The sequence below is a fragment of the Acidocella facilis ATCC 35904 genome (assembly GCF_000687875.1).
In the GTDB taxonomy this organism is placed as follows: Bacteria; Pseudomonadota; Alphaproteobacteria; order Acetobacterales; family Acetobacteraceae; genus Acidocella; species Acidocella facilis.
In genome coordinates this window covers 1-54,054 of record NZ_JHYG01000002.1, presented here as the reverse complement: position 1 = coordinate 54,054, position 54,054 = coordinate 1, and the positions used below count along the sequence as shown (strand labels likewise).

Annotated in this window: 62 protein-coding genes and 1 tRNA gene (1 of these 63 only partly in view); 47 read left to right on the top strand and 16 right to left on the bottom strand. The window is 64.6% G+C overall.

Annotated elements, in window-relative coordinates:
* The 4 genes in view from T331_RS0102710 to mnmG are tightly spaced (each overlapping or abutting the next) and all read right to left on the bottom strand, a layout consistent with a single transcriptional unit that may run on beyond the window.
* Positions 1–208 carry the 5' portion of a ParB/RepB/Spo0J family partition protein gene (locus T331_RS0102710; protein WP_026438932.1) on the bottom strand. It extends 671 nt beyond the left edge of the window, so only the first 208 of its 879 coding nucleotides appear in the window; the start codon lies at positions 206–208; its stop codon lies beyond the left edge, outside the window.
* Positions 205–1,002 carry a ParA family protein gene (locus T331_RS0102705; protein ID WP_026438931.1) on the bottom strand — a complete coding sequence of 266 codons (798 nt, stop codon included), beginning with the start codon at positions 1,000–1,002 and terminating at the stop codon, positions 205–207. Before T331_RS0102705 ends, T331_RS0102710 begins: the two co-directional genes overlap by 4 nt.
* Positions 986–1,558 (bottom strand): 16S rRNA (guanine(527)-N(7))-methyltransferase RsmG, encoded by a 573-nt coding sequence (rsmG, locus tag T331_RS0102700; protein WP_026438930.1) that lies wholly within the window; start codon positions 1,556–1,558, stop codon positions 986–988. Before rsmG ends, T331_RS0102705 begins: the two co-directional genes overlap by 17 nt.
* The gene (gene mnmG / locus T331_RS0102695) at positions 1,555–3,264 is read right to left on the bottom strand and encodes a tRNA uridine-5-carboxymethylaminomethyl(34) synthesis enzyme MnmG (protein ID WP_026438929.1); all 1,710 of its coding nucleotides are present in this window, start codon (positions 3,262–3,264) and stop codon (positions 1,555–1,557) included. Before mnmG ends, rsmG begins: the two co-directional genes overlap by 4 nt.
* A gap of 212 nt (positions 3,265–3,476) precedes the next feature.
* Here mnmG and T331_RS0102690 point away from each other — a divergent pair, with 212 nt between their 5' ends.
* The 3 genes from T331_RS0102690 to T331_RS0102680 are packed head-to-tail and all read left to right on the top strand — an operon-like array spanning position 3,477 to position 5,782.
* Positions 3,477–4,073, top strand: coding sequence for a DUF1285 domain-containing protein (locus T331_RS0102690; RefSeq protein ID WP_008494756.1), 597 nt, complete (start codon positions 3,477–3,479; stop codon positions 4,071–4,073).
* Positions 4,074–4,091: 18 nt separating this feature from the next.
* A complete protein-coding gene (locus tag T331_RS17110) occupies positions 4,092–4,649 on the top strand; it encodes an NUDIX hydrolase (RefSeq protein WP_035178987.1) in 558 nt (185 codons plus the stop codon).
* 50 nt (positions 4,650–4,699) lie between these two features.
* Positions 4,700–5,782, top strand: coding sequence for a CCA tRNA nucleotidyltransferase (locus T331_RS0102680; protein WP_244876885.1), 1,083 nt, complete (start codon positions 4,700–4,702; stop codon positions 5,780–5,782).
* Between the two features lie 115 nt (positions 5,783–5,897).
* Here T331_RS0102680 and T331_RS0102675 read toward each other — a convergent pair whose 3' ends face one another.
* The 3 genes from T331_RS0102675 to T331_RS0102665 all read right to left on the bottom strand — a co-directional run bounded on the left by T331_RS0102675 (position 5,898) and on the right by T331_RS0102665 (position 9,710).
* On the bottom strand, positions 5,898–7,790 hold the full coding sequence (locus T331_RS0102675; protein WP_026438927.1) for a potassium transporter Kup: 1,893 nt from the start codon (positions 7,788–7,790) through the stop codon (positions 5,898–5,900).
* Between the two features lie 110 nt (positions 7,791–7,900).
* Entirely contained in the window at positions 7,901–9,022 is a 1,122-nt protein-coding gene (gene mltA / locus T331_RS17105) for a murein transglycosylase A (protein ID WP_051622053.1), read from the bottom strand.
* A 1-nt stretch (position 9,023) separates the two neighbouring features.
* The gene (locus tag T331_RS0102665) at positions 9,024–9,710 is read right to left on the bottom strand and encodes a Tim44/TimA family putative adaptor protein (protein ID WP_026438926.1); all 687 of its coding nucleotides are present in this window, start codon (positions 9,708–9,710) and stop codon (positions 9,024–9,026) included.
* A gap of 140 nt (positions 9,711–9,850) precedes the next feature.
* Between T331_RS0102665 and T331_RS0102660 the strand changes: the two genes are divergently transcribed.
* The 4 genes from T331_RS0102660 to T331_RS0102645 are packed head-to-tail and all read left to right on the top strand — an operon-like array spanning position 9,851 to position 14,311.
* Positions 9,851–10,381 carry a histidine phosphatase family protein gene (locus T331_RS0102660; RefSeq protein WP_026438925.1) on the top strand — a complete coding sequence of 177 codons (531 nt, stop codon included), beginning with the start codon at positions 9,851–9,853 and terminating at the stop codon, positions 10,379–10,381.
* Positions 10,381–11,130, top strand: coding sequence for an N-formylglutamate amidohydrolase (locus tag T331_RS17100; protein ID WP_035178986.1), 750 nt, complete (start codon positions 10,381–10,383; stop codon positions 11,128–11,130). Before T331_RS0102660 ends, T331_RS17100 begins: the two co-directional genes overlap by 1 nt.
* Positions 11,127–11,777 (top strand): isochorismatase family cysteine hydrolase, encoded by a 651-nt coding sequence (locus T331_RS0102650; RefSeq protein WP_026438924.1) that lies wholly within the window; start codon positions 11,127–11,129, stop codon positions 11,775–11,777. Before T331_RS17100 ends, T331_RS0102650 begins: the two co-directional genes overlap by 4 nt.
* Positions 11,778–11,782: 5 nt before the next feature.
* Entirely contained in the window at positions 11,783–14,311 is a 2,529-nt protein-coding gene (locus T331_RS0102645) for a glycosyltransferase family 2 protein (protein WP_026438923.1), read from the top strand.
* A 50-nt stretch (positions 14,312–14,361) separates the two neighbouring features.
* Here T331_RS0102645 and T331_RS0102640 read toward each other — a convergent pair whose 3' ends face one another.
* Positions 14,362–14,694: a helix-turn-helix domain-containing protein gene (locus tag T331_RS0102640; RefSeq protein ID WP_026438922.1), complete on the bottom strand. Its 333-nt coding sequence runs from the start codon at positions 14,692–14,694 to the stop codon at positions 14,362–14,364.
* A 386-nt stretch (positions 14,695–15,080) separates the two neighbouring features.
* On the opposite strand from T331_RS0102640, the gene T331_RS17095 reads away from it, so the two are divergent.
* From T331_RS17095 to T331_RS19745, 31 genes are all read left to right on the top strand, one after another.
* Complete coding sequence (locus T331_RS17095; protein WP_051622051.1) at positions 15,081–15,485, top strand: DUF6362 family protein; 405 nt, start codon at positions 15,081–15,083, stop codon at positions 15,483–15,485.
* Positions 15,486–15,632: 147 nt separating this feature from the next.
* Complete coding sequence (terL, locus tag T331_RS0102630; protein ID WP_026438921.1) at positions 15,633–16,952, top strand: phage terminase large subunit; 1,320 nt, start codon at positions 15,633–15,635, stop codon at positions 16,950–16,952.
* Positions 16,953–16,971: 19 nt separating this feature from the next.
* A complete protein-coding gene (locus tag T331_RS0102625; RefSeq protein WP_026438920.1) occupies positions 16,972–18,366 on the top strand; it encodes a phage portal protein in 1,395 nt (464 codons plus the stop codon).
* Positions 18,363–18,752, top strand: coding sequence for a hypothetical protein (locus tag T331_RS0102620; RefSeq protein WP_026438919.1), 390 nt, complete (start codon positions 18,363–18,365; stop codon positions 18,750–18,752). The genes T331_RS0102625 and T331_RS0102620 overlap by 4 nt, the downstream gene beginning before the upstream one ends.
* A gap of 291 nt (positions 18,753–19,043) precedes the next feature.
* Complete coding sequence (locus T331_RS0102615; protein ID WP_026438918.1) at positions 19,044–20,366, top strand: DUF4043 family protein; 1,323 nt, start codon at positions 19,044–19,046, stop codon at positions 20,364–20,366.
* Between the two features lie 12 nt (positions 20,367–20,378).
* Complete coding sequence (locus T331_RS0102610) at positions 20,379–20,687, top strand: hypothetical protein (protein ID WP_008494737.1); 309 nt, start codon at positions 20,379–20,381, stop codon at positions 20,685–20,687.
* Positions 20,687–21,082 (top strand): hypothetical protein, encoded by a 396-nt coding sequence (locus T331_RS0102605; protein ID WP_008494735.1) that lies wholly within the window; start codon positions 20,687–20,689, stop codon positions 21,080–21,082. The genes T331_RS0102610 and T331_RS0102605 overlap by 1 nt, the downstream gene beginning before the upstream one ends.
* 1 nt (position 21,083) lies before the next feature.
* Positions 21,084–21,728: a hypothetical protein gene (locus T331_RS0102600; RefSeq protein WP_026438917.1), complete on the top strand. Its 645-nt coding sequence runs from the start codon at positions 21,084–21,086 to the stop codon at positions 21,726–21,728.
* Positions 21,728–22,558 (top strand): hypothetical protein, encoded by an 831-nt coding sequence (locus T331_RS0102595; protein WP_026438916.1) that lies wholly within the window; start codon positions 21,728–21,730, stop codon positions 22,556–22,558. Before T331_RS0102600 ends, T331_RS0102595 begins: the two co-directional genes overlap by 1 nt.
* Positions 22,559–22,565: 7 nt before the next feature.
* A complete protein-coding gene (locus T331_RS20200) occupies positions 22,566–22,706 on the top strand; it encodes a hypothetical protein (RefSeq protein ID WP_008494732.1) in 141 nt (46 codons plus the stop codon).
* Positions 22,707–22,709: 3 nt separating this feature from the next.
* A complete protein-coding gene (locus T331_RS0102585) occupies positions 22,710–24,263 on the top strand; it encodes a tail protein (RefSeq protein WP_026438915.1) in 1,554 nt (517 codons plus the stop codon).
* Between the two features lie 15 nt (positions 24,264–24,278).
* Entirely contained in the window at positions 24,279–24,707 is a 429-nt protein-coding gene (locus T331_RS0102580) for a hypothetical protein (protein WP_008494730.1), read from the top strand.
* Entirely contained in the window at positions 24,707–25,009 is a 303-nt protein-coding gene (locus tag T331_RS0102575; RefSeq protein WP_026438914.1) for a hypothetical protein, read from the top strand. The genes T331_RS0102580 and T331_RS0102575 overlap by 1 nt, the downstream gene beginning before the upstream one ends.
* 26 nt (positions 25,010–25,035) lie before the next feature.
* Positions 25,036–25,194, top strand: coding sequence for a hypothetical protein (locus tag T331_RS19750; RefSeq protein WP_211248665.1), 159 nt, complete (start codon positions 25,036–25,038; stop codon positions 25,192–25,194).
* Complete coding sequence (locus T331_RS0102565; protein WP_026438912.1) at positions 25,191–25,877, top strand: hypothetical protein; 687 nt, start codon at positions 25,191–25,193, stop codon at positions 25,875–25,877. Before T331_RS19750 ends, T331_RS0102565 begins: the two co-directional genes overlap by 4 nt.
* On the top strand, positions 25,877–26,062 hold the full coding sequence (locus T331_RS0102560) for a LysM peptidoglycan-binding domain-containing protein (protein WP_026438911.1): 186 nt from the start codon (positions 25,877–25,879) through the stop codon (positions 26,060–26,062). The genes T331_RS0102565 and T331_RS0102560 overlap by 1 nt, the downstream gene beginning before the upstream one ends.
* On the top strand, positions 26,052–27,026 hold the full coding sequence (locus T331_RS18995; RefSeq protein ID WP_026438910.1) for a hypothetical protein: 975 nt from the start codon (positions 26,052–26,054) through the stop codon (positions 27,024–27,026). The genes T331_RS0102560 and T331_RS18995 overlap by 11 nt, the downstream gene beginning before the upstream one ends.
* Positions 27,027–27,569 carry a phage baseplate assembly protein V gene (locus tag T331_RS0102550; RefSeq protein ID WP_026438909.1) on the top strand — a complete coding sequence of 181 codons (543 nt, stop codon included), beginning with the start codon at positions 27,027–27,029 and terminating at the stop codon, positions 27,567–27,569.
* Positions 27,569–27,931 carry a GPW/gp25 family protein gene (locus T331_RS0102545; RefSeq protein WP_026438908.1) on the top strand — a complete coding sequence of 121 codons (363 nt, stop codon included), beginning with the start codon at positions 27,569–27,571 and terminating at the stop codon, positions 27,929–27,931. The genes T331_RS0102550 and T331_RS0102545 overlap by 1 nt, the downstream gene beginning before the upstream one ends.
* Positions 27,932–27,938: 7 nt before the next feature.
* The gene (locus T331_RS0102540; RefSeq protein ID WP_026438907.1) at positions 27,939–29,063 is read left to right on the top strand and encodes a baseplate J/gp47 family protein; all 1,125 of its coding nucleotides are present in this window, start codon (positions 27,939–27,941) and stop codon (positions 29,061–29,063) included.
* A gap of 1 nt (position 29,064) precedes the next feature.
* Positions 29,065–29,721: a hypothetical protein gene (locus T331_RS0102535; RefSeq protein ID WP_026438906.1), complete on the top strand. Its 657-nt coding sequence runs from the start codon at positions 29,065–29,067 to the stop codon at positions 29,719–29,721.
* 10 nt (positions 29,722–29,731) lie between these two features.
* Positions 29,732–30,985, top strand: a complete 1,254-nt coding sequence (locus T331_RS0102530) for a glycine-rich domain-containing protein (protein ID WP_026438905.1) — start codon at positions 29,732–29,734, stop codon at positions 30,983–30,985.
* Between the two features lie 10 nt (positions 30,986–30,995).
* Positions 30,996–31,478 carry a phage fiber-tail adaptor protein gene (locus T331_RS17085; RefSeq protein WP_035178982.1) on the top strand — a complete coding sequence of 161 codons (483 nt, stop codon included), beginning with the start codon at positions 30,996–30,998 and terminating at the stop codon, positions 31,476–31,478.
* A gap of 13 nt (positions 31,479–31,491) precedes the next feature.
* The gene (locus T331_RS0102520) at positions 31,492–34,053 is read left to right on the top strand and encodes a right-handed parallel beta-helix repeat-containing protein (protein ID WP_026438904.1); all 2,562 of its coding nucleotides are present in this window, start codon (positions 31,492–31,494) and stop codon (positions 34,051–34,053) included.
* A gap of 43 nt (positions 34,054–34,096) precedes the next feature.
* Positions 34,097–36,253 (top strand): beta strand repeat-containing protein, encoded by a 2,157-nt coding sequence (locus T331_RS0102515; RefSeq protein WP_026438903.1) that lies wholly within the window; start codon positions 34,097–34,099, stop codon positions 36,251–36,253.
* Positions 36,254–36,257: 4 nt separating this feature from the next.
* A complete protein-coding gene (locus T331_RS0102510; RefSeq protein ID WP_026438902.1) occupies positions 36,258–38,399 on the top strand; it encodes a hypothetical protein in 2,142 nt (713 codons plus the stop codon).
* Positions 38,400–38,411: 12 nt separating this feature from the next.
* The gene (locus T331_RS0102505; RefSeq protein ID WP_026438901.1) at positions 38,412–38,738 is read left to right on the top strand and encodes a hypothetical protein; all 327 of its coding nucleotides are present in this window, start codon (positions 38,412–38,414) and stop codon (positions 38,736–38,738) included.
* Positions 38,731–39,243, top strand: coding sequence for a glycoside hydrolase family 108 protein (locus T331_RS0102500; protein WP_008494713.1), 513 nt, complete (start codon positions 38,731–38,733; stop codon positions 39,241–39,243). The genes T331_RS0102505 and T331_RS0102500 overlap by 8 nt, the downstream gene beginning before the upstream one ends.
* Positions 39,244–39,254: 11 nt before the next feature.
* Positions 39,255–39,554, top strand: coding sequence for a hypothetical protein (locus T331_RS0102495; RefSeq protein ID WP_155992568.1), 300 nt, complete (start codon positions 39,255–39,257; stop codon positions 39,552–39,554).
* A gap of 22 nt (positions 39,555–39,576) precedes the next feature.
* Complete coding sequence (locus T331_RS20515; protein WP_026438898.1) at positions 39,577–39,888, top strand: hypothetical protein; 312 nt, start codon at positions 39,577–39,579, stop codon at positions 39,886–39,888.
* A 516-nt stretch (positions 39,889–40,404) separates the two neighbouring features.
* The gene (locus tag T331_RS19745; protein ID WP_155992566.1) at positions 40,405–40,749 is read left to right on the top strand and encodes a hypothetical protein; all 345 of its coding nucleotides are present in this window, start codon (positions 40,405–40,407) and stop codon (positions 40,747–40,749) included.
* Between the two features lie 42 nt (positions 40,750–40,791).
* On the opposite strand, the gene T331_RS0102480 is transcribed toward T331_RS19745, so the two are convergent.
* On the bottom strand, positions 40,792–41,343 hold the full coding sequence (locus T331_RS0102480) for a regulatory protein RecX (RefSeq protein WP_035178978.1): 552 nt from the start codon (positions 41,341–41,343) through the stop codon (positions 40,792–40,794).
* A 226-nt stretch (positions 41,344–41,569) separates the two neighbouring features.
* On the opposite strand from T331_RS0102480, the gene rpmI reads away from it, so the two are divergent.
* The 3 genes from rpmI to T331_RS17080 all read left to right on the top strand — a co-directional run bounded on the left by rpmI (position 41,570) and on the right by T331_RS17080 (position 43,105).
* Positions 41,570–41,770, top strand: a complete 201-nt coding sequence (rpmI, locus tag T331_RS0102475; RefSeq protein ID WP_008494707.1) for a 50S ribosomal protein L35 — start codon at positions 41,570–41,572, stop codon at positions 41,768–41,770.
* 14 nt (positions 41,771–41,784) lie between these two features.
* Entirely contained in the window at positions 41,785–42,153 is a 369-nt protein-coding gene (gene rplT / locus T331_RS0102470) for a 50S ribosomal protein L20 (protein WP_008494706.1), read from the top strand.
* Between the two features lie 151 nt (positions 42,154–42,304).
* Positions 42,305–43,105, top strand: a complete 801-nt coding sequence (locus T331_RS17080) for an EcsC family protein (protein ID WP_211248664.1) — start codon at positions 42,305–42,307, stop codon at positions 43,103–43,105.
* 122 nt (positions 43,106–43,227) lie between these two features.
* On the opposite strand, the gene T331_RS17075 is transcribed toward T331_RS17080, so the two are convergent.
* Together T331_RS17075 and T331_RS18990 are read right to left on the bottom strand one after the other, a co-directional pair.
* Positions 43,228–43,593: an FKBP-type peptidyl-prolyl cis-trans isomerase gene (locus tag T331_RS17075; RefSeq protein WP_035178977.1), complete on the bottom strand. Its 366-nt coding sequence runs from the start codon at positions 43,591–43,593 to the stop codon at positions 43,228–43,230.
* 52 nt (positions 43,594–43,645) lie between these two features.
* Positions 43,646–44,029: a hypothetical protein gene (locus T331_RS18990; protein ID WP_008494702.1), complete on the bottom strand. Its 384-nt coding sequence runs from the start codon at positions 44,027–44,029 to the stop codon at positions 43,646–43,648.
* Between the two features lie 214 nt (positions 44,030–44,243).
* On the opposite strand from T331_RS18990, the gene T331_RS0102450 reads away from it, so the two are divergent.
* A complete protein-coding gene (locus T331_RS0102450; RefSeq protein ID WP_026438895.1) occupies positions 44,244–45,446 on the top strand; it encodes a pyridoxal phosphate-dependent aminotransferase in 1,203 nt (400 codons plus the stop codon).
* Positions 45,447–46,303: 857 nt separating this feature from the next.
* On the opposite strand, the gene T331_RS0102445 is transcribed toward T331_RS0102450, so the two are convergent.
* Positions 46,304–46,379 (bottom strand) — tRNA-Ile (locus T331_RS0102445).
* Between the two features lie 125 nt (positions 46,380–46,504).
* On the opposite strand from T331_RS0102445, the gene ppa reads away from it, so the two are divergent.
* On the top strand, positions 46,505–47,029 hold the full coding sequence (gene ppa, locus T331_RS0102440) for an inorganic diphosphatase (RefSeq protein WP_026438894.1): 525 nt from the start codon (positions 46,505–46,507) through the stop codon (positions 47,027–47,029).
* Positions 47,030–47,099: 70 nt separating this feature from the next.
* On the opposite strand, the gene pstA is transcribed toward ppa, so the two are convergent.
* Genes pstA through pstS form a run of 3 tightly spaced genes read right to left on the bottom strand, consistent with a single transcriptional unit; the run spans position 47,100 to position 49,985 of the window.
* The gene (pstA, locus tag T331_RS0102435) at positions 47,100–47,969 is read right to left on the bottom strand and encodes a phosphate ABC transporter permease PstA (RefSeq protein WP_026438893.1); all 870 of its coding nucleotides are present in this window, start codon (positions 47,967–47,969) and stop codon (positions 47,100–47,102) included.
* Positions 47,950–48,873, bottom strand: coding sequence for a phosphate ABC transporter permease subunit PstC (gene pstC / locus T331_RS0102430; RefSeq protein ID WP_008494698.1), 924 nt, complete (start codon positions 48,871–48,873; stop codon positions 47,950–47,952). Before pstC ends, pstA begins: the two co-directional genes overlap by 20 nt.
* A gap of 59 nt (positions 48,874–48,932) precedes the next feature.
* Complete coding sequence (gene pstS, locus T331_RS0102425) at positions 48,933–49,985, bottom strand: phosphate ABC transporter substrate-binding protein PstS (protein ID WP_026438892.1); 1,053 nt, start codon at positions 49,983–49,985, stop codon at positions 48,933–48,935.
* A gap of 338 nt (positions 49,986–50,323) precedes the next feature.
* On the opposite strand from pstS, the gene T331_RS0102420 reads away from it, so the two are divergent.
* The 4 genes from T331_RS0102420 (at position 50,324) to T331_RS0102405 (ending at position 53,527) form a co-directional block, all read left to right on the top strand.
* Complete coding sequence (locus T331_RS0102420) at positions 50,324–51,064, top strand: acetoacetate decarboxylase (RefSeq protein ID WP_026438891.1); 741 nt, start codon at positions 50,324–50,326, stop codon at positions 51,062–51,064.
* Between the two features lie 15 nt (positions 51,065–51,079).
* Entirely contained in the window at positions 51,080–51,865 is a 786-nt protein-coding gene (locus tag T331_RS0102415) for a 3-hydroxybutyrate dehydrogenase (RefSeq protein ID WP_008494695.1), read from the top strand.
* 115 nt (positions 51,866–51,980) lie between these two features.
* Complete coding sequence (locus T331_RS0102410; RefSeq protein ID WP_026438890.1) at positions 51,981–52,568, top strand: D-sedoheptulose-7-phosphate isomerase; 588 nt, start codon at positions 51,981–51,983, stop codon at positions 52,566–52,568.
* On the top strand, positions 52,565–53,527 hold the full coding sequence (locus T331_RS0102405; protein WP_026438889.1) for an NAD-dependent epimerase/dehydratase family protein: 963 nt from the start codon (positions 52,565–52,567) through the stop codon (positions 53,525–53,527). The genes T331_RS0102410 and T331_RS0102405 overlap by 4 nt, the downstream gene beginning before the upstream one ends.
* A 33-nt stretch (positions 53,528–53,560) precedes the next feature.
* On the opposite strand, the gene T331_RS19740 is transcribed toward T331_RS0102405, so the two are convergent.
* Positions 53,561–53,827, bottom strand: coding sequence for a hypothetical protein (locus tag T331_RS19740; protein WP_155992564.1), 267 nt, complete (start codon positions 53,825–53,827; stop codon positions 53,561–53,563).
* Positions 53,828–54,054 lie beyond the last annotated feature (227 nt).

Here is a 54,054-nt window from a genome sequence, read left to right as displayed (position 1 = left end):
AAATACCGCGCTGGGCGATGGAATCCGCCAGCTCCTGCAAGGCGGTTTCATCCATTTCCTGGCGCGGCTGGAAGGGGCTCGGCTCCAGCATTTCCACCGGCAGGCGCTGCACCCCCGGCGCGTTGGGGGTGGCGGGCACAGCCACGGCATCGCCCATCAGGGCGGCGAGGCCGCGTGCCAGAGGTTTGCGTGTTTCCTTGCCGCTCATGCCAATTCCTTCCGTGCGCGCGCCCGGCGCAAAAATTCCGCCGCCAGGGAGAGGTAAGCCTGCGCCCCGGTGGAGCGGAAATCATAAAGCAGGACCGGGATGCCATGGGAAGGGGCTTCGGTGATGCGGATATTGCGGGGGATGGCGGTTTCGAAGACCTTGTCCTTGAAATAGGTGCGGACATCGCCGCTGACCTGTTCGGACAGGTTGTTGCGCCGGTCGGTCATGGTCAGCACGATGCCCTCGATTTCGAGCCTCGGGTTGAGGCTGCGCTTGACCATTTCCACCGAGCGCATCAGCTGCGAGATGCCCTCCAGCGCGAAGAATTCCGCCTGTAGCGGCACCAGCACGGCATCCGCGGCGGTGAGGGCGTTGAGGGTGAGCAGAGCGAGGCCGGGCGGGCAATCGATAAACACCACATCCGCATCGCAGCCTTGGGCGAAGGCGTCGGTGAGCAGAAAGTTGCGGCGCTCATGGGCGCTGAATTCCATGTCCGCCCCCATCAGATCCGCGACAGCGGGGACGACGGAGAGGTTTTCGACATTGGTGGCGACGATGGAGTCCGCCAGGCTGACATCCCCCGCCAGCAGCGCGTAGCTGCCGCCATTGCGGGCGTCATGGTCGATGCCAAGCCCGGTGGAGGCGTTGCCTTGCGGGTCGATATCGACCAGCAGCACTTTCAGCCCCCCCACCGCCAGCGCGGCGGCGAGGTTGATGGCGGTGGTGGTTTTGCCGACCCCGCCTTTCTGATTGGCGATGGCGATGATGCGCGGTTTTTTATGCGGCTCCGGCATGGCGGATCTGGCTCACTTTCAGGATGCAGCTTTCGCCCCAGTCCGGGGCGGAAATATGGTCTGTTTCCATGTGCCAGAGGGGGGCGGCGAGCGTCAATTCAACTTCCACGCCCTTGCCTTTCGGGAACAGGCAAAATCCGCCCGGTTTCAGCAAAGGCGCCGCCAGGCCCAGCAATTTATCCAAGGGCGCCAAGGCTCTGGCGGTGATGAGGGACGCGGGTTCGACACGGGCGGCTTCGATGCGGCAATTATGAATTTTTGCCGGTGCGCCGGTCTGGCGCGCGGCTTCCATCAGGAAGGCGGCCTTGCGGGAATCTGATTCGATCATCTCGAACGGGACGCCGCTGGCGATGCACAGCACCATGCCGGGAAAACCGCCGCCGGAGCCGAGATCGATGGCGCGGTCGAGATGCTTGGGCAGATAGGGCAGCAGGCGCAGGGAGTCCTGGATATGCCGGTCCCAGACATGGTTCAGGTCGGCCTTGGAGACCAGATTGATTTTCGGCGACCATTTCAGCACCAGATCGGCGAAGGCGCGCAGCTTATCCTCATTCATGCGGCGCGGCCGGCCTTGCGCAGGGCGCCGAAAATAGCGCCCAGCGCGGCGGGGGTTATCGCCTCGATGCGGCCGGCGGCGGCAAGGGTTTGCGGGCGGGTGCGGGTGAGTTTTTCCCGCAGCTCGGCGGAGAGGCCACCGATGGCGGTGTAGTCGAAGCTGTCGGGGATTTTCACCGCCTCGTCCTTTTCGCGGGAGCGGATTTCGGAATTCTGCCGGGCGATATAGCCGGCATAGAGCAGGTCCGCGCGCAAGATGTTGGCGGCCCTGCCCTCACCTTCCGGCTTGTTTCCAAACGCCGCGATTTCGGCTTTCAGCGCCGCGAAGGCGGCTTCGCGCTCGGAGCCGACGCAGCCCCAATCCAGGCCCTTTTGCGTCAGGCGCAGCTCGGCATTATCGGCGCGCAACAGCAGGCGGTATTCGGCGCGGGAGGTGAACATGCGGTAGGGCTCGGTGACACCTTGCGTCACCAGATCATCGATCAGCACGCCGATATAGGCATCGGCGCGGGAAAGCTGGACGGGATCCATCCCCCCTGCCCGGCGCGCGGCGTTCAGCCCGGCGATGAGGCCCTGGGCGCCGGCTTCCTCATAGCCGGTGGTGCCGTTGATCTGGCCGGCGAGATAGAGGCCGGGGAGGGATTTCAGCGCCAGCGCGTGGTCGAGGGCGCGCGGGTCGACATAGTCATATTCCACCGCGTAGCCGGGGCGCAGGATTCTGGCTTGTTCCAGCCCTGGAATGGTTTTGATCATCGCCGCCTGCACCGCCAGCGGCAGCGAGGTGGAGATGCCGTTCGGGTAGATCGTATCGTCATCCAGACCTTCCGGCTCCAGGAAGATCTGATGGCCGGGTTTTTCGGCGAAGCGGACGACCTTGTCTTCGATCGAGGGGCAATAGCGCGGGCCGCGCCCGGCGATGTTGCCGCCATAGACCGCGGATTGGTGGAGATTGTCGCGGATGAGCTGGTGCGTGGCCTCGGTGGTGCCGGTGATGCGGCAGGAGATTTGCGGGTTGGTGATGCGCGCGGTCAGGGCCGAGAAGGGCTCGGGCGGGGTTTCGCCTCGATCTTCCGGCAGGCTTTCCCAATCGATGCTGGATTTCGCCAGCCGCGCCGGGGTGCCGGTTTTCAGCCGGCCCAAAGGCAGGGCCAGGCGGTGCAGGTCGGCCGCCAAAGCGCGGGAGGGGGCGTCATCCACCCGCCCGCCGGGCTGCATCTGCGGGCCGAAATGCAGCACGCCGTTGAGGAAGGTGCCGGTGGTGAGCACGGCGGCGGCGCAGGTGAGGGTTGCGCCTGAGGCGAGCTTGATGCCGGTGAGGATACCCTCGCGCGTTTCCAGCCCGGCGGCCTCACCTTCCAAAATGGTAAGGTTGGGTTGTGCGGCGAGCAGGGCCTGGATGGCGGCGCGGTAGAGTTTGCGGTCCGCCTGGGCGCGGGGGCCACGCACGGCGGGGCCCTTGCCGCGATTCAGCAATTTGAAATGGATGCAGGCGGAGTCTGCGGCTTTGCCCATCAGACCGTCCAGCGCGTCGATCTCGCGGACGAGATGGCCCTTGCCGATACCGCCAATGGCGGGGTTGCAGGACATCTCCCCGATGCGCGCGACGCTTTGGGTGATCAGGGCGGTGCGGGCGCCAAAACGCGCCGCGGCGGCCGCGGCCTCGGTGCCGGCATGGCCGCCGCCTATGACGATGACATCGTAATCCATGCCGGGGGTTTAGCGAGTTTGCCTGAAAAACGCCAAGGCTTTCAAAGCCGCAAGAAAGTTTTGGGGTCGAATAAATTAAGGATTCATCAGATTGGCGCTGCGTTCATGCGGGGATGTGTCTATTTCAACGCGGAAAGGCGTGCGGGCGTGCTTGCCTCTTTGATCCGTTCCTTATGCAACCTATATCCGCTTGGAGAGAGGAGTGTGATCAGGTGACGTATGAGGTGAAAGGGGGGCTGCGGCAGGGTGTGAGCGATGCCGCGTCGGCACGTCCGCTCGCCGATTGCGGGGATCTGCCCTTCCTGATCCGCCGCGACGGAACCTGGCTGTATAAAGGCAGCCCGATCACCCGCAAGCCGATGGTTTGCCTGTTTTCCACCGTGCTGACGCGCGACGAGGAGGGCCAGTACATCCTGCAGACACCCGCCGAGCGCGGCAGGATCGAGGTGGAGGATGTGCCGTTCCTGGCGGTGGAGCTGCAATGGAGCGGCGAGGGCCGGAACCAGAGCCTGTGTTTCCGCACCAATGTCGATCAATGCGTGACGGCGGGGCCGGCGCATCGCATCCGCATCGCGCATGATTTGCTCAGTTGCGAGCCGACGCCCTATCTTCATATCCGCGATGGCAAAGGCAGATACCCGATCGAGGCGCGGATCAACCGCGCCACCTATTATGAGCTGGTGGCGCTGTCCGAACCGGGCATCGTCAAGGGCCGCAAGGTCATGGGGGTGTGGAGCGAGGGGGTGTTCTTCCCGCTCGGCGATATGCCGAATTGCTGTTCCGATGCGGAGTGCGATCTGGACGAGTGAGATCCGGGCGGTGCGGCGATGAAGGCCGCGCAGCTGAGACGGGCTTTTCCCGAAAATCTGGCCTTTAATGCGCTGGCGCTGGGGCGGTTGCGTCCGGCTTCCGTGCTGGTGGCGCTGGAGCCGGGGCGCGGCGTGTGGCTGACCCGGCGCAGCCGGCTGATGACCACCCATGCCGGGCAGGTGTCGTTTCCGGGCGGGAAGATCGAGGGGCTGGGCGAGACGCCGGTTGAAGCCGCCTTGCGCGAGGCGCAGGAGGAGATCGGGCTTGATCCGGCCCAGGTGGAGCTGCTGGGGCGGCTGCATGACCATGCCACCGGGACCGGGTTTCATATCACCCCGATTGTCGGGCTGGTGCCCGAGGGCGTGGCGCTGCGCCCGGCCGATGACGAGGTGGAGGAGATTTTCGCCCTGCCCTTTTCCGCATTGCTGAACCCTGACTACCCGCTGCGCCGGCAGGCGGTGTGGCGCGGGCGGGAGGGGTCCTTCTGGGTGTGGCCGCATCCGGACCATGTGATCTGGGGGGCGACGGCGGAGATTTTGCGCTTGCTGGCGCTGCGGCTGCGGGGGGTGGCGTGATCGATCTGCCGGGCTTGGCGTTGGTGTGGGCGGCGCTGCCGGAGGCGCGGATGGTGGGGGGGGCTGTGCGTGACATGCTGGCCGGGCGGGCGGTGGCGGATGTGGACATGGCCTCGCCGCTGGCGCCGGAGGAGGTGATGCGGCGCGCCAGGGCGGCGGGGCTGAAGGCGGTGCCGACCGGGCTGGCGCATGGGACGGTGACATTGGTGGCGGCGGGGCATGGGTTTGAGGTGACGACGCTGCGCCGCGATGTGGAGACGGATGGGCGGCGTGCGCGCGTGGAGTTTACCGATGACTGGCGGGAGGATGCGGCCAGGCGGGATTTCACCATCAATGCGATGAGCTGCACGCAAGCGGGCGAGATTTTCGATTATTTCGGCGGCCAGGCGGATCTGGCGGCGGGGGTGGTGCGGTTTGTCGGCGCGGCGGCAGAGCGGGTGGCCGAGGATTATCTGCGGATTTTGCGGTTTTTCCGGTTCTTCGCGCGCTATGGGCGGGGGGAGGCGGATGCGGCGGCGCTGGCGGCGATCAGGAACGGGCGTGAAGGCTTGCGGCAGCTTTCGGCGGAGCGCGTGTGGAGCGAGGTGAAGAAGATTTTGGCCGCCCCTGCCCCGCTGCGGGCCGTGGCGCTGATGGGCGAGACCGGGGTGCTGGAAATGGTGCTGCCGGGGGCCAGGGTTGAAAGGTTGGCGGCGCTGCTGGGGCGCGGGGCGCCATTGGAGCCGTTATTGCGGGTGGCGGCGCTGAGTGATGAGGATTTGGCGCGGCGGTTGAAGCTGAGCGGGGCGGAGGCGGCTTTGCTGGCCGCGTGGCGGCTACCGTTGGGGACTGGGCCGGAGGATGAGGATGCGGCGTTGCGCCGCGCTCTGGCGCTGGCCGGGCATGAGGCGCTGGCCGGGCGGATTTGGCTGCAAGGCGGGGGTGGCGCAGGCTGGGAGGCGCTGCGGGCGCGGCTGTCAGCGATGGCGCGACCAGTGTTTCCGTTGCAGGGACGGGATCTGGCCGGGGTTGTGCAGGCTGGGCCGAAGATGGGTGAGGTGCTGGCGGCGGTGCGGGGATGGTGGCTTGAGGGTGGCTGCGTGGCCGACCGGGCGGGGTGTCTGGCTTTTGCCAAGACCCTCCCCAGCCCCTGAGGAGCAAAAGTTTTTGGGAGGGCGGAGGCGGCCAAGGTTCCGCCGCCGCGCAGCGGCGGTGGAAAGCCGCAGGAGGGGTGGGGGACTTTTTTCAAAAAGTTCCCCACGATCCTTCTTACACGGCGATGCGCACGCCGAGCTCCACCACCCGGTCCGATGGAATACGGAAGAATTCCGTGGCGGTGACGGCGTTGCGGGCCATGAACAGGAACAGCCAGCGGCGGATGAAGCGTAGTTTCGGCACCGAGGCCGGGACCACGGTTTCGCGGCCGAGGAAATAGCTGGTCTGCATGGCTTTGAACTCGATGCCCTGGCCGCTCAGGCTTTCCAAGGCGCGGGGCACGTTCGGGCTTTCCATGAAGCCGTAATAGAGGGTCACTTTGTAGATGCCGGGGGCGGCTTCATCGAGATGGACGCGCCCGCCGGGGTCGGCCTGGGGGACGTCCAGATTGCGGACGGTGACGAAGAAGACCTGCTCGTGCAGCACTTTGTTGTGTTTGAGGTTGTGCAGCAGGGCGTTGGGCACATAGTCGAGATTGCCGGTCATGAAGACGGCGGTGCCGGGGACGCGGACGATGCGCGATTGCGGCAGCCGGTTGAGGAAGGTGGCGAGCGGCAGGCTGTCCTGCATCCAGCGGGCCATGATGAGCGTGCGGCCGCGCCGCCAGGTGGTCATGATCAGGATGATGCTGAGGCCGATGGCCAGCGGCACCCAGCCGCCTTCGAAGATCTTCAGCGAATTGGCGGCGAAGAAGGCGAAATCGACAATGCCGATGGCGCCGAAGACCAGGATGGTAGCCAGGCGCGACCAGCCGAACTGGCGGCGATAGACGAAAGCGGCCAGGGTGTTGTCGCACAGGAAGGTGCCGGTGACGGCGATGCCGTAGGCCGAGGCCAGGGCTTCCGAGGAGCGGAAGGTGAGCACCAGCAGCAGCACGCCGATGGCGAGGATGGTGTTGATCTGGGGCACGTAGATCTGCCCCTGCTCGCTCTCATTGGTGTGGCGGACCTCCATGCGCGGCAGCAGGCCAAGCTGCACGCACATGCGCGAGACCGAGAAGGCGCCGGTGATGACGGCCTGGCTGGCGATGACGGTGGCGAGCGTGGCGAGCACGATCAGCGGCACCTGCAGCGCGTGCGGAGCGAGCTTGTAGAAGGGGTTGTCGGCGGTGTTGGGGTGGGCGATCACCAGCGCGCCCTGGCCGTAATAATTCAGGATCAGGCAGGGCAGCACGAAGAACAGCCAGGAGATGCGGATGGGGCGGCGGCCGAAATGGCTCATATCGGCGTAGAGCGCCTCCGCCCCGGTGACGGCCAGGACGACGGCGCCGAGGGTGAGGAAGGCGATTTTGTCGTGCCGGATGATGAAGCTGGCGCCGAACCAGGGGTTGAGGGCGACCAGCACGCCGGGATTCTGCACCAGCTGGAGCAGGCCGAGCAGGCCGAGGCAGAGGAACCAGAGCACCATCACCGGCCCGAAGGCGCGGCCGACCGTGGCGGTGCCGTGGCGCTGCACCAGGAACAGACCGGCGATGACCACGATGGCGATGGGCAGCACGGCGCTGCCCATGGAGGGAGCGACGACCTCGATGCCTTCCACCGCGGAGAGGATGGAGATGGCCGGGGTGATCACGCCGTCGCCGAAGAACAGCCCGGCGCCGACGATGCCGATGATGCCGGCGGCGGCACGGGTGCGCTCGCTGCGGGCGACGCGGCTGGCCAGGGCCATCAGTGAGAGGGTGCCGCCTTCGCCGTTATTATCGGCGCGCATGATGAAGGTGACGTATTTCAGCGTGACGGTGAGGATCAGCGCCCAGGTGATCAGCGAGAGCACCCCCAGCACGTCCACCGCCTGCAGATGCGGGCCCTTGAAATAGGCGATGCAGGATTGCAGGGCGTAGAGCGGGCTGGTGCCGATATCGCCATAGACGACGCCAAGCACGCCGATCAGCGCGGACATCTTGAGTTTTTCCGGTACGCCGCCGGAAGAGGTTGCGCTGGAAGTCATTCAGATTGTCCCTGTCGGCATTGTGCAGCCTGTAGCCGGTTGGCTGGCGCTGAACAAGCCGGGCGGGCGGGGGCCGCGCGGCCTCGGGAAAAAGGCCGGCGCGGGGCGCGTCATGCGGCGGGTTGGGGCTTGGGCAGCAGCAGATAGAGTGTCCCGGCCTGGCGCATGGAGCCGGCGATCTGCTCGGCATCGGCGCCGGCGCCGAAGAAGATATCGGCGCGGTCCGGGCCGTGAATGCCGCCGCCAGTGTCCTGGATGATGGCGAGCTGGTCCATCGCGCGGCCGGTGACCGGGTCGGTGGTGGCGATGAAGAGCGGGGCGCCGAGCGGCAGGGCGGATTTATCCACCGCCACCGAGCGGCCGGCGGTGAGCGGCACGCCGAGCGCGCCGGGGGCGCCCTCATTCGCCGGCAGGCTGCCGAGCGGGCGCATGAAGACGTAGCGCTGATTCTGTTCCATCACCTCGCGCGCCTGGGCAGGGTGGGATTTCAGCCAGGCGGAGATGGTCTGGTAGCTGACATCGTCGGGTTTCAGCGCGCCCATCTGCACCAGGACGCGGCCGATCGGGGTGTAGGGCTGGCCGTTCTGGCCATCGAAGCCGACGCGCAGGATGCGGCCATCGGGCAGCAGGATGCGGCCGGAGCCCTGGATCTGCAGCATGAAGGCATCGACCGGGTTGGTGACATAGGCGGTGACCGGCGCCTTGCGGGTGAGCGCGCCGTCATCGATCTCGGTGCGGGTCAGGTTGGCCAGGGCGGCGACGGGCGGCTTCGCGTAGAGCGGCACGTCATAGCCGGGGCGCTGGTTCTTCGAGCCGGGGAATTCCGGCTCGAAATAGCCGGTGATGAGCCCCTGGCCGGGGATTTCATAGGCCTGGAACCAGGTGGTGAAGAAGGCGCGGGCGGCGGTGAGGTCGCCGGGGGGCACATCCTTGGCGGCGTTGCAGGCGGGCTGCCAGAGCCCGGCCTGGCCGGCGCGCTCCCGCGCCAGGCCGGTGCCGCCCAGGGCGCTGTCCGGCGGCATCAGCGCGATCTGCTTGCAGCTGATGACGAAGCTGGCCAGGGCGGCGGCCTGATTATCCTGCTGCCAGCCGGGCAGGCTGGCCAGCGCCACGATGTGGCCGGGGGCGGCGTTGGGGCCGGTTTCGGCTTGCTGCTGGGGGATCGCACAGGCGCTGAGGGCCAGGGCGCTGGCGCTGGCGAAGGTGAGGGCGAGGGCGCGGCGGAGTTTCATGTTACGCGCTGCGGGCCGCGGCCAGGCGCCAGTTTTTATCCGGCCCGCGCAAATGCCGTTCGAAGGTCCAGAGATCGCTCACATCGCCGGTTTCGGCGCTGCCGGGGATGGGGGTGCCGTTCTGGTCCAGCTTCTCGTTGGTCTGGGCGGAGATGAAGCGCACCACCACCACCGCGAGATCGCCGCTGAGCTGCGCGTCCTCGATGCTGATCGAGGGGATGGATTTGATCTCGGTGCGCTGGCGCTCGCCGGCTGCCTCGCGCGCGGTGATGGCGGCGGCGAAGGTTTCGTACACGTGCGGGGTGAGCAGCGCCTGCAGCGCCGCGCGGTCACCATTGGCGAAGCCGGTGACGATGGCGCGGAAGGCGGCCTCGGCCTGGGTGATGAAGTGCGGCGGGTCGAATTGCGGGTCGTTATTGACGATCTGCATCAGGCGCTGGCCGAGCTCGGAGCGCGGGTCCGGCACGTCGCGCCCGGTTTGCGCCGGCAGGGCCTGGCCCTCGATCACCGGGGCGCCGGCGCCGGCGGCGGCGCGGCCGGGCGGGGGCGATTGCGGTTTCTCGAAGCCGACGCGCTTGCCGAGCACGGCGCGCAGCCGCAGCACGAGGAAGATCGCGATGCCCGCGAAGATCACCAGGGCGACGGGATACCCGCCGAGCGATTGGAGTGCGTTATCGGCCACTGTCATCCTCTATTCATAACCAGACTTGATCGGTCAGACTGGCGCAACCGGTTGCGGTGCGCAAGGCGCGGCGCCTGTTGGCGTGGGGGCAGACATATGTTGCAATGGGCCATCCCGGCAAGCCGGGCAAATTTGAAGGAAGTTTCATGTTCCTGCTCCGCCACGGGCAAAGCTATTTCAATCTGCATTTTACCGCGACCAAGCGCGACCCAGGGATCGAGGATCCGGAACTGACCGAGCTGGGGCATCAGCAGGCCCGCGCGGCGGCGCAGGCGTTGCAGGGCGCCGGGATTACGCGGGTGATCGTCTCGCCTTACACCCGCGCCTTGCAGACGGCGGAGCCGTTTCTGGCGCTGCCGGGGGTGACCGCCGAAGTGCTGCATGAGGTGCGCGAGCGCACTGCCTTCGTGTGCGATATCGGCTCCCCCCCTGCCCTGCTGGCGACGCGCTTTCCCCACCATGAGTTCGGGCATCTGCCGGCGCGCTGGTGGCATGAGGAGACCGAGAGCGAGGCGGCGACAGAAGAGCGCGCCCGGGCCTTCCGGGCGGCGATGGCGGCGCGCGAGGACCATGCCAGCACCTTGCTGGTGAGCCATTGGGGGTTTCTGCTGGCGCTGACCGGGCGCTCCGTCGCGAACGGGGAATGGCTGGAATATGACCCGGCGGAGGGGTTTTGATGGGGCTGCTGCAGGCGGATGAGCCGCCGGTTTACGAGATTTTGCGCCCCGACGGGGCGAGCCCGTTTCTGCTGACCGCCGACCATGCCGGACGCGCCATCCCGCGCGCGCTGGGGGATCTGGGGGTGGGGCCAGAGGATATGGAGCGGCATATCGCCTGGGATATCGGCATTGCCGGGGTGACCAGGCGCTTAAGCGCGGCGCTGGATGCCACCGCGATTTTGCAGGCTTATTCGCGGCTGGTGATCGATTGCAACCGGCAGCCGCATTGGGCCAGCGCCTGTCCCGAAATCAGCGAGGCGACGCCCATTCCGGGGAATATCGGGCTGGACGAGGCCGGCCGGGCGGCGCGGCGGGTGGCGATTTTCGACCCGTATCACGGCGCGATCGGCCGGATGATCGCGGCGCGGCCGCGCACGGTTTACGTGGCGATGCATAGTTTCACCCCGGTCTATCTGGACCAGGCGCGGCCGATGCAGGTGGCGGTTTTGTATAACCGCAATCCCCGGCTCTCCAAGGCGCTGGCTTCCCTGCTGCGGGACGAGGGCGGGCTGGTGGTGGGGGAGAATGCGCCTTACCGGGTGAGCGATGAGAGCGATTACGGCGTGCCGGTGCATGCCGAGGGGAATGGGCTGGATTATCTGGAGATCGAGATCAGGCAGGATCTGATCGCCGACGAGGCCGGGCAGGTTGAATGGGCGGCGCGGCTGGCGCGGCTTTTACCCTTGGCGTTGGAGGCGCTGGCATGAAGGATTTTGGCCTGAGCCGGAATGTGCCGGTGGTGCCCGCCCAGACCGCGCTGCTGGTGATCGACGCGCAGAATTACATCATGGAGGATGGCGGCGAATATGCCGGCATCGACCCGGCCGAGAAGGAAGCGAAATACGGCTTTTTCTTCAAGGAGATGCGGGCACGGGCGATCCCCAACATGCAGAAGCTGATCGCGGCCAGCCGCGCGGCGGGGATTGAGGTGATCTACACGGTGATGGCGGCGCTGACGCGCGATGGGCGCGATCTCAGCCTGGATTACAAGATTACCGGGTTTTTCTGCCATCATCAGAGCTGGGATGCGCAGGTGATCGAGGCGCTGGCGCCGCGGGGCGATGAGATCGTGCTGGCGAAGGGCTCGTCCTCGGTATTCATTTCGACCCATATCCATTATCTGCTGCGCAATATGGGCAAGAGCCAGCTGATCATCACCGGCGCGCTGACCGACCAATGCGTGGATTCCGCCGTGCGGGATGCGTGCGATCTCGGCTATCTGGTCAGCCTGCCGGTGGATGCGGTGGCGACCCAGACCCAGGCACGGCATGACAGCGCGCTGTTCAACAATAAGGGCTATTGCCGGCAGCTGACCACGCAGGCGCTGCTGGACGAAATCGCGAAGGCAGGGTGAGACGAATGGCGCGCAAGATCGTGAAGGCTCCGGCGGTGCGGCCCGAGCGTCAGCTGCTTTGTTTTCTGGATGTGATCGAGACATCAAGGCTGGAAGGCTGGGCGGTGGATTTCGAGCGGCCGACGGAGAGCCTGAAGCTGCGGGTGATGATCGATGATGCGATCGAGGATGTGATGGCCTGCGATGGGCATCGTGACGATGCGCGGCTGGTGAACCAGACGAATAGCCGGATTGGCTTCACCTATGACATTCCCGAGCGCTATTGGGACGGGGTGCGGCATCGCATGCGCTTCGTGACGCTGGACGGGGCGCTGCTGCCGGTGAGCACGCGCGCCGGCGGGGCGGTGGAGGAATATAGCTTCGTGCTGAGCAAGCCGGTGCGCTTGATGGCCACGGTGGATGGCATGGTGGACGGGCTGATCCAGGGCTGGGCGCTGCGGGTGGATGATGAGGCCGGCACCAAGCTGGGCGGGGTGCGGGTGCTGGTGACGCATGAGGGCCAGCCGATTGCCGAGCTGCTGGCGGACCAGTTCCGGGGCGATGTGGCGCAGGCGGTGGGCAGCGATGCGGCCTGTGGCTTCGCCTTCGCGCCGCCGCCGGAACTGCGCCGGCGCGAGCAGGTGAGTTTGAAATTCTTCGCCTTGCCGGAGCGCGAGGAGCTGACCGGCAGCCCGCTGGAGATCTCTTTCCCTGGCGATAATGCGCGCGAGAAGATCGAGCAGCTGATCCAGCGCACGGATGAGCTGTTCAGCTTCGCCTATCATCTGAAGAAGGAGCTGAAGGCGGCGATCCCGCGGGAGCGTTATCTGCTCGCGGATTATCCGCGCTGGGCGCTGGAGAGCCGGCCGCTCGCCCTGCCCCGCGCCCGCGCCATCTACGGGGTGCGGGATGTCTCCGGGGTGAAGATTTCGGTGATCTGCCCGGTTTACCGGCCGGGGGTGGGCGATTTCCTGGCGGCGGTGGATAGCGTGAAGGCGCAGACCCATGAGAACTGGGAGCTGCTGCTGATCGACGATGCCGGCGGGGACAAAACGCTGAGCGCGGTGATGAAGGATCTGGCGGCGGCGGATGCGCGGATCAGGCTGATCGAGCGCAAGAAGAATGGCGGCATCGCGCGCGCGACCAATGACGGGCTGAAGGCGGCGAAGGGCGATTTCATCGCGTTTTTCGACCATGATGATCTGCTGGAGCCCGGCGCGCTGGAGATCATGCTGCTGGCGCAGGCGGCGAGCGGCGCGAAGCTGCTTTATTCCGATGAGGACAAGGTGGAGCGCGGCGGGGCGTTCAGCGAGCCGCATTTCAAGCCGGATTTCAATCATCGCTTCCTGCTGGAGGTGAATTATATCTGCCATCTGGTGCTGGTGGAGGCGAAAACCCTGCGCGCGGCGGGGGGATTGGATGCGGCTTTGGACGGGGCGCAGGACCATGATCTGCTGTTGCGGCTGGTCGAGGCGCTGACGCCTGATGAAATTCATCACGTGCCGGAAATTCTCTATCATTGGCGCAAGACCGCAAGCTCCACGGCGGCTGCCGGGACCGGGGCGAAGCCGAAGGCGGCGATGGCCGGGGCGGCGGCGGTTTCGGCGCATCTGGAGCGGCGCGGCCTGCCGGCGAAGGTGAGCCCGCGCGGCGGGCTGACCTGCTATCAGGTGGATTGGAAATTCCCCGCCGCGCAGGTGAAGACGCAGGGTGTGTCGATCCTGATTCCGTATCGCGACCATGTCGAGATGACACGCGAATGCGTGGAGGCGATCCGGGCGCATACCAAGGGTGTGAGCTACGAAATTCTGTTGCTGGATAACTGGTCGACCAGCCCGGAGGCGGCGGAATTCGCGGCGGAGCAGGCGAATATCGAAGGCACCAGGGTGTTGCGGATCGCCGAGCCGTTCAACTATTCGCGGATCAATAATATCGGCGTGGCGGCGGCGAAATATCCGTTCCTGCTGTTCCTGAATAACGATGTGTTTGTGCAGGAGCCGCGCTGGCTGCGGCGGATGCTGGATGAGGCGTTGGCGGATGAGGGGGTGGGCGCGGTGGGCGCGAAATTGCTTTATCCTGACGGGACGGTGCAACATGCCGGCGTGGTGCTGGGGGTTGGCGGCGTGGCCGACCATGCGTTTCGCGGGCTGGGCGGCGAGGCGCCCGGCTATATTGCCCATGCCATAACGGCGCAGGAGGTTTCGGCGGTGACGGCGGCCTGCATGTTAGTGCGCAAGAGTGCGTTTATGCAGGTGGGCGGGTTCGATGAGCACGAGCTTTCGGTGGCGTTCAATGACGTGGATTTGTGCGTGAAGCTGCGGCAGGCGAAACTGAAAATCATCTTCATGCCGGATTCAGTCGCGGAGCATCGGGAAAGCATCAGCCGCGGTGATGATTTTGATCAAGCCAAGCTGGCGCGGTTCATGTTCGAGAATGAAGTGATGCGTCAGCGCTATGAAAACGTTTTACCGTTCGATCCTTATTACAACCGGAATTTTTCCCGGGAGAGTGGCGTCTACCGCGAGTTGCGGTTGTTGCGGCCGGGCGAAGGCTGAGCGTTCCAGCGCCGTCTTAAACTGTACCGATTTGACACAAATCGGAAAGCTCAGCTGCGTGCCAGCCGGCGCGCGGTGAGCAGCAACATGCGTCGGTCCTCGGCCGAGCAGGCGCGGTAGAGGCGCATCAGGGCCAGCTCGTCCCCGACCAGGGAGCCGGTTTCACCGGAGACCAGATAGCCCAGCGAGGTGTTGAGCACCTTCGCGATTTTCTCCATATTTTCTCGAATTTGCCCGGCGCGGTCGGTCTCCCACTGGGCGATGGCTGAGCGGGAGACGTTCAGTTTCGCGGCGAATTCATCTTGAGTCATGTTGGCGGCGAGACGCAACGCTCTGATCCGTGCCCCGACTGTCTCAGCGGGAAGCTGCTTCTTTGCTGGCATGTAAACATTCTAACAGGATGACGCCCAAACTCAATGTTAGTATTTCTTGACATAAAAAGTTAGAGCTAATAACAATACGCAACGACCAGAGGAGGACGGGATGCCATTGCCGAGACTGTGGAAACCCGAGGCCGACCAGGTGATTTGCGAGATGCGCGGACAGGGCGCGACCTGGGCTTCGATTGGGAAAATACTGGGATTGTCACGCAATACGGTGATTGAGCGAGGCCGGCGGCTGCGTGCGGCGTTGCCGCCGCGGCCACCGCAAATGCCTCGCAACCGCGATGAAGAAGGGCTGGATGACCCCAACCGTCCGCCCTTGCGCGCTGGCCATCCGTTAACCTGGGGATTGCTGACCGATGAGCCGTATCCGGAGGGGGATAGCCATGATGACGGAAGGTGAGATCATCGCGCGGTTGGAAGAGGCCGGGGCGACGGTGCTGGCGATGCCGGGGCGGGGCTATTCCACCGGGCTGCGCACGACCCGGCTGGAGGTGGTGCATACCGCGCTGGATGCCTATGGCTGGCAGACCCCGCGGCTGCGCGCCCCGGCCCCGGACGCGGCCGCGTTGGGCCGGATGGATGAAGCATTTTCCTGGCTCGCTTTCATTCCTGAGGGGAAATATGTGATCCGCAGAATTGTCGGGGCGCGGGCGCTGGTGCATCCGCTGACCGGGCGGCATCTCTATCCCTGGCGGCGGCTGGGAGAGATGTTGGGGGCGGACCATAAATCCATCCAGCGTTGGCATGGCCAGGGGATCGGGATTATCGCGGCGCGCCGGCTTAAATAATTTTTCTAACATTACGTTATTTTGTTATTGCCCATCCGCCCCGTTTTGGATTAGGAATGTTTATAGACTGGTTATCCGAAACAAGGCGGGGCCTTCATCGAACAGCAGAGCGAGGCGGCGGGGTTTCTGGGCTTCGCGCGGCGTGCGATGGAGGAGCTGGAGCAGAGGCCGGCGAAGCATCATGAATGGCTGATCGGCCATTTGCAGGATGTGGCGGATGGCAGATGCGACCGGCTGATGGTGCAGATGCCGCCGGGGGCGGCGAAATCCACTTATGGTTCCGTGCTGTTCCCGGCCTGGTTTCTGGCGCGGCGGAAAAACGCCCAGGTGATCGCGGCGGCGCATACCGCCTCGCTCGCGCATTATTTCGGGGCGCGGGTGAAGGCGGTGCTGACCCGCCACGCTGAGGCGCTGGGGGTGGAGATGGCCAGGGCGGCGAAGGCCGCCTCGCGATTTTCCCTGGCGGGGGGCCAGGAATATTTTTCCGCCGGGGTGCGCGGGCCGATTACCGGGCGGCGGGCGGATCTGATCATCATCGATGATCCTGTGAAGAGCTGGGCGGAGGCGGAGAGCCAGGCGCAGCGGGACATGCTGTATGATTGGTACCGGGCCGAGCTGACGGCGCGGCTGAAGCCGGGCGGGCGGATCGTGCTGATCATGACCCGCTGGCATGAGGATGATCTGGCCGGGCGGTTGCAGGCCACCGAGACGGGGTGGCGCTGTTTGCGGCTGCCGGCCTTGGCGGAGGCGGATGATCCGCTGGCGCGCGCGCCTGGCGAGGCCTTGTGGCCGGAGTTGTTGAATGCGGATGCGCTGGCGAGCCGGCGCGCGGAAGTGGGCGAGCGCGCCTTCGCGGCGATGTATCAGCAGGCGCCGCAGGCGAAGAATGCGGGGCTGTTCAGGGTGTCCGGCATTGCCCGGCTGGCGGCAGCACCTGAGGTACGGCTGTGCGTGCGGGCCTGGGATCTGGCGGCGACGAGTGCCGGGCTGGGGCGGCGGCCGGATTATACGGTGGGGCTGAAGCTGGGGCTGACCGAGGAGGACCGGCTGGTGGTGCTGGATGTACGCCGCCTGCAGGGCTCGCCGGCCGAGGTGGAGGCCGCGATCAAGGAGACAGCCCGGCTGGATGGCGCGAATACGGTGATTTCCTTGCCGCAGGATCCCGGCCAGGCGGGGGCGGCGCAGATTGCGCTGCTCTCGCGCGGGCTGGTGGGGTTTCGGATACTTTCCAGCCCTGAGCGCGAGGCCAAGCTGGTGCGGGCGATGCCGGCGGCAACGCAGGTGGATGCGGGGAATCTGGCTTTGGTGGCTGGCGGCTGGAATGACGCGTTTCTGGCGGAGATGCGGGAGTTTCCGCATGGCGGGCATGATGATCAGATCGATGCGCTGTCGCGGGCGGTGAATAGTTTGGCAATTTTGGTGCCGCCGCCGGCCAGGCGGCTGAATGTGCCGTTGCTCAGCCGATAACGGAAGGTTTGCACGCTTCATGTTCGATATGATTTGCAGCACCATGCCGGTGGATGCGGGGCTGCCGGCGCGCGTGGCGCGGCTGCAGGCGCTGAAACGGGTTCTGGATGGCACGCTTTATGACGATCTGCCCTACCAGTTTCATGAGGAGCGCAATGGCGCCGGGGAATATATCCCGCTGCGGTTGCGCCGGCCCTCGGTGCGCTACGGGCTGTGCCGGGTGGTGGTGGAGGATTCCGTGGCGTTGCTGTTCAGCGCTGGGCATTTCCCGACCATCGAGGCGCCGGATGCGGCGTTGGGGCGGGTGCTGGCGGATCTGTTCGCCGAGGCGCGGCTGAATGAGGTGATGATCGACGCCGCACTGCGCGGGGCAGTGGGCTCGGTGGCGCTGCTGTTCCGGGTGCTGGGCGGGCGGGTGTTTTTTTCCGTGCTGGAGAGCCTGTATCTGACGCCGGTCTGGCGGGCGGATGTGCCGGATGAGCTGGCGCGGGTGAGCGAGCGCTACAAGGTGAGCGGCGCGGATTTGCTGGCGCAGGGCTATGAGGGCGTCGATCCGCAAGGGCTCTATTGGTTTCAGCGGGTGTGGGATGCGCAGGAGGAGATTTGGTATCTGCCCTGCCCTGTCGATGATCCGTTGGCGAAGCCGGTGAGGGATGAGCTGCGCAGCGTGACGCATGGGCTGGGGTTTGTGCCGGTGGTGTGGGTGCGCAATCTGCCGGGGGGCGAAGGCGTTGATGGGGCCTGCACGTTTCGCGCCGCCATCGAGACCAATATCGAGATTGACTACCAGCTTTCGCAGGCGGGGCGAGGGTTGAAATATAGCTCCGATCCGACATTGCTCATTAAGGAGCCGGCGACCAGCGACAGTGAGATCGTGAAAGGTGCCGGCAATGCCTTGGTGGTTTCCGAGAAGGGCGATGCCAAGCTGCTGGAGATTGGCGGCACCGCGGCGGAGGCGGTGATTGCCTATGTGCGTACGCTGCGGGAATTCGCGCTGGAGAGCGTGCATGGCAACCGGGCGAGTGCCGAGAAGCTGGCGGTGCCGCAATCCGGCCGGGCGCTGGAGATGATGAATCAAGGGCTGATCTGGCTCGCTGATAATCTGCGGATTTCTTATGGCGATGGCGGGATTCTGGCGTTGGCGCGGATGGTGGTGAAGGCGTCCAGCCTGTTTGCGTTGAGTGTGCGCGGCGCGCCGGTTGGGGTGCTGGATGACACGCAAAGGCTGAGTTTGCGCTGGCCGCGCTGGTATCCGCTTTCGGCCGATGACCGGCTGAAGGAGGCGCAGGCGGTGGCGACCTTGGTGGGGGCTGGGCAGATGTCCCGCGAGACGGCGGTGCGCAGCATGGCGGCGAATAATCTGGTGAATGATGTCGAGGCGGAGCTGGATGCGATCGAGCAGGGTGAGCCATGAGCGATGATGTGAATGAGAGTGCCGCCTGGCGGCAGCGGGCGGAGGCGGCGGAGGCGGCGCTGGCCCGGGCCGAGGAAGCTGCCAGGGCCAGGGTGGTGCAGGCGGAGTTGAAGGCGGAGGCGATCCGGGCCGGGATGATCGATCTGGACGGGCTGAAGCTGATCGACCCTGAGAGTTTGCGGATGAATGAGGCGGGCGGGGTGGAGGATGCTCCGGCTTTGCTGGCGGATCTGAAGCGGGCGAAGCCGTGGCTGTTCGGGGCGGGGAAATCCTCCTCGGCGGCGGCAAGCCCGCCGCGGCCGGAGCCGCCGCGCCAGCGCCATGCCAATGAGATGAGCCGCGAGGAGTGGCTGAGCGCGCGCGCGGCTTTGCTACGGCGGCGATAGCGGCTTTTTCTATAGAGACTGTCTGTTTCCAACAGATAGCTGGAAAATTATCAGAAGTTTTTGGGGGTGTGGGGAGTTTTTTCAAAAAGTCCCCACGACGGTTCGGGGGTGGCGACGTTGCTGCCACCACCCGAACGTTTTTCGCCGCTTTTTTGAAAAAAAGCGGCACCAAAAAACTTTTATGATTTTTCAGGAAATCTCTAACGCAGAGTTATTTTTGATCGTTGCCTCGTCGCGCGTTGCGCGGCGGGCTTGGTGGTTCACGTCTGAAATCTGGAGATTTACGAGGCAATGGGGATTCAGAATTTCCCGGCTGCGCTGCAGCCGATCATTCAGCAGGGGTTTCTGGAGCGCGAGTTTGAGACCGCGCTGAAATCCAGGCTGGGCTATCGCATGATCGCCGATCGCGAGGAGTTCGCGGTGGGGATTGGCGAGACGCTGACCAAGACCCGGGCGGGGTTGAAGCCGAGCGTGACCACGCCGCTGGCGGCGGCGAACAATACCAATCTGGATAACGGGCTCACCTCCAGCAATTGGGGGGTGGAGCAATATACGATTTCGCTGAATTTCTATGCGGCGACGCAGGACCTGAACATGGTCACCTCGCGCGTCGGCATCGCCTCGCAGTTTCTGCAGAATGCCGCGACCAATGGCGAGCAGGCGGCGCGCAGCCTGGATGAGCTGGCACGCAATGCGCTGTTCGCCCCCTATTTCGGCGGCAATACCAGGGTGCTGACCACGCTGGGCGCGGCGGGGCCGAGCATCGAGGTGGATGATATTCGCGGTTTCCAGACCGTGTTCGTCAACGGGGTGCAGCAGGCGGTTTCGGCCAGCAATCCGTTGGCGGTGACGGTGGGGGCGGATCTCTACACGCTGGTGGGGGTGGTGGCGGATGCGACCAATGTATCGGGTGCGCCGAACGGGATTTCCGGGCAGCTGACCTTCGCGACCAATGTGAGCGTGGCGGATGGCGCGGCCGGCAATGCGGTGCAGGCGGCGACGGCCAGCCGCATCGTGCGTCCGGCCAGCCGGCTGACCACTGCCGCGCTGCAGGCGACCGATACGCTGGCGATGGCCAATCTGCTGGACGCGGTGGCGCTGTTGCGGCGCAATGCGGTGCCGACGGTGGATGGGGTTTATAATTGCTATCTGGACCCGGTTTCCGCCCGGCAGCTCTTCGCGGATGCGGATTTCAAGCAGCTCTTCCAGGGCGCGACCTCCTCCAACGCGGTGTTCCAGCAGGGGATGGTGAGCGACTTCCTGGGCCTGCGCTTCATCACCACCACCGAGGCCTATGTGCAGGCGCATCCGAGCATTACCGGGCTGAATGTGCGCCGGCCGATCGTGTGTGGGCAGGGCGCGCTGATCGAGGGAGATTTCGCCGGGATGGCGGCCGATGATGTGGCGCCGAAGGACAGCCTGGTGCAGGTGATTGACGGGGTGGCGATGGTGACGCGCGAGCCGATCGACCGGCTGCAGCAGATCATCGCGCAGAGCTGGTACTGGATTGGCGGCTTCTGTGCGCCGTCCGACACCACCACCACGCCGACCACCGTGCCCACCGCCACCAATGCGAATTTCAAGCGCGCGGTGATGCTCGAGCATGTGGGCTGAGGGGGCGGCGCCATGGCAAGCGGTGCAACCCAACCTTTCCGCCCGGCCGGGACCGTCGCGGCCAGTGCCTCCACCAGCGCGGTGAATGTGGCGCTGGCGGGCGGCGGCCAGGCGGTGCTGGTTTATAATGCCAGTGCCGCCACCGCCTTCTTCCGGCTGGGCGGGGCTTCGGGGCTTTCCGCCAGCGGCAGCGATACGCCGGTGCCCGCCGGGGCAAGGATGCTGGTGGATGCGGGGCCTTTCGTGACCAACGCGGCGGTGCTGCTGAGCAGTGGCACCGGCACGGTCTATTTCACCCTCGGCGATGGGGATACCTACTGATGAGCGGCACCCTGCCTACCGGCTTCAGCGATGCGCAGAAGGCTGATCTCAGGCGTTTTTGCGGCTATCCGGCCTATGGCGCCGGGGCGGCGGGGTTCAACTCCTGGCGGTTCTTTCAGGCCTACGGCACGCTGGAATACCGGATGAATAATCTGGCCCCGGCGGAGGTGGCGGTGTGCTTGCAATATCTCTCCACCCTGGCGACGCTGGAGGCGGCGATCCCGCCGACGTCTGAGAATCTGGATACGGAGAGTGCGGCGGCCTGGACGCATAATGCCGATGAGCTGCGCGACCGCACCAATCTGTTCGATGGCTGGCGGCGCCGGCTGTGCGGGTTTCTGGGCGTGCCGCCCGGCCCGGCGCTGGCGCAGGCCGGCGTGACCCTGGTGGTTTGAGATGGACGGGGTGCGGCTGGCGGACCGGCTGGCCTACGGGGCGGGGCTGGCGGCGCGGCGTGTGGGCTTTCTGCATGACGCGTTTCGCCCGGCCGGGCCGGAGGCGCCGCTGGCGCTGGAAAACCGCTTCATGCGGCTCTGCGTGGCGTTTGTGACCCAGGCGGGCAGTGTTGGCGAGCCGAGCGGGTTTGGTGTGCCCTTTCGCCAGGCCTGGGCGGATTGGTCCTATCTGCGGGTGGGGGATTATCTGGCCGGGCCGGAGGGGATTTGCTTCATCGCCAGCATCGAGCCGCCAAAGCCGATGCTGGTGGTGATGGGTAATGGGCTCCTGGCCCTGGTGCGGCCGGGCGGGCAGACGCAGCCCGGCCTGACTGGCTATGGCGCTGTGCAGGTGGCCACCGAGACGCCGTTATTCACCGGCTTTCCCGCCAGCCTGCTGGCCGGCGGGCTGGGCGACCGCACGCGGGATGGGCTGCCTGATGATGGCAGGGTGCCAGGATTTGTGGCGCTGCTGCCGGCTGTGGACAAGGTGGTGCCGCAGGTGGCGGATATTTTGATCAATGAGCGGGGCGAGCGTTATGCGCTGACCGGCATCGAGGCGGTTGGCGGCATCTGGCGGCTCTCCTGCGTACAGGCGGTGCGCTGATGGCGGATCTGGCGGATGTGGAGGCGGCGCTGGCGGGGATTGCCGCGAATGCGGTGTATCCCAGCGGCACGGCGGCTCCGAGTGTTCTAGGCGTGGACTGCAAGATTTATCGGGGCTGGCCGCTTTCGCCGGTGCTGGATGCGGATCTGGCGCAGGGCATGGCGCATGTGAGTGTGAGCGCCACCGAGACGCCGGCGAAGATCACCACGCGCTATCCGCGCATCTGGCAGGCGCTGAGCCCGGCGAGCGGCAGCTTGGCGGTGAGTGTGAGCGGGGTGAGTGCCAGCTTTTCCGGCAGCTGCTCGACCGGCCTGCTGGCCGGCGTGCTGGTGGATGGGCAAAGCTATGCCTACGCGGTGCAGGCCAATGACAATGCGCAGACGGTGGCGAGCAATCTGGCGGCGCTGCTGCGCCAGGGCGGCTGGATTGTGAATTATGCCGGCAGCATGATCAGCGTGCCGCAGGCGGCGAGGTTTGTCGCACGGGTGGTGGCGGGGGCTGGGGCGCTGCAGGAAATCCGCCGGCAGATCCAGGAGATCAGGGTGGCGATGTGGTGCCCCTCCCCTGCCTTGCGCGATGCGCTGGCGCCGGTTCTGGATGCGGCGTTGATGGCGGATGAGTTTGTGGCGCTCGCGGATGGGTCTTCGGCGCGGATCAAATTCGCCAATACGTTGAGCAGCGACAATGGCGGCAATGCCGCACTCTACCGGCGCGACCTGGTCTATGCGCTCGAATACCCGACCACGCTGGCGCAGCAGGATCCAGCGATGCTGTTCGGAACCATGGCGGCCACCGTCAACACGGTTGTGCTGGGAACTTATCAAAGCTGAGGCAGACATGAATTTTCATCTGGTGGTGTTGAAGCCGTTTGGCACGTTCAAACGGGGCGATCTGATTACGGATGCCGCGACCGTGCTGAAGGTGCTGGGCGGCGGCAATGCGGCCTCGGTGGTGCGCGTGTTGGCGAAGGGGGCGTAAGCGATGCCGATTGTTCAGCAAGGGGCGATCAATACCACCGCGCTGGTGGTGCCGGATCTCTATGTGCAGATCGTGCCGCCGCAATCTCTGCTGTTGAATGGCGTGCCGACGGATATGCTCGGCGTGGTGGGCACGGCGAGCTGGGGCCCGGTGGGCGAGCCGACGGTGATTGGCAGCATGAGTGATTATGCCGCCGCCTTCGGGCCGGTGATGGCGCGCAAGCATGATATGGGCACCCAGGTGGCGACCGCCGTGCAGCAAGGCGCGGCGAATTTCCGCTGCGTGCGGGTAAGCGACGGCACCGATACCGCCGCCAGCCTGAGCGTGCTGGGGGCGATCACCTTTACCGCCGTGCATACTGGCAGCACGGGCAATCAGCTGACCCTGACGCTCTCGGCTGGGTCCGCCGCCAATAGCTGGCGGCTGACGGTGGCGCTGCCGGGGCAGAGCCCGGAGGTGTTTGACAACCTCACCGGCAGCGGCGCGCAATTCTGGCAAAATCTGGCGAATGCGGTGAATAGCGGCAATGGCGTGCTGCGCGGGCCCTCGCAGCTGGTGGTGGCGAGCCCGCAATCCGTGCAGGCGACGCCGACGGCCGGCAGCTACCCGTTCGCCGGCGGCACGCCGGGCAGCGATGGCGCCAATGGCGTGACTGCGGCGACGCTGGTGGGGTCTGACACCGCGCCGCGTTTGGGCATGTATGCGCTGCGCGGCCAGGGCTGTGCCATCGCGCTGCTGGCGGATACCGATGATCCCACGCAATGGAGCGTGCAGATGGAATTCGGCCTGTCCGAAAGCGTCTATATGATCCTGACCGGGCCGGCGGGCGATACGATCGCGAACGCGGTGCTGGTGAAGGGCGAGGCGGGGGTGGATTCCTACGCCGCGAAGATGATGTTTGGCGATTGGATCTATTGGTTCGACCAGGCCAATGCGGTGACCAGGCTGGTTTCGCCGCAAGGGTTTGTGGCGGGGCGGTTGGCCAATCTGTCGCCGGAACAATCCTCGCTGAACAAGCCGCTTTATGGGGTGGTGGGCTCGCAGAAATCCGGGCAGCCGGGGAGTGCGACGGCGACGACCTATGCCAGCGCGGATCTCGCGGCGCTGCTGAGTGCGGGGATCGATGTGATTGCCAATCCGCAGCCGGGCGGGGCCTATTGGGGGGTGCGCGGCGGGCATAATTCCTCCTCCAGTGCGGCGGTGAACGGGGATAATTATACGCGGCTGACCAACTATATCGCCGCGACCTTGCAGGCGGGCATGGGCGGGTATGTCGGGCAGCTGGTGAACAGCACTTTGTTTCAGAAAATCCGCGCCACGCTGCTGGCCTTTCTGAACGGGCTGCTGCAGCAGGGGATGCTGGGCAGCACCGATGGCAGCATGCCCTTCGCGGTGATCTGCGATGTCAGCAACAATCCGCAGAGCCGCACGGCGTTGGGCTATGTGCAGGCGGATGTGCAGGTGCAGTACCAGGCGATCAACGAGAAATTCATCGTGAATGTGCAGGGCGGGCAGACGGTGCAGGTGAGCGTGCAGACCGTGCCGGTTTCGGCCTGAAGAGAGGGATGAGACATGCCGTTTAACACATTTTCCGTTGGCAGCGACTGCCAGATTGTGGTGATGGGGCCGTTCGGGCGGGTCGATCTCTCGCATGTCACCGGCTTTGAGGCGAGCCAGGTGACGCTGCCCTTGCGGGTGGACCGGCTGGATGGGGTGCAGCTGGGGGCGGAGCTGCCGAAGGGCTGGAATGGCAGCTTCATGCTGGATCGCGGCTCCTCCGCCGCCGATGATTTCATCGCGCAGATCGAGGCGGCCTACCTGAACGGGCAGAGCATCAATGGTGGCACGCTCTATCAGTATGTGAATGAGCCGGATGGCTCGACCTCGACCTACCAGTTCAACAATGCCGTGTTCAAGCTGGCCTCCGCCGGGTTGTACAAGGGCGATGCGACGGTGACGCAGCGTTTGGATTTCTTCGCCTCCAGCCGGACCAAGGTGTGATGGCGCAGAGCGTGACGGATGCGAAGGGCCGGGTGATCGAGCTGCGGCGGATGGGCGTGTTGGAGCAGCTGCGGCTTTATAAGGTGTTGGGGCCGGAGCTTTCCGAGAACCGCGCTTATATCGGGCTGGCGCGGATTGCCGCTGCCGTCTCCAGCGTGGATGGCGTGCCGCTGCCGTTTCCGGGCAGCGAGGCGGGCATCGAGGCGGCGCTGGAGCGGCTGGATGAGGAGGGTGTGGCCGCCGTGGGCGAGGCGCTGCTTGCGGCTGAGCCGGCTGATCTGGCGGCCGCAGCGGGAAACTGAGCCGGCACCCTGGGCTAACAGATTGTTTGTATCTGGTGCGCTGCGGGGTGCCGTTCGAGATCGCGTTCGGGCTGGATGAGGCGGAGCGGCTGGCCTTCATCGTGACGATGGGCACGCTGGAGGGGCATCGCTTCGACTGGACGGCGCTGCGCTGGCGTGATGAGGAGGCAGGAGGGCGGGGATGAGTGATGTCGTGCTCTCTTTGGGCAATGTCGCGTTTCGCGACATGGAAGTGCCGGAGAAGATCCGCTTCGGCGGCCGGCAGCGCCTGGCGGTGCAGAATATCATCGGCGGCGGCCGGGTGGTTGGCGCGCTGGGGCTGGATGATGGGGAGATTTCATTCTCCGGCATATTCTCCGGCCAGGATGCCGCCGCCCGGGCGCAGCTTTTGGATATTGCCCGGGCGCAGGGCAGCGAGATGCCGCTGGTGTGGGGCGGGTTTTATTATCTGGTCATCATCAGCAGCTTCGTGGCGGAATATCGCCGGCCGAATCTGATTCCGTTTGCGCTGACCTGTGTGGTGGTGAGCGACCCGCTGGCGGATGTGGCGGCGGCGCTGCCGGTGGCGACGCTGATTGGCAATGACATCGTGGCCGCCACGGGATTTTCCGGACAGGCGGGGCAGGTGCTGGCGGGGACGAGCCTGGCGGCTTTGGCGGCGGCGCAAGCCGGGATCGCCGGGGCGATGGGCAATGCTGGAACCGCTCTGGGGGCGGCTGGCGCGGCTCTGGCGGGGGCGGCGACGATTGTCGCCGGGGTTAACGCGCTGACGCAGATCAATGCCCGCAGCGGGCAGTTGGCGGGGTTGGCGGGGATGTCCGGCTATGTGAACCGGGCGGTGGTGAATTCGGCTCTGGAGGCGGTTTGATGCGCACGGTCATCGTTGTGGCGGGCGGCAATCTCTTCGCCATCGCCGCGCAATATCTGCAGGATGCGACACAATGGATCCGCATCGCGCAGGCCAACCAGATCAGCGATCCGGTGCTGCGCGGGGTGACGACCTTGGTGATCCCGGAACGCAACCCATCGGCCGGAGGCGGCATTGCCGGTTGAGCAGCCGCGCGCGCGGGTGAGCCTGGGCGGGGTTGAGCTGGGTGGGGTGGTCGAGCTGGAGGTGGAGGCGGCCGGGTTGTACCAGGCCGGGCGCTACCGGCTGGTCTGCGCGGCCAGTGCGGCCTCCTTGTTGCCGCTGGCGATGGACGGCGGCGGGCCGGTGCCGATCCTGCTGGAAATCGGCGCGGACGGGTTCGGGTTTGCGCCGCTTTTGTCGGGGTTGGTTGAGACGCTCCGGTTCGATCTGGCGCGTGGGGTGGCGGTGTTGCAGGGGCGCGATGAGACGGCGCTGCTGATCGATACAGAGATTTCCGAGAGCTTTGTCAATCAGACGGCCAGCGATGTGGCGCTGGCGGTGGCGCAGGCGCATGGCCTGGCGGCGAATGTGACGCCGACGCAGACGCTGATCGGCCAGTATTATCAGATCGACCATGCCCGCAGCGCGCTGACGGTGGGGGCGCGGGCGAGCACGCAATGGTCGCTTCTGTGCGGCCTGGCGGAGGCGGCGGGGTTCGCGGTTTCGGTGGTGAACGGCACGCTGAATTTCGGCCCGATGCTGAACACGAATGTGCGGATGGTGACGGCACGGAATTTTCTGAGGCTGGAGGTGGATCTGATCACGGCGTTGCCGGCCAGTGTCACGGTGCGGTCCTGGAATTGCCGGGACAAGAAGGTGGTGACGCAAGCGGCGGGGAGCGGCAAGGCGACCAATCTGGTCCGCCCGAACCTGACCACCCAGCAGGCGGGGGAGTATGCCAGCGCCTATTTGCAGAATGTCCAGCGCCACGCGCAGCTTTTGCTGGGGCGGATGCCGGGTGACGCCAGCTATGCGGTCGGCGATACGCTGTTGCTGAGCGGCACGCAGACGGCGTTGGATGGCAGCTACCAGGTGGCCGCTCTGCAATGGCGGTTGAATGACAGGGACGGGTTTGTGCAGAGCCTCAAAGCCTACGGGGTGGCGTGAATGGACCAGCTGCGGAATCTGATCAAGGCCCATGCGGGGGGGCTGGACGGCTTGGCGGGGACGCTGCGCTTCGGGCTGGTGGCGAGTTTCGACCCGGTGGCCTATGCGGCGAAAGTGCTGATCCAGCCTGAGAATGTTTTGAGCGGCTGGCTGCCGGTGATGTCCTGCTGGGTAGGCAATGGCTGGGGGCTGGCGGCTCCCTTGCCGCCGGGCACCCAGGTGCTGGTGCTGGCGCAGGAGGGCGATGCGGAGCAGGGCGTGGTGGCTGGCGCGGTCTGGTCCGCGCAGGACAAGGCCACCGGCGCGCCGGCCGGCGAATTATGGCTGCTGCACCAAAGCGGCAGCGCGGTGAAGCTTTCCAATGACGGCAGCATTCTGCTGCAGGCGCCAACGGTGAAGGTGCAGGGCAATCTTGTCGTCAGCGGTTTTGTGTCTGACCAGGGCGGCGCGCATGGGAGCTTGGCCGCGTTGCGAAATGCCTATGACGGGCACCAACATCAGGCGCCGAACGGCATGACCGGGCTGCCGACGGAGATTGTGTGATGGCTGATCTGGCCTTGCAGTTTGGCGGCGATTTGATGGTCAGCGCGTCGGGCGATCTGGCGGTTCTCGATGACCAGGCGCTGGTGCAGCAGCGGGTTTTGCGCCGGCTGCTGACCAATCCTGGTGATTATATCTGGCAGCTTGGCTATGGGGCGGGGCTGGGGCAGTTTATCGGCCAGCCGGCGGCGTTGAGCCTGATGGCCGGGCTGGTGCGCGCGCAGATGCGGCGCGAGCCGCAGGTGATGCAGTCCCCGCCGCCAACGGTTTCGATGAGCATGGCCGATGACGGCACCGTCAATGCCACGGTTTCATATGTCGATGCCGCGACCGGGCAGACCGCATCGCTTTCATTTTCCATATAGGACGGACATGCGATTATCGTTGCAGAATTTCTCCACGCTGGTGGAGGGGATGGCGGCGTCTGTTCAGGGGGCCGCGGCGAGCTTGCTGGATCTGACGGTCGGCTCCGTGCTGCGGGCGATTCTGGAGGCCAATGCGGCGCTGGCGCTGTGGATGCAATGGCTGATCGTGCAGACGCTGAGCGCGACCCGGCTGGCGACCAGTGCCGGCGTGGATTGCGACAGTTTCGGCGCGGATTTCGGGTTTGCGCGGCTGCCGGCGGTGGCGGCCAGCGGGGTTGTGGTGATGTCGCGTTTCACCCCCAGCCTGCAGGCGTTGATCCCGGTGGGGGCGAGTGTCGGCACGGCGAATAATCAGCAGAGTTTCATCATCGTCGCGGACAGCAGCAATCCGGCCTACAGCGCCGCGCTGGGCGGCTATGTGCTGGCGGCGAATATCGCCGCGGTGAGCGTGACGGTGGTGGCCGCCATCGCCGGGCAGGCCGGAAATGTGCAGGCTGGCGCGATCTCTTTGTTGAGTGCTGCGATTGCCGGGGTGGATGTCGTGAGCAACCCGAATGCCTTGACCGGCGGGCTGGATGCGGAAAGCGATGCCGCGTTCAAGCAGCGCTTCGGCATGTATCTGGCGGGATTGTCGAAGGCGACGACGGCGTCGATCGCGAGCGCCATTGCTGGCATCATGCAGGGGTTGAGCTACGCGATTGCGGAGAATCTCGACCAGACTGGCACCCCCCAGATGGGGTTTTTCGTGGTGACGGTGGATGATGGCACCGGGTCGCCGCCGGCCAGCCTGCTGGCGACGGTGCAGCAGGCGGTGGAGCAGGTGCGCCCGGTGGGCACGAGCTTCGCGGTGCAGGGGCCGGTGGTGACGCGGGCCGATATCTCGCTGAGTTTGAGCACGGACAGCCTGGCCGACCATCCGGTGGCGGTGGCCGCCGTGGCCGCGGCGCTGGCTGATTATATCGCGGGGCTGCCGGTGGGTGGTACGTTGAGCTACACAAGGCTGGCGCAGCTGGTTTACGATGCATCCAGCGCCATCAACAATATTTCCGGATTGCTGCTGAATGGCGGCACCGCGGATCTGGTGCCCGGCAGGTTCGGGGCGGTGCGCGCCGGCGTGATTGCGGTGGCCTGAGATGATCGGCGATGTTTCCGATATGGCCGCCCGTCTCGCGCAGCTGCTGCCGACCGGCTGGTTTGCCGATGAGGCGCCCAATCTCGCCGCGCTGCTGAACGGGCTGGGGCAAGGCTGGGCGAATATCTACACGCTTTTGCAGCAGGCGCGGGCGCAGTTGCGCATCGCCACCGCGAGCGGGGTGTTTCTGGACATCGCGGGGCAGGATTATCTGGGCGCGGCCTTGCCGCGCCGGCCGGGTGAGGCGGATGCGGCGTTCAGCACCCGGCTGCGCGCAGCGCTGCTGGCGCCACGCGCGACCAGGGCCGCGTTGAGCACGGCGTTGACGGTACTGACCGGGCGTACGCCGGTGATTTTTGAACCGCGCAACCCGAGTGACACCGGCGGCTATAATCTCAATGCCGGGTATAACAGCGCGGGCGGCTATGGCAGCCTGGCGATGCCCTACCAGTTTCTGTTGACCGCCTACCGGCCGAACGCCCTGCCGGCCAGCCATGCCGGCGGCTACGGCGTCGGCCCCGGCGGCTATGGCGTGGCGCCGATGGCGTATAGTTCCGCGGCTGAGCTGGCCGGCAATGTCAGCGACGCGGAGATTTATCAGACGATCGCCGGCTTCATTCCGACATCCAGCATTGCCTGGACGCGGCTTACCAACTGAAGGCTCATTCATGGATCGCAACATCGTCTATCCCGGCAGCATTCCGCTCGATAGTGATATTCTCTCCACCAATCGCAATGCCATGGTGGGCCTGGCGGCGCTGAGCGCCGCGACGCTGGGCACCGGCACGGTGGTGGATGGGCTGGCCTGCACGCCGACCGTCCCGGCCTCGCTCGCGGTGGTGGTGGGGGCGGGCAGCATCACCCAGCTCTCCAGCGTGGATGCCACCTCCTACGGGTCCCTGGCGGCGGATCTGACCGATCAGATCGTCAAAACCGGGATCAATCTGCGGGCGACGAGTTTCCCGCTGGCGGCGCCGAATTCCTCCGGGCAATCGATCAATTATCTGATCGAGGCGGCGTTCGCGGAGAGCGATGCCGACCCGGTGGTGCTGCCCTATGTCAACGCCGCCAACCCGACCCAGCCTTATTCCGGCCCGGCCAATTCCGGCACCGCGCAGAATACGATGCGGGTGCAGCGCGTGCAGCTGCAGGTGAAGCCGGGGGCGGCGGCCTCGTCTGGCACGCAGACCACGCCGGCGGTGGATGCCGGCTGGGTGGGGCTTTACATGGTGACGGTGAATTACGGGCAGATTGCGGTGACGGCGGCGAGCATCGCGCTGCTGCCGCAGGCGCCGTTTCTGTCCTACAAATTGCCCGCTTTGCGGCCGGGGTTTGCCAATCAGCAGGTCTTTACCGGGTCTGGCACGTTTGTGGTGCCGAACGGGGTGAGCGTGGTGAAGGTGAGCGCGATCGGCGGCGGTGGGGCCGGCGGTTATCACAGCACCATGCCCAGTGGCGGCGGTGGCGCCGGGGCGCAGGTGACGGGGATCATTTCCGGGCTGACGCCGGGCCAGGCGATTCTGGTGACGGTCGGGGCCGGGGGGGCGGCACCTGGTGCGTATGGCAATGGCGGCAGCGGCGGCGCTTCGAATTTCGGCGGCTTCATCACTGCGGGCGGCGGCACTGGCGGCAATGGCGGGACTGCCGCGAATTTCGCCAATGCCGGCGGCGCGGGCGGGCAGGGCTTTGGCGGGCAGGTGAATATGGCGGGCGCGGTGGGGACGGATTCCATCGTCGTCGCCTGCCGGGGTGGCGATGGCGGCGGCCCTGGCAATGGGCGCGGTGCCAGCGGTCCACTCTCCGGCGTTGCGGCGCCGGGCTATGGCGGCGGCGGTGGCGGTGGCGGCTGTTCGCCGGGCGGTAGCCCGGTGGGCTCGCCCGGCGGCGCCGGCGGGGCCGGCATCGTGATCGTGGAATATTGAGGAGCTGGAGATGAGCACACAGGCAACGCAGCTCTGGCGGCCCTCCAATGCGCGCTATCTGCAGATTGACGGATTTGTCGCCACACCGCGCGGCCCGCAAATTCCGCCGCCGCAGCCTTTGGTGTGGCCGCAGAAAGACCCGGGCGACACGCTGGATTACGTGTTCGATCTGGCACCGGCCCTGAGCGGTAATCCCGGTGATTCGATCAGCACGCTGAGCGTGACGGTAAGCCCGCAGAATCCAGGCGATCTGACGCTGGTTTCGGCGGCGGCGGATGGGCCGCGTGTCGTGCTGTGGCTGAGCGGGGGCGTGGCGGGGACGATTTATACGGTGACGGTGACGGCCGGCACCACCGGCGGGCGCAGCCTGGCACGCAGCCTGGCTTTGCCGGTGGTGGCGCTGGCCAGCATCCCGGCACCGGCGGATGCGCTGACAACGGCCGGCGGCCAGCCGCTGACCGACCCGACCGGCACGCCGCTCACCACCCTTTGAGAGAGGACTGCATATGACCACGATTGGCCAGTTGCCGCTTGCGGCTTCGGTTTCCGACAGCGCGCAGGTTGCGATCTTCCAGAATAACCAGACCTTGTCGGCGACGCGCGCGCAGATGCTGGCAGGGACGCAGGCGGCGTTGAGCCTGCCGCAGAATACGCTGCTGGGCGGGGTGGGGCCGGGTACGGCCGCCCCTCAGCCGATCACCATCGGCGCCAATCTGGCGCTTTCGGGCAGCACTTTGTCGGCCACGGCGGCGCCCTTCGTGATTGCCGGGCTGCCGAGCGGAACCGTGCCGGGGGCCAGCGATCTGGTGGCGCTGGGGCAGGCGGGTGCCAACCAGGCGGTCTCCTATGCCAATTTCCTGGCCGGCATGGCGAATGTACCCGGCCTGCCGGCGGGCGGGCTGACGGCGACAGCGGCCGGGGGCAGCGTGGCGCGGACCATCGCGGCGCTGACGGGAAATGCCGTGTCGATCGAGGATTATGGCGCGGTGGGCGACGGGGTGACTGACGACAGCGCGGCGTTGCTGGCGGCGATTGCCAGCGGCCATCCGGTGCGGCTCGGCGCAAAGACTTACGCGATTGCCGGGGAGACCGACATTACCGGCGCCACATGCTGCCTGGTGGGCAGCGCGGGGCTTTCGATTTTGAAGCGGTCCGCGCAATCGAAGACCGGGAGTGCCAGCACGGCGACCTGGCTGAACATCGCGGCGACGAATTTCTTTGCCGATGGCGTGGTGTTCGATGCGAATGCGTCGATCACCGCCGATACGCTGGCGGTGGCGGTGCAGCCGGGTTGTACGCGCTCTTTGATCACGCGTTGCAGTTTTCAGAATGCGCAGGGGCCGAATAACGGCAATGGCCTTACCTATCTGGCCAGCGACCCGACGCTGGTGGGGCACCATGTCGATGATTGCGAGTTCACCGGCAATGCCAATAACGGGCTGATGATTTTCGCGACCGATGGCATCAGCGTTACCAATTCCCGCGCATACGGCAATAAAAATAACGGGATCTATGCCGACAGCCATGATCCGGCATTTGTGCTGAAGGTTCGCGCCTTGCAGATTGTCGGCAATAGCTGCTGGGACAATGCCATTGGCATCCTGGTGGGCAATTTTGTCGCCAATAATGTGTTTACCCAGCCTTTCCTGTACGGCAATGCCAATCCGGACATTCTGGGCGCGGTGATCACCGGCAATAATTGTTATGAAAACGGCATCTACGGAATCTATGTGTCCGGCCGGAATATTCTCGTCTCGGGCAATCTGTGTGCCAATAACAGCACGGCGGTTGGGTTCGGGGCGGGGATTCTCTGCGATACCGGCTATTGCAAAATTTCGGGCAACATGATCACCGGCGCCACCGCCTTCGGGATCGATTGCGGCGGGTCGATCTATACCGAGGTTTGCAGCAATTACATCAATGGCGCCTGGATGGGGCTGAATATCGGCGGCGGGCAATATTGCACCGCGCGGTCGAATTTCATTCAGGACTGCACCGGCGCGGGTATTGCCGTGCAGAATGTGGAATCCGACGGTTCGGGGGATAATTTCGGCCTGGCCTGTACGGGGCTGTCGATCTGCGGGAACTGGATCAATTACAGCGGCAGCGTCACCGGGATTTTGATCCGGGATGCGGCGCAGAATATCCGGGTCGAGGATAATGTCGTCATGGTCAATCCCGGGGGCAATCTGACCACGGCGCTGTCGGCCTATACGGATTCGATCATCCTGCGCCGCAATGTGGTGAATTTCACCACGCGCTGGCCGGTGAATCCGGCGAGCGTGAATGGGGTTTATACGCTGACCGTGCCGGATCTGGCGGATGCGGTGAGCATCTCCCAGGCCAGCGCGCCGGTGGCGCAGATCCTGACCGCGCAAGGCGCGCTGGCGGCGGGGACGGTGACTTTCATCAAGGTTACCGCGCCGGGGGCGGGATACACGACCGCGACGGTGACGATTTCCGGCACCGGCACCGGGGCGGCGGCGCGTGTTTGGCTGAGCGGCGGCAAGGTGATCGGCATTCAGATGTCGGCCTTCGGCAGCGGCTATGGCAGCGGCACCACCGCCACGATTTCCGGCGACGGCAGCGGGGCGACGGTGAGTGTGCAGGTGGGGTTGCCGAGCTGGCAGGACCGCGAGCTGACGGTGGATTGCCTGGCGGCGGTGAGTTTCGCGCCCGGCGCCAGCCAGCCTTTGAACAACTGGACGGGGACGACGATGACCGTGCCGGCGGGGGCCAGTGTCGATTGGGTCGGCATGGGGGCAAATGGGTGGCGGGCGGCGCGGTTCAGCCAGAGCGACTATGTCTCGCCCAACGGCGATGGCAGCGTCGCGCTGAAATCCCGTGCCGGGGATATTTCCCTGCATCCGGCCGGGAGCGGCATGGTGCGGCTCATCTCGGACACGGAACCGACCGGAGCGGTGGAGCTGATCGGCCGGGGATCGCCGCTGAATGTGGTCTCCGCCCCGGCGGGCTCGACCTTCCGCAACCTCAATGGCGGCGTCGGCAGCACCTTCTGGGTCAAGCAATCCGGCACCGGGAGCGGCAACTGGGTCGCTGTCGCCTGAGCCTTCACGGCCTGGATAAGGGCCAAATCACAAGGTCGTTTTCATGACAACGATTGCGCAACTCCCCTCGGCGGCAACCGTCGGGGCCGGCGATCTGCTGCCGATTTCGCAGAATGGCTCGGTTTATTCGGCGACCGTGGCGCAGGTGACGGCGAGCCTGCAGCCGCTGATCGAGGTTTCGTCCGGGGCATTGCTGGGGCGGATCAGTCTGGGCACGGGCACGCCGGAAGCGGTGACGTTGGGGACGGGGTTGGCTCTCTCCGGGAGCGTGCTGGCCGCGAATGGCGCCGACCATGCAAGCTATCCGGTGCAGGCGGCGCTGGCGCTGAGCGACGAGCTGGTGATCAACACCGCCGCAGGGCCGGGGCTGTTGCCGGTGAGCGCGCTGACCGGGCTGTTCAGTGCCGGACAGAATGTGTCCATCACCGCCAGCGGTGTGATTTCGGTGAATGTGAGCGCCATCGCGGGGCCGGCCGGGCCGGTGGGGCCTGCTGGCCCGGTTGGTCCCGCTGGTCCGGCCGGGCCGACCGGGGCTGCCGGGGCCGGGCTGCAGGGGCCGGCGGTCGGGACCGCCACCAGCAGTGTGAGCAGCGCCGATTATCTGCCGCTCTGGCAGAATGGGGCGCTGGCGTGGATCCCGTATGGTCAGCTGCTGGCGGGGCAGACGGTGGATGAACTGCCCGCCGCCGCCCCTGCCGCCGATGGCGATGAGCTGCTGGTGGCCCAGGGCAGCAATACGCTGAGCGTGCAGAGCTTTGGCTCGATCTGGACCTATGTGCAGGGCAAGCTGCCCAGCGTGCAGTCCGGCGTGGTGGAGCTGGCGGTGAACACCGTGCTGGATTCGACCGTGCATAATCAGCGCGTGCTGGTGGCCAGCGCCCCGCTGACCCTGACCGCGAATTTCGCGAATACGGGGGCGGGGTTTGCCTGCACGCTGATCAATCTCTCCGCCGGCGCGGTGACGATGGGCACGGGGATCAGTTCCGGCACGGGTGGCACGGTGTTGCCGCCGGGCGCCTCCACCCAGCTTGTCGGCATCAGCTATTCGGGGGGCTCGACCGTCTGGTGGAGCGGCATTGTGTCCAACACGCCGACCATCACGGTGGGGGCGATCAGCGCGCCGGCGGTGAATACGGCCTTCGTGGTCGGTGGCGGGATTTTCAACGATGCCGTGACGGCGCTGGATTATTCGACGAATGGCGGCACCAGCTGGAGCGCCGCGCCGAGCCCGGTGATTTCGGCCAATGCCTACAGTTTCACGCTGCCGGGCCTGGCCGCGGGAACCTACACGGTGCTGGTGCGCGACCATGGCAACCAAAGCGTTGTTGGTGTGTCCAATAGCTTTACCGTGGCGGCGCCGACGATTGCCTTCACCACCATGCCAACGGCCGGGCAGATCAACGCTGGGCTCACGATTGCCGGTACGGTTTCGCCGGGCGGGACGGCGGTGCGGGTTGGTTTGTCCAGTTCCGCGACCACGGCGCCGGCGAGCTGGAGCAGTGCCACCGTCAGCGGCACGGGCTGGAGCGCCAGCCTGACGCCGGGTGCGGCGGGGAGTTTCTATGTTTGGGCGCAGCAGACGGCCGATACGGCGGTTCAGGTGGTCTCCGGCGCGGTGAGCGTGACCCAGGCGAGCCTGACGATTTCAGCGCCGGCCAGCGGGACGGCGGGGAGCGCGCTCAACGTGTCCGGCGCCGTGACGCCGGTTGGGGATGCGGTGAATATCCAGCTCACCACCAGCAACAGCACGGCGCCGACCAGCGGCTGGGTGGCGGCGGCGAACAATGCCGGGGTGATCTCCGGCGCGCTGACGCCGGGTGCCGCGGGCACCTATTATGCCTGGGCGCAGGACCCGAGCAGCGGGCTGACGGCGGTGTCCTCCGCCATTGCCGTGACAGAAGCCGCCGCGGTGAGTTTCGGGTTCAATAATCCGGGCGGTAGCTATACGCATGGCTCTGGGACGATCGGGCTGAATGGCGCGATTTCGCCGGCGCAGGCGGTTTCGGTGCAGGTGGCGCTGTCCACCTCGAACAGCACGGCGCCGACGAGCGGCTGGCAGGCCGCGTCGGTGATCGATTCCAATACGCTTTGGGCCATCTATTACACCAGCCCGGCCACGGCCGGCGCCTATTATGTGTGGGTGCAGACCACGGCCGGCGCCGCGACGGCGGTGAGCAGCTTTACCGTGACGGTGAGCTGAGCCGATGGTGATGTTGTTCAACCAGCCCGGCTCGCCTTTGATGTCGGGCTCGGGAAAGCGGGTGCTGATCGGTGCGTTGCCTGCCGGGGCGGTGCCGACGGGTTTGTTCGCGGGCCCCTACCCCAGCGCGATCAGCGGTTTGTCCGGCTGGTGGGATGCGGGTTTGCTGGGTAGTCTGCTGGATGGCAGCGGCAATCCGGTTGGTGGCAGCAATAGCGTGGTGGGCAGCCTTCAGGATAAGTCCGGTGCCGGCATGGCGCTGACGCCCTACCATGTCAGCGCCGACACCGCGCCGGTGGCGACGCTGGCGGTGCCGCGGGTGAACGGGTTTCTGGGCGCGGTGGGCGCGCCGGATGCCAGCATCGTGCATTACGGGCCGAGCCTGGATCCGGATTGGGGGCTGTCGCATCCTGGACTGGAATTCGGTGCCGGGCAGGCCTGGACGCGCTATCTCGTCTGGACGCGGCCGAACTGGCGGCAAGGGACATATTATGTCGACCAGTCGCCGATCCCGCTGATCCATACGCTGAGTGGCGCGGGCGTCACGATTTTGCAGGCGGATAGTTCGCAGGGCAGCAATCTGACCCTGTTCCCGACGGCGGCGAGCCCGACGGTGCTGACCGCAAACCTGGCGCGGCGCCACACCCATGCGGTGATCCTGCGCAATACCCCCGGTGTGGGGGTGGATGTGTGGCTGGATGGGGTGCAGGTGGCCAGCGCCGTTGCCAACCCGCTGCCCGCCAGCGCCAAGGCGCAGCTTTTGTGGCTGCATGACGCGACCATCCAAGGCAGCGCGCAATGCTGGTTTCATGAGGCGGCGTGCTGGGAGCGGGCTTTGTCCAGCACCGATATGCAGACATTGATCGCCGCCCAGGGGCGTTGGGTGCTGGGCGCGCGGCGGGGGGTCAATCTGTTGGTGATGGGCCAGTCCAACGCCGCCTGGTTCATCAATGCCGGCGCGCCGTTGGCGTTGGCGCAAGGTGTGGCCTGGTATCTGGGGGCCGCTTCTTATGCGTATACGGCGGAGATCTCCGGGACCTATCTCTCACCGGCGCGCTATTCGGTGATCTCGGGCCATCCGATCTCGAACTCCTCGCCGCCGCTGTTTCCGCCAGGGACGGGGAGCGGCACCTTCCTGACCAATCCGGGCGATGGATCGGATCCATCGACCTGGAGCGGTGGGCCGGATTTTGCCGCGTTGAGCGCTTATCTCACTGGCGGTTCGGCACTTGTATCCAGCGTGGATGAGGCGGACATCACCTTCCTGCTTTGGCCCTGGAGCGAGCAGGACAGCACGATGCCGTATGCCAACAAGGCGCTGTATAAAGCCACCGTGCTGCGGCTGCTGGCGCTGACGCGGGCCTTGCTGGGGCGCACGGCCGTGCAATTGCCCTTGCTGGCCTGGAACGCGATTCCTTACGAGACGGCGGGCGGCGTGCAGATGGTACGCGAAGCGATCGAGGATCTCGCAAGCGTGGCCGCGAATAACATCACCATCTTCGCGGCGCAGACGGCGGATTCGAATCCGCTGAATTCCACCTATGACGCGACCACGGGGATGTTTACCGGTGGCGATCCGGAGCATCGCGACGAGGTGGATCTGCTGCGATATGGCCGGGTGGGCGCGCATGCCGCGGGGCGGCTGGCGATTGCGTCGGGCTGGAGTGATTCGATTCCGGCCAGCACCCTGCCCGCCGCCGGCCTGCCGGCGAAAGGCGGGCCGCAGATTTCGCATGTCTATCGCGCGTCCAACACCGAATTGATCCTCACGGTGACGCATGATTCCGGGGATGATCTGATCGTTCCCTTGCAGGCGTTGAATGGTGCGGGGTTTGCGGTGATGGATGGCGGCTCCGTTGCCAGTCCTGGGACGATCATCACCGCCGTGGCGGCGGCGCGGGTGGATGCGACGCATATTGCGGTGACATTGGCGCAGGCGATCAGCAATCCCTCCGCCGCCGTGCTGTTTTTCTACCCTTATGGCAGCACGCAGATCGGCCGGGGCGATGCGGTGACGGATAACAGCGCGCTGCGCGCTGCGCCGGCAAACTGGAACATCGCGAACGATCTGGGGTCGGGCTGGGCCATCAACATGCCGCTGCAGGCGACGACATATCCGATCAACTTGTCGGATGTGCCGGCCTGAAAAGGATCAGGAATGGATCAGGATTTGGGGGCGGCGCTGCGCGCCGATGTCGCGGGGATCAGAAATGATATCGGCGCCGTGAGGCAGGATCTGCGGATCCTCGAAGCCAAGGCGGAATCGCTGGAGACTTGGCGGGTCCGTTATCTGGCGCAGGAGGACCTGGTGGTGGCGAAGATCTTTTCGAAAGTCGACGAACTGATCGGCGGACTCGGCGATATGCGCGCGGACCTCGCGCGGATTCGCGGCGAGCGGGATGTGGAGCGGCGGCTGAGCCTGATGATCGTCAGCCTGCTCTCCGCTGTTTGTGGTGGTTTGGCAACGAGTTTGTTTCATGGATAATTTTGCCAGCTGTATTGCCTTCACCTTGCAGGCGGAAGGCGGATATTCCACGAATGCGGCTGATCCTGGAAACTGGACCGGGGGTGCCGTGGGCATGGGCCTGTTGCGCGGGACGAAATGCGGGATCAGTGCCGCAGCCTATCCGGATCTGGATATCGAAACTCTGACGCAGCCGCAGATCGAGGCGATTTACCGGCGGGATTATTTTGAAAAAATCCAGGGTGATGCGTTGGCGTTGCCGTTGGCGATGGTGGCGTTCGATGCCGCGGTGAATGCGGGGGTGCGCCGATCCATCGTGTTTTTGCAGCAGGCTGCAGGGGTGCCGGGTGATGGCATTCTGGGGCCGCGCAGCCTGCAGGTTTTAACGAGCGGACATGCCGGCACATTGGCGCTGGAGGCGTTGGTGAGGCGGCTTGATTATTACGCGAAATTGCCGGGCTGGAGCGTGTTCGGCCTGGGTTGGGCGAGGCGCATTCTGCAGCTTGCCCGGATTGTTGGGGGGTGAAGGAGATCGGCATGAGTGTGAAACATTTTCTGCAATCGCCGCAGAACCGGACCGGGCTGGCGATCTGGCTGGGCACGGCGATCACGGCGTTGATCCAGTGGGGCGTGCTGCATCAGCAGCTCCCGGCCGTGGATATTCTGGGGCTGGTGGTGGGGTTTTTGAAAATCGTCGAACCGGAGACGAGTGTTACCACGGCGCAGCTTGAGCAGGCGGTGAGCGATGTGAAGACACTGCTGCAATCGGGCGATGTGACGAAGGTGGCGGCGGTGGCGTCCGATGTTGGCGCCCTGGCGCATGAAATCTTGAAGTGAGTCTCAGACAGGAGAGTTGGCGATGAGCGATACGACGCGGATCAATGCGGGGTTGGCGGTGGCCTCCGTGGCGGGCGAGGCCATTGGCGGTGTGGTGGGCAATGAAGTTGCGGCCGGTGTGGCGGCGGCGGGTGCGGTGGTGAATGCGGTGGTGGCGGATCAATCCGCCCATGCCTCGGCGTTGGCGACGGCGCAGGATGCGGTGACGGCTTTGGCCTCGGCGGCGGCGCCTGCCCTGGCTGCCTTGCCTTCCGCCAGCGCGCAGAAGGCTGTTGCCGGGCTGAGCCTGCTGCAGACCATTCTGGCCGAGCTGAAGGCGGTTTTCGCGCTCTGAGGCTGATGGGGGGAGCGCTTGAGCATGACAGAGGTGCAGCGCGACAAGCTGGCGGGGTTCAGGGCGGCGTTGCGTGGCGTTCGCCACAAGGCCAGTGAGGCAGGCGGGCCTTTGCATCGTCTGGCTCTGCGGGTCGGCGTGCAAATGCCGGGCGGTTTTGCGCCTGCGCGTCGCCCCGCGGGCCGGGGGCGCCGGCCGAACCGGCGCCGCGAGATGGAGTTCGCCTCGCTGGCCGTGCGGGCCTCTGCACCTGTCGGCTGGCCGAGGGCGTTGGGGATGGCTGGCATGGTGAGGTCTGGAAGGCGTCAGCCGGTGGCGGCGCAGAGGCGGGGCAGCGCGTTGCCGGGTTGGTTGCGCAGGGGCGTTGGGGGGGCGGCGGTCCGATCCTGGCCGGTGCCGCGCTATGCGATCTGGCGCCCGGCTGGTGCCCGGCCTTTTATGTCCAGGCGCCGCGCTGGGCCGGCCTTTGAGGGCAGGGTATCGATTATTGAACCCCGACCTGCCCTAGGCCGGCCCATGGCGCCGGTGCCGCGCGGGCGGCGGCGTCAGCATTTCAGCGGGTCTGACGGCGGGATGACGAGCGCGCCGGGGAACGGGTTTGAGCCGATGCCGGACCAGGCGGCCCTGCTGATGAGCGCGGATGAGATGCAAGGGGCGTTGTCACCGCCCGGCTTGGGTCGCTCGGGATCGGTGGCCGCAACGTTTTCGCGGGTGCGGAGTCCGGCATGGATGGGCGGTTTGGAGCTGGCCGATGCGCTGGATGAGTATTTCTTTCAGCAATCCAGGTTGGCGCCACGCGGGGCGGCGTCGTTTGACCCACGTGTGAGTCCGCTCTGGGCCGGCCTCAAACTGCCGGGATGAGGTATGGGTCTGCCGCCGATACAGAGGCTGAGCACATATTGTCTAAGGTAGATTTTCCAGGGACTTGATCAGCTGCTCCGCTTCGTCGCGCGGAAGGGACAGCGCCTGGCGGGCTGTTGCCTGGGTGAAGCCGCCACGGGCCATGGCGGCGAGGAGCTTGTCGCGGGGCGCCTCACCGAAGGCGCCGCCGCGGCGGCGGCGCAGAAAGGCGCAGGCGGCGGCGAGTTCGCGGTCGGGGTCGTCCGGCAGATCAGGCTGGTTCACCCCTTTGGCGGCAAGATGCGCCAGGGTCGCGCGCCTGGATTTGCCGGCACGGGTCAGCCGCCTGGCGCGGGAAGCGGCGAAGGCGCTGTCGTCCAGCGCGCCCAGCGCCTTGAGCCGCGCCAGTACGCCCGGGATCGCTGCTTTCGCGAGCCGCGAAAGGTGCGCGAGTTCAGCTTCATCCGCGCCTTGTTCAAGGGCCTGTTTCTGGCCCCAGCGGTCAATGCGCCGGGAAAGCACGCGGGCCAGGCCGGCTTCCGTGGCCGCGTAGTGGGCTATATGGTTCATCGCCGCTTCGTACAGGCTCTCTTCATCCGGCGGTTTTGCTGGCATTATGCGACTCTGCGCTGCTTTGTGCCTCTTGTCACGGGGCGCGACTGGCTATATAGGCGCGCCTTCACCGTGGGCAGGCCCAAGGCGGAGTGGCGCGACTGCTCGGCTTTTCAGTCTTGTCTCGCGTTGAAGCGCGCGTGTCCGGGCCTTTAGGCATGCCTGGCCGCCGCCCCGATTTCCGGGACCCCGGGCCGCAAGGCGCGGGTTATGCGATCAGGAGACTGAAATGCCGAAGCTGAAGACCAAATCCGCGGTCAAGAAGCGCTTCAAGATCACCGCTACGGGCAAGGTTCTGGCCGGCCCGGGCAAGAAGCGCCACAACCTCTATGCCCGTTCTCAAAAGGCCAAGCGCCAGAATCGCGGCAGCCAGACCCTGACCCACGCTGACGGCCTGACCGTGAAGCAGTGGGCACCGTACGGTCTGTAAGGAGGAGATAGAAAATGGCACGTGTGAAACGCGGTGTGACCACCCATGCCCGCCACAAGAAGGTCCTGGAGCTTTCCAAGGGCTATGTTGGTCGGTCTTCCACCAATTATCGCATTGCGATGGAGCGCCTGGAAAAGGCACTGCGCTATGCGTATCGCGACCGTCGCGTCAAAAAGCGTGAATTCCGCTCGCTCTGGATCCAGCGTATCAACGCTGCCGTGCGTGAGCATGGGCTGACCTACAGCCAGTTCATCTACGGCCTGAAGCAGGCTGGGCTGGAGCTGGACCGCAAGGTACTGTCCGCCATTGCGTTCGATGATCCGGCGTCCTTCGCCGAGATCGTGCAGGCTGTGAAGGGTGTTTCCGCCGCCGCCGCGGAGTGAAATTTCCTTAAAATCTCTTGAGTCATGGCCAGGCTGAGCGCATCTCAGTCTGGCCATGATCGTTTTACCCCCCCTGCCCCAGAGCCTGGTCGATGAAACCGGCTTTTTGACCGAATCCGAGCGCTGGCAGCTTTGGGAAGCGGCCGTGTTGATGGCTGATTCCAGGGGGCTGCTGGTCAGGCTCACCGCTCTGTTCGGCCGGCAGGTTGAGGGCGTGCAGGCCGCCATTTCGCAGGTTGGCGCCAAATTTGGCGGCGACACATGGGCCGGGCTTTCCGGCAAAATCCAGGATACCGTGGAAGACGTGCTGTGGAGCAGCTACAGCTATGCGACGTTTGGGCTGGATGCCGCGCCGCATTTCATTCGCCCCAAGGCGCCGCGCAAGAACAGGCTGCACCGGGCGGCGACCACGATGAGCGGCGTTGTCTCAGGCTTTGCCGGGTTGCCGGGCGCGTTTGTCGATATCCCCTTCACTACCGCGACCATTCTGCGCTCCATCGCCGAGGTGGCGCGGGATTCCGGCGAGGATCTGGCGTCCGAGGAGACCCGGCGCGCCTGCCTTGAGGTTCTCGCCTTCGGCAGCCCCAGCGAGACGGGGGAAGCGGCGGAGAGCGGCTATTGGGCGGCGCGGCTTGGGGTGAGCCATCTCACGATCAATCTGCTGATCCGCAGCGCGGCGGGGCGGTTTGGGCTGATTTTGTCTGAGAAGCTGATGGCGCAGCTCGTGCCCGTGGCCGGGGCGGTCACCGGCGGGCTGCTGAATTACAGCTTCACTGATTATTATCAGAGCATGGCGAAAGTGCATTTCTGTCTGCGGGCTCTGGAGCGGCGGACCGGGGATAGCGAGGCGGTGCGGCTCTCTTTCGAGACGATGGTGCGGGCCGCCAGGGATCGCCGCCGTATCGGCCGGCGCCGGCGGAGCGCGCCGGCCATTCTGTTGCCGGCACGCTGAATAAAAAGGGCGAATAGAGCGAGATGGGCGACACCCGTTCGCTCTATTTATGTTTTGGCGGGCAATTTCATGTGTTTATCTTGACGCTGGCGCGTCAACCTCAACACATATTGCTCTAGCGATTACTTGAAGCTGATCAGCTCGACATCGAAAATCAGGGTCGCGCCCGGCGGAATCACCGAGCCGGCGCCGCGCTGGCCATAGCCGTGCTCCGGCGGCAGCAGCAGGGTGCGCTGGCCGCCCGCCTGCATGGTGGCCACCCCCAGATCCCAACCCGAAATCACCTGGCCGACACCCAGCTTGAAGGTAAAGGGCTGCCCGCGGTCGCGCGAGGAATCGAACTTGCGGCCCTTGGCGCCGTTCTCATCCAGCCAGCCGGTGTAGTGCACGGTCACCATCTGGCCCTGCTTCGGGGTTTCACCCGTACCGACGACATGGTCCTCATACTTCACGCCGGAAGGGAGGGTGACATAGTTGGTTTCGGCCAAGGCGAGTTCCTTTCAAAAAAACGGGGCGGTGTTTGCCGCCCCGTTTTTTAGCTCAGTTCTTGGCCTGGTGGAAACCGGCGGCGTCCAGATCGGACTTGCAGGCATAGGCGCCGTGCTTGGTCTTGCCATACAGCTTGGAGGAGCTGGCATGGTAGCTCTTGCTGTGGCTCAGCGCGGTCCATTCCACGGTGCTGTTCGGGCAATGCGCTGCGGCGGCGCTGGCGGTGGAGAATTTCTGGTCAGCCGGCAGGCCGCCGGCCTTGGTTTTCTCCTTGGCAGCCTTCGCCATCGGGGAGGCGGAGTGGCTCATAGTATTCGGGGACATCGGCGCCATCGTGCCGGAATTGGCCGGGGCGGTCTGCGCCATCGCGGGTAGCGCCATGGCGCAGGCGAGACCGACGGCGGGGAGCAGCTTGGCGAATTTGGTGACGGTCATTTTTGATTCTCCTGAAAAGAAACACGCCATAGTCTCTTGGCTGGCGCGATAGGTGAGGCTCGTGACGAGATCCTTCCGGGTCGATCACGATTTCGCCCTATAAACAAATGTTTCGCGAAAAAGCGTGGCAGTTTTGCGGCAAAAGAGGTTTGCGCCGATGGCAGTGGAGGTTTAGGAGTTTCGCCGGCTTCAAACTTCTTCGAGATAGAGATTTATGACCCTGATCGCCGACCGGCTGAACCGCATCAGCCCGAGCCAGACCATCGCCATCACCACCAAGGCGCGCGCGCTGAAGGCGGAGGGCCGGGACATTATCAGCCTCTCCGCCGGTGAGCCGGATTTCGATACCCCGGACCATATCAAGCAGGCGGCGATCAAGGCGATCAACGAGGGTGAAACCCGCTACACCGACGTCGCCGGCACCCCGGCGCTGCGCAAGGCGGTGGCGGCGAAGTTCAAGCGCGATAGCGGCATCGACTACAAGCCGGAAGAGATCATCGTCTCCACCGGCGGCAAGCAGGTGATCTTCAATGCCATGCTGGCCACCGTGCAGGCGGGCGATGAGGTGATCATCCCGACCCCGTGCTGGGTTTCCTACCCCGATATCGTGCAGCTGGCCGAAGGCAGCCCGGTGTTCGTCTCCTGCTCGCCGAATAACGGCTTCAAGATGCGTGCCGAGGATCTGGAAGCGGCGATCACGCCGAAGACCAAATGGGTGTTCCTGAACTCCCCCAGCAACCCGACCGGCGCCGCCTATTCCACCGCGGATCTGCGCCCGATCTGCGATGTGCTGCTGAAGCACCCGAATATCTGGGTGTTCACCGACGACATCTATGAGAAGCTGACCTATGACGGCTTCAAGCCGGCGACCATCGTCGAGGTCGAGCCGCAGCTCAAGGACCGCACCATCACCATGAATGGCTGCTCCAAGGCCTACGCGATGACCGGCTGGCGCATCGGCTTCTGCGGTGCGCCGCTGCAGCTGATCAAGGCGATGGACAAGCTGCAGAGCCAGTCCACCTCCAACACCTCCTCCATCAGCCAGGCGGCTGCGGTGGCGGCGCTGGAAGGGCCGGAAGAGGCGCTGCATGAGATGGTGAAGGTCTATCAGGCCCGCCGCGATCTGGTGGTCGATATGCTGAACCAGGCGCCGGGGCTGAACTGCCAGAAGCCGGAAGGCGCGTTCTACGTGTTCCCGTCCATGCAGGGCTGCATCGGCAAGACCACCCCCAAGGGCAAGAAGATCGAAACCGACGAGGATTTCGTGATTGCGCTGCTGGACGAGGAAGGTGTGGCCGCCGTGCATGGCTCGGCCTTCGTCTATCCGGGGCATTTCCGCATTTCCTACGCCACCTCCACAGAGGCGCTGGTGGAAGCCTGCACCCGCATCCAGCGCTTCTGCGCGGCGCTGAGCTGAGTTTTTCTGAGATCGCAAAAAGGCGGGGCCGCGAGGCGCCGCCTTTTTTAGTGTAACTTGCCGGAAAAGTTATCCACAGAAAAATATGAATCTATTTCAACAACTTAACAATAATCTCGTTAAAAATCAAAGGGATTCGCCTTTTCCGTGTTGACTATCCGACATTATTCTATCAATTACACTCATACCATAACACGGTGAATCTCCAGGCCGTGCCCGGTTAGTCCTTCGGACTTCTGTGGTTTTAGAAGGGGGTTGGAGTCCTTCGATGGTAACCAAAAGAGGCGCTCGAAAGAGCGCCTCTTTTATTACCACGTGTGAGATCTAATTAGCTGGCCGTCTTTACGGGCTTTTTTCAGACGGCGCCGGACCTCCTGTTCATTGGTTCTATAAATAGTAGCGATCCACGTTTCACGACCAGAGCGGGCTGATTTTACAGCCAATAGATAATGAGTATGCGGACCTTGGTCTCTTACAAAGAGAAACTCCAAGCTTCCGGGGCGGGTTTTGGTGCACCATCCGTTATCCACAATTGTCTGTATGAGGCCTAATTCGTCGTGGCCGAGGTGGTGTTTCTCCCACACCTTCTTTGCATACTCGCTCCCCAACCTTATGTCAGTCGAAAGAGTCGGCATTTGCGCGGCAAGGTCTCCAGGGAGAAACGCTACAACTACGTCAGCTGAATGCTCTCCGCGCAAAAATCTCATATATTGATAATGATAGAGAAACATCTCTACCGTTATGGGGGATAGACGGACGAGTCGTCACTACTACACTGCAAATCTGTACATAATTTGACTCAAACCCAGCAACAAAACCAATTTTGGCCCTAAACATAAAAAGGCAGTTGATTTTAATGGTGCGCCGGGAGGGACTCGAACCCCCAACCAAACCGTTATGAGCGGTCCGCTCTAACCATTGAGCTACCAGCGCATCCGCTGCCGCTTTTAAGTGGCGTTGCCGCCCCGTCAACCTTGAACGTCGCAAAATGCCGCAATCTGGCCAGTTGCGCCGCAGCAAGCTATATCCCAGCCGCCTTCTATCAGGGAGTTCTGGCAATGGATGTGAGCAAGCTGTCGCCCGGCAAGGATGTGCCGCACGATATCAACGTGGTGATCGAGATTCCGGCCGGGTCCGGGGTGAAATATGAGGTGGACAAGGAGAGCGGCGCCCTGGTGGTGGACCGCGTGGTGTTCACCCCGATGACCTATCCGGCCGCTTATGGCTTCATCCCCGGCACCCTGGCCGATGACGGCGACCCGGCCGACGCGCTGGTGCTGCTGCCCACCGCCGTGGTGCCCGGCGCGGTGATCCGCTGCCGCCCGATCGGCATGCTGGAGATGGAAGACGAGTCCGGCAAGGACGAGAAGATCGTCTGCGTGCCGCATGACAAGGTGCACCCGCTCTACACCGATGTGAAGGAGCTGTCTGATCTGCCCGCCATCACCCGCGACGTGATCAAGCATTTCTTCGAGCATTATAAGGATCTGGAAAAGGGCAAGTGGGTGAAGGTCACCGGCTTCGCCGACCGCGCCGCCGCCGAGGCCGCGATTTCCGCCAGCCTGGCCGCCGCGTCCAAGTAAAGCGTCCGATAAAAAAGGCCCCTCCCGCGATGCCGGGAGGGGCCTTTTTTTGTGTCCGCGCCTCAGTGGCTCAGTTGAATTTGGTCCGGCGCACGGTGAGGCGCACCCCGATATTGATCGCCAGCACCACCATCATCACCAGAAAGGCCGCCGCGAAGGCGAGGGCGTGGGATTTCGCGTCCGGCTGGTCGATGAAGGTCCAGATCACGTAGGTCAGATAGCCGACCGGCGAATGGGTGAAATGGCCGCTCCAGCCATAATTGGACCAGCCGGCGGTGTAGATCAGCGGTGCCGTCTCGCCGACCGAGATTGCCAGCGCCAGCAGCGCGCCGGTGATGACGCCCGAGGCCGCCGCTGGCAGCACCACCTTGAACACCACGGTGGAATCCTTGGCCCCCAGCGCATAGGCGGCCTCGCGCATGGTGTTGGGCACCTGCTGCAGCGAAAGCTCGGTGATGCGGGCCAGATAAGGCACGATCAGGATGGCGAGCGTGATCGCCGCGGCGATCAGCGAGAAGCCCCAGCCGAAGCCAATGATCATCACGATGTAGGAGAAATAGCCCAGCACGATCGAGGGCGTGCCGGTCAGCGTGTCCGACATGAAGCGGATGACGCTGCCCAGCCGGTTCTTGCCGTATTCCGAGAGATGGATCCCCGCTCCCACGCCCAGCGGAATGGCAATCAGCATGGCGAACAGGGTGATCAGCAACGTGCCTTCGATGGCATTGAGCAGGCCGCCATTCGGCCCGGTGGTGTTCTCGGTGAAGAGATGCCACGAAAAGGCCGAGAGGCCGCGCCAGGCGACGACGCCGACGATATCGAGCAGCGGGGCGATCACCAGTAGCAGCCCGATGCCGCAGAGAGCCCAGCCGATCTGGCTGGTGATGATCCGGCGCAGCTCGTGCGCCGAGCGGGGGGATTTAAGCGCGCTTGCGGACACGGAGGGCTCCTGTCGAAAGAAGTTTGGCGCAGGCATTCACGCCCAGCGTGATGAAGAACAGCACCAGGGCGATTTCAGAGAGCGCCCGGACCGACATGTTGGTGGAATCCGTCTGCGCGCTGTCCAGCTGGCCGGCGACGAAGGAGGCGATGGTGGAGATGGGCGAGAACAGCGAGGTCGGCAGGATGTTCAGGCCGCCGCCGGAGACCATCAGCACCGCCATGGTTTCACCCAGAGCGCGGCCCAGCGCCAGCACGATGCCGCCGATCAGCGTGGTGCGGACCATCGGCATCATCGCCTTGGTCACCACCTCGAAATGGGTGGCGCCCAGCGCGAAGGCGGATTCGCGATTTTCCCTGGGCACTTGCAGAAGCGCGTCCAGCAGGGTGGAGGCGATGATCGGCGTGATCATCAGCGCCAGCACGATGGAGGCGGCGAGCAGCCCATAGCCGCTGCCATTCGGCGCCAGATAATGGCCGATGAGCGGCACCAGCACCGCGATGCCCCACAGCCCGAACACCACGGAGGGGACGACCGCGATCAGCTCGACCAGCATGGAGAGGATTGGCCGGATCTTGGGTGAGACCACTTCCGCCAGGAAGATGGCAGCCCCCATGGCCAGCGGCACGGCGATGAGAATGGCAATAGCCGAAGAGGCCAGCGTGCCGACAATGAAGACCAGAATGCCGTAATTGGCGCCGGATGGAACCTGCACGCCGCGTACCGTGACCGGATCACTGTACATATCGCCGAGATTCCAGCTGATCTGGGTCAGGAAATGCAGCCCGTTGAAGAAAATGGCCTGCCCGGAATAGATCACCAGAAACAAAACAACCGCGCAGAGCGCGGCGGGGATCAGGAGGCTGAGGCCAAGCACGGCAAGGCGGAAGGGGCGGAGTTTCATGAGTCACCCTTTGACGCGAAAACCCCCTCCCGGCCAGAGCCGGAAGGGGGCGAAAGGCGTTACTTGATCTTCGCGATCTGAGCCTTGGAGAGCTCAACCACGGCCGGCGGCAGCGGCATGAAATGCACCTTCTTCAGGAAGCTCATGCTGTTGCCCTCGGTGATCGCCCAGGTCAGGAATTCGCGGACCGCCTTGGCGACGGCGCCGGAAGCCTGGTGGGTGTTGATGATCGCATACTCGTAATTCACGATCGGGTAGGCCTGCGCGCCCGGGGCGAAGATCATGGAGACGCGCTCATCGGCCGGGGTGCTGTTGGCGAAGCTGTCAGCGGCGGCGGAGATGGTCGCTTCGGTCGGCAGCACGTAGTTGCCGGCCTTGTTCAGCAGCTCGGCCTGGCCGAGGCCGGCCTGCGCAACCTGGTCGGCGAAGGAAACGCCGATATAGGCGATGGAGTACGGGTTCGCCTTGGCGGCGGCGACCATGCCCGGGTTGCCGTTGGCGCCCAGGCCACCGGCGACCGCCGGCCAGGACACGGAGGTGCCGAACTTGACGGTGGACCCCCAGCTGGCGTCGGAGTCAGAGAGGTACTGGGTGAAGATGAAGGTGTCGCCCGAACCGTCCAGACGGTGGATGGGGATGATCACGTGGTCCGGCAGGGTGACACCCGGGTTCGCCGCGGCGATCGCCGGGTCGTTCCACTTGGTGATTTTGCCGGTGTAAATGCCAGCCAGGATCGGGCCGGACAGCTTCAGGTTGGTGATGCCGGGCAGGTTATAGTTGATGGCCTGCGACGCGATGGCGAGCGGGATGCTCAGCATGTTCGAATGCGCCTTGACCATGGAGTCAGACAGATAGGCGTCGGACGCACCGATATTCACCAGGCCCTTGAGGGACTGCGCGATGCCAGCGCCGGAACCGGTGGAGGTGGTGGTGATGTCAGCGCCCGGGTGGCTGGCGGTGTAAGCCGGAACCCACAGGTTGAACAGCGGGTAGAGCAGGCTGGAGCCCGTCTCGACCAGCGGCACGGAGGTGGTGTCGGCCTTCGCCTGTACAGCGCCAACGGCGGCGGTAATGGCCAGCGCGGCGGCGCCGGCGCGGAGGAGGTTCATCATCTTCACGTTCGCGTTCCTTTTGTTCAGGCTCTTCTCGTCAGCCCAGCGTTTCGGTCAGCGTGGGAGAGCAGCCCCCAAGCCTCGCCTCGCAATAATTGAACATTGTGACAATGGCGACGGGCATTGCGTTGCAGTTCTATGACATTTCCATCTGGTAAGGCGCGCTTGAACGTGGTCTGCTTTGCTGGCGTCGATGAAGACAGCCGCTTGTTCTGCGTTTGTTCGCTTGCGTTGAGAGGTCGGTGTGTCACGATCCCGTTCATGACATGGTGACAGAAACGTCATGTGCAATCACAGGCGGCCGGTCTACATAAACGTCACTTCTTTGGAGGGTTTGCATGACGAGAGACGAAATTCTCAACGCTACCTCGATGCCATTGGCTTCGCCCAGCTATCCCAAAGGGCCCTTCCGGTTTTATAACCGGGAATATCTCCTCATCCATTATGAAACCGATCCCGACATGTTGCGGGCCCTGCTGCCGGAGCCTTTGGTGCCGGATGGCAATGACGTCTATTTTGAATGGATGAAGATGCCGGATTCCACCGGCTTTGGTGATTATGAGGAAAGCGGCTGTGGCATCGCCGCACTTTATAACGGCATTCCCTGCAATTACTCCGTCATGATGTACCTTGACGATGAAAGCCCCACCACCGGCGGCCGCGAGATCTGGGGCTTTCCGAAAAAATACGGCATTCCCGAGCTGAAGACGATCCATGAGACCCTCACCGGCACGCTGAAATATGACAATGAGCGCGTTGCCCTGGGAACGATGACATACAAGACCAAGCCGCTTGACCACGCGAAAGTGGTCGAAGGCATGAAGAAACTCAATATCAATCTGAAATGGATCCCGGATGTGGATGGCAGCGCCAAGATCGCGCAGTTGGTCGGCTATCATCTCGAGGATATCGACCTGAAATTCGCTTATTCGGGCGATGCGCGGCTGCATCTGGTGCCGCATGCGAATTGCCGGCTGGCGGATTTGCCGGTGAAAAAGATCCTTTACGGTACCCATCTCTGCGCCGACTTGACCTTGCCCTATGGCAAGGTGCTGCATGATTATCTGGCGGAAAAGTAAGAAAGGACGCTCAAAATGGCTCTCAAAGATAAAGTTGCCCTGGTCACCGGCTCCACCAGCGGCATTGGCCTCGGCATCGCCCGGGCGCTGGCCGCCGAGGGTGCGGACATCATGCTGAATGGTTTCGGCGATGCCGGTGAGATCGAAAAGCTGCGCCAGGATCTGGAAAAAGAATTTTCCGTGAAGGTCGGTTATGACGGTGCGGATCTCAGCAAGCCGGACCAGGTCGCCGCGATCGTCAAGAAGACCCAGGACGAGCTGGGCAGCCTGGATATTCTGGTGAACAATGCCGGCATCCAGTTCACAGCCCCGGTGGAGGATTTCCCCGAGGCGAAATGGGACGCTATCATCGCCATCAATCTCTCCGCGGTGTTCTACGGCATGAAGGCCGCCATCCCGGGGATGAAGGCGAAGAAATGGGGCCGCATCATCAACATCGCCTCCGCCCACGGCCTGGTCGCCAGCCCGCACAAGGTGGCCTATGTGGCCGCGAAGCATGGTGTTGTCGGCGCCACCAAGGTCGCCGCGATCGAGACGGCAAATGACGGCATCACCGTCAATGCCATCTGCCCGGGCTGGGTGCTGACCCCGCTGGTGCAGAAGCAGCTTGAGGACCGCGCCAAGGATGCCGGCACCGATGTCGATACCGAGAAGAAGAAGATGCTGCAGGAAACCCAGCCGATGCTGAAATTCTCCACCCCGGAGGAAATCGGCGCGCTGGCGGTATTCCTGGCCTCCGATGGTGCTGCCACCATCACCGGCACGCCGATCTCCATCGATGGCGGCTGGACCGCGCACTGATCTTCCGCCGCTTTTGAAGTGTCTTGTTGCAGCCGCCCGGTCCGCCGGGCGGCTGTAAGCTTTTTACGGGCTGGCGTATAAACCCCGCACCGACATCGTGGAGTGACTCTGGCCCATGCAGACCGACGAAAAAGCCCGATATGCCGCCATGCTGCGCCGGGGTGCCGAGCTGAAACTGGCTTTGGCCGAACAAGCCGAGCCGGTGCTGGCGATTGTCGATGCGTGCGAGCGGGCGCTGCGCCAGGGCGGCAAGCTGATCTTCTGCGGCAATGGCGGCTCGGCGGCGGACGCCCAGCATCTGGCAACCGAGCTGGTGATCCGCCTGCGCGGCGCGGTGCCGCGTGCCAGCTGGCCGGCGATTACGCTCGCCCTCGACACCTCGGCGGTGACGGCGGCGGTGAACGATTTCGGCATCGATGAAATGTTCTCCCGCCCGCTGGAAGGGCTGGGCCGCGCCGGCGACGTGCTGTTCGGCATCACCACCTCGGGCAAATCCGCGAATGTGCTGGGCGCCTTCAAAAAGGCCAAGGAGATGGGCATTACCGCCGTCGGCCTGCTCGGCGGTGATGGCGGCCCTGCCCTGCCCTTGTGCGATCTGGCGATCGTGGTGCCGGATACCGAGACGGCGCGCATCCAGGAATGTCACATTGCCCTCGGCCATGCGATCCTGACATTGATGGAAGACCGGCTGGTGCGCCAATGAAAGCGCTGGTCACCGGTGCGGCGGGCTTCATCGGTTTCCATATCTGCGAGAAGCTGCTGGGCCGCGGCATCGATGTGGTCGGGGTGGACGATCTCAACCCCTATTATGACATAAGGCTGAAACAGGCCCGGCTGGCGCGGCTGGGCCAGGGTTTCAGCTTCCACCAGCTGGACATCGCCGACCATGACGCCCTGCTGAAGCTGGGCGACGGGGTGGAGGTGATCTTCCATGTCGCCGCCCAGGCCGGGGTGCGCTACTCGCTGGAAAACCCATTCGCCTACGCCTCCGCCAACCTCACCGGGCATCTCTCCATTCTGGAGCTGGCCCGGCAGACGAGCAGCGTGAAGCATCTCATCTATGCCAGCTCGTCCTCCGTGTACGGAACCGGCTCCACCCTGCCCTATTCCGAGCACGAGCGTGCCGACCGGCCCTCCTCCCTCTATGCCGCGACAAAGCGCGCCGACGAGCTGATGAGCGCCTCCTATACCCATCTCTTCGGGCTGAAGCAGACCGGCTTGCGCTTCTTCACTGTCTATGGCCCCTGGGGCCGGCCGGATATGGCCTATTTCGGCTTCGCCGAGGCGATCATCGCCGGACGGCCCATCACCCTCTATGATGAAGGCGCCCTGAAGCGGGATTTCACCTATATCGACGACATCATCGCCGGGATCATGGGGGTGTTCGATCACCCGCCGGGCGATGAGCAGCGCCACCGCGTGTTCAACATCGGCAATCACCGCGCCGAATATGTGCGTGACCTGGTGGCCCTGCTGGAAACCCATCTCGGCCGGGAGGCGATCACGGTCAGCCAGCCAAAACCGGCGGCGGACCCGGTTGAAACCTGCGCGGATATCTCCGCCCTGAACGCGCTCTGCGGCTACGTGCCTACCACCCGGTTGGATGAGGGGATCCCCCGCTTCGTCGAATGGTATCAGGGCTGGAAACGCCGTCCGGCATGAGAAGTTCAGATAAAATTCAATTAAATCAATATATTAAAACAAATATTCAATTTTCTTGAAAAACTTTGTCTGGTCGAGTTGACGGCCTTCGAAGGGTGGAATAGAAGCCCGTCCACCGCTGCGGTCTGCAGACTTGATCTTCGGAACTTGAGCGGTTAGATTGGATGCCTTCGCGGCGGGATAAACTCCGCCGCTTTGTTTTTGATCTAGCTCTTTGACAATTGCATAGGCTGGGAAGGGATACGCTGGTGGCGTTTCTGGTTCGGGGTTTACTCCGAGCTGCTGGGTGATTTGTTTCATCTGGTTGATGATATGAGGGGCGGGATTAAGTTCTGTTTTTACCTCTGTCGTTTTGGAAGCGTGGCTGGAGTATTTCTTTTGAAATTACGTACAGAAACGCTTCGAATATTCTTGGTCTTAGGACTGAGGAACGACATGTTTGAGCAGGGCTTTCTTCATTTATATTTAGTGCCGGTTAGGCGCTGGGTAGGATGAACTTGAGAGTTTGATCCTGGCTCAGAGCGAAC

Excerpts from the sequence above, each read along its gene's own strand:
- T331_RS0102565 (WP_026438912.1), top strand. The coding sequence starts at position 25,191 with ATGAGTGATGTCGTGCTCTCTTTGGGCAATGTCGCGTTTCGCGACATG.
- T331_RS0102625 (WP_026438920.1), top strand. The coding sequence starts at position 16,972 with ATGTTCGATATGATTTGCAGCACCATGCCGGTGGATGCGGGGCTGCCG.
- mnmG (WP_026438929.1), bottom strand. The coding sequence starts at position 3,264 with ATGGATTACGATGTCATCGTCATAGGCGGCGGCCATGCCGGCACCGAG.
- T331_RS0102530 (WP_026438905.1), top strand. The coding sequence starts at position 29,732 with ATGGATCGCAACATCGTCTATCCCGGCAGCATTCCGCTCGATAGTGAT.
- T331_RS0102675 (WP_026438927.1), bottom strand. The coding sequence starts at position 7,790 with ATGACTTCCAGCGCAACCTCTTCCGGCGGCGTACCGGAAAAACTCAAG.
- T331_RS0102510 (WP_026438902.1), top strand. The coding sequence starts at position 36,258 with ATGGTGATGTTGTTCAACCAGCCCGGCTCGCCTTTGATGTCGGGCTCG.
- T331_RS0102550 (WP_026438909.1), top strand. The coding sequence starts at position 27,027 with ATGGACCAGCTGCGGAATCTGATCAAGGCCCATGCGGGGGGGCTGGAC.
- T331_RS17100 (WP_035178986.1), top strand. The coding sequence starts at position 10,381 with ATGGGGCTGCTGCAGGCGGATGAGCCGCCGGTTTACGAGATTTTGCGC.
- T331_RS0102405 (WP_026438889.1), top strand. The coding sequence starts at position 52,565 with ATGAAAGCGCTGGTCACCGGTGCGGCGGGCTTCATCGGTTTCCATATC.
- pstC (WP_008494698.1), bottom strand. The coding sequence starts at position 48,873 with ATGAAACTCCGCCCCTTCCGCCTTGCCGTGCTTGGCCTCAGCCTCCTG.
- T331_RS0102535 (WP_026438906.1), top strand. The coding sequence starts at position 29,065 with ATGATCGGCGATGTTTCCGATATGGCCGCCCGTCTCGCGCAGCTGCTG.
- T331_RS17080 (WP_211248664.1), top strand. The coding sequence starts at position 42,305 with ATGGCTGATTCCAGGGGGCTGCTGGTCAGGCTCACCGCTCTGTTCGGC.
- T331_RS17085 (WP_035178982.1), top strand. The coding sequence starts at position 30,996 with ATGAGCACACAGGCAACGCAGCTCTGGCGGCCCTCCAATGCGCGCTAT.
- T331_RS0102580 (WP_008494730.1), top strand. The coding sequence starts at position 24,279 with ATGCCGTTTAACACATTTTCCGTTGGCAGCGACTGCCAGATTGTGGTG.
- T331_RS0102505 (WP_026438901.1), top strand. The coding sequence starts at position 38,412 with ATGGATCAGGATTTGGGGGCGGCGCTGCGCGCCGATGTCGCGGGGATC.
- T331_RS0102680 (WP_244876885.1), top strand. The coding sequence starts at position 4,700 with ATGGTGGGGGGGGCTGTGCGTGACATGCTGGCCGGGCGGGCGGTGGCG.
- T331_RS0102450 (WP_026438895.1), top strand. The coding sequence starts at position 44,244 with ATGACCCTGATCGCCGACCGGCTGAACCGCATCAGCCCGAGCCAGACC.
- T331_RS0102585 (WP_026438915.1), top strand. The coding sequence starts at position 22,710 with ATGCCGATTGTTCAGCAAGGGGCGATCAATACCACCGCGCTGGTGGTG.
- pstS (WP_026438892.1), bottom strand. The coding sequence starts at position 49,985 with ATGATGAACCTCCTCCGCGCCGGCGCCGCCGCGCTGGCCATTACCGCC.
- T331_RS17110 (WP_035178987.1), top strand. The coding sequence starts at position 4,092 with ATGAAGGCCGCGCAGCTGAGACGGGCTTTTCCCGAAAATCTGGCCTTT.
- rplT (WP_008494706.1), top strand. The coding sequence starts at position 41,785 with ATGGCACGTGTGAAACGCGGTGTGACCACCCATGCCCGCCACAAGAAG.
- T331_RS0102575 (WP_026438914.1), top strand. The coding sequence starts at position 24,707 with ATGGCGCAGAGCGTGACGGATGCGAAGGGCCGGGTGATCGAGCTGCGG.
- T331_RS0102480 (WP_035178978.1), bottom strand. The coding sequence starts at position 41,343 with ATGCCAGCAAAACCGCCGGATGAAGAGAGCCTGTACGAAGCGGCGATG.
- T331_RS0102645 (WP_026438923.1), top strand. The coding sequence starts at position 11,783 with ATGGCGCGCAAGATCGTGAAGGCTCCGGCGGTGCGGCCCGAGCGTCAG.
- T331_RS0102610 (WP_008494737.1), top strand. The coding sequence starts at position 20,379 with ATGGCAAGCGGTGCAACCCAACCTTTCCGCCCGGCCGGGACCGTCGCG.
- T331_RS20515 (WP_026438898.1), top strand. The coding sequence starts at position 39,577 with ATGAGCGATACGACGCGGATCAATGCGGGGTTGGCGGTGGCCTCCGTG.
- T331_RS0102420 (WP_026438891.1), top strand. The coding sequence starts at position 50,324 with ATGACGAGAGACGAAATTCTCAACGCTACCTCGATGCCATTGGCTTCG.
- T331_RS0102660 (WP_026438925.1), top strand. The coding sequence starts at position 9,851 with ATGTTCCTGCTCCGCCACGGGCAAAGCTATTTCAATCTGCATTTTACC.
- mltA (WP_051622053.1), bottom strand. The coding sequence starts at position 9,022 with ATGAAACTCCGCCGCGCCCTCGCCCTCACCTTCGCCAGCGCCAGCGCC.
- terL (WP_026438921.1), top strand. The coding sequence starts at position 15,633 with ATGGAGGAGCTGGAGCAGAGGCCGGCGAAGCATCATGAATGGCTGATC.
- T331_RS0102640 (WP_026438922.1), bottom strand. The coding sequence starts at position 14,694 with ATGCCAGCAAAGAAGCAGCTTCCCGCTGAGACAGTCGGGGCACGGATC.
- T331_RS19745 (WP_155992566.1), top strand. The coding sequence starts at position 40,405 with ATGGCGCCGGTGCCGCGCGGGCGGCGGCGTCAGCATTTCAGCGGGTCT.
- T331_RS17095 (WP_051622051.1), top strand. The coding sequence starts at position 15,081 with ATGATGACGGAAGGTGAGATCATCGCGCGGTTGGAAGAGGCCGGGGCG.
- T331_RS0102620 (WP_026438919.1), top strand. The coding sequence starts at position 18,363 with ATGAGCGATGATGTGAATGAGAGTGCCGCCTGGCGGCAGCGGGCGGAG.
- T331_RS0102650 (WP_026438924.1), top strand. The coding sequence starts at position 11,127 with ATGAAGGATTTTGGCCTGAGCCGGAATGTGCCGGTGGTGCCCGCCCAG.
- T331_RS19740 (WP_155992564.1), bottom strand. The coding sequence starts at position 53,827 with ATGAAACAAATCACCCAGCAGCTCGGAGTAAACCCCGAACCAGAAACG.
- T331_RS0102515 (WP_026438903.1), top strand. The coding sequence starts at position 34,097 with ATGACAACGATTGCGCAACTCCCCTCGGCGGCAACCGTCGGGGCCGGC.
- rsmG (WP_026438930.1), bottom strand. The coding sequence starts at position 1,558 with ATGAATGAGGATAAGCTGCGCGCCTTCGCCGATCTGGTGCTGAAATGG.
- T331_RS20200 (WP_008494732.1), top strand. The coding sequence starts at position 22,566 with ATGAATTTTCATCTGGTGGTGTTGAAGCCGTTTGGCACGTTCAAACGG.
- T331_RS0102545 (WP_026438908.1), top strand. The coding sequence starts at position 27,569 with ATGGCTGATCTGGCCTTGCAGTTTGGCGGCGATTTGATGGTCAGCGCG.
- T331_RS0102415 (WP_008494695.1), top strand. The coding sequence starts at position 51,080 with ATGGCTCTCAAAGATAAAGTTGCCCTGGTCACCGGCTCCACCAGCGGC.
- T331_RS0102600 (WP_026438917.1), top strand. The coding sequence starts at position 21,084 with ATGGACGGGGTGCGGCTGGCGGACCGGCTGGCCTACGGGGCGGGGCTG.
- T331_RS0102410 (WP_026438890.1), top strand. The coding sequence starts at position 51,981 with ATGCAGACCGACGAAAAAGCCCGATATGCCGCCATGCTGCGCCGGGGT.
- ppa (WP_026438894.1), top strand. The coding sequence starts at position 46,505 with ATGGATGTGAGCAAGCTGTCGCCCGGCAAGGATGTGCCGCACGATATC.
- T331_RS0102665 (WP_026438926.1), bottom strand. The coding sequence starts at position 9,710 with ATGACAGTGGCCGATAACGCACTCCAATCGCTCGGCGGGTATCCCGTC.
- T331_RS0102495 (WP_155992568.1), top strand. The coding sequence starts at position 39,255 with ATGAGTGTGAAACATTTTCTGCAATCGCCGCAGAACCGGACCGGGCTG.
- T331_RS0102540 (WP_026438907.1), top strand. The coding sequence starts at position 27,939 with ATGCGATTATCGTTGCAGAATTTCTCCACGCTGGTGGAGGGGATGGCG.
- T331_RS0102615 (WP_026438918.1), top strand. The coding sequence starts at position 19,044 with ATGGGGATTCAGAATTTCCCGGCTGCGCTGCAGCCGATCATTCAGCAG.
- T331_RS0102520 (WP_026438904.1), top strand. The coding sequence starts at position 31,492 with ATGACCACGATTGGCCAGTTGCCGCTTGCGGCTTCGGTTTCCGACAGC.
- T331_RS0102500 (WP_008494713.1), top strand. The coding sequence starts at position 38,731 with ATGGATAATTTTGCCAGCTGTATTGCCTTCACCTTGCAGGCGGAAGGC.
- T331_RS0102605 (WP_008494735.1), top strand. The coding sequence starts at position 20,687 with ATGAGCGGCACCCTGCCTACCGGCTTCAGCGATGCGCAGAAGGCTGAT.
- rpmI (WP_008494707.1), top strand. The coding sequence starts at position 41,570 with ATGCCGAAGCTGAAGACCAAATCCGCGGTCAAGAAGCGCTTCAAGATC.
- T331_RS18990 (WP_008494702.1), bottom strand. The coding sequence starts at position 44,029 with ATGACCGTCACCAAATTCGCCAAGCTGCTCCCCGCCGTCGGTCTCGCC.
- T331_RS0102595 (WP_026438916.1), top strand. The coding sequence starts at position 21,728 with ATGGCGGATCTGGCGGATGTGGAGGCGGCGCTGGCGGGGATTGCCGCG.
- T331_RS0102560 (WP_026438911.1), top strand. The coding sequence starts at position 25,877 with ATGCGCACGGTCATCGTTGTGGCGGGCGGCAATCTCTTCGCCATCGCC.
- T331_RS0102705 (WP_026438931.1), bottom strand. The coding sequence starts at position 1,002 with ATGCCGGAGCCGCATAAAAAACCGCGCATCATCGCCATCGCCAATCAG.